Source organism: Streptococcus sp. NSSLK0004 (genome assembly GCF_059039125.1).
Genome location: NZ_CM180142.1, coordinates 1,643,036 through 1,700,706 on the forward strand (window position 1 = coordinate 1,643,036; position 57,671 = coordinate 1,700,706).

The 57,671-nt window shown below is 41.9% G+C and carries 56 protein-coding genes and 2 pseudogenes (2 of these 58 running past the window's edge); 16 read left to right on the forward strand and 42 right to left on the reverse strand.

Annotation, left to right across the window (positions count from 1 at the left end; genetic code table 11):
• Positions 1-358, reverse strand: the 5' portion of a protein-coding gene (locus tag AC4CS8_RS08460; RefSeq protein WP_493892775.1) for a hypothetical protein. The gene continues 146 nt to the left of window position 1, outside the view; only the first 358 of its 504 coding nucleotides appear in the window; it begins with the start codon at positions 356-358; the stop codon falls past the left edge of the window.
• Complete coding sequence (locus tag AC4CS8_RS08465; protein ID WP_172095309.1) at positions 351-773, reverse strand: hypothetical protein; 423 nt, start codon at positions 771-773, stop codon at positions 351-353. Before AC4CS8_RS08465 ends, AC4CS8_RS08460 begins: the two co-directional genes overlap by 8 nt.
• A gap of 367 nt (positions 774-1,140) precedes the next feature.
• Here AC4CS8_RS08465 and AC4CS8_RS08470 point away from each other — a divergent pair, with 367 nt between their 5' ends.
• The 3 genes from AC4CS8_RS08470 to esaA are packed head-to-tail and all read left to right on the forward strand — an operon-like array spanning position 1,141 to position 4,810.
• The gene (locus AC4CS8_RS08470) at positions 1,141-1,590 is read left to right on the forward strand and encodes a hypothetical protein (RefSeq protein WP_172095310.1); all 450 of its coding nucleotides are present in this window, start codon (positions 1,141-1,143) and stop codon (positions 1,588-1,590) included.
• Complete coding sequence (locus AC4CS8_RS08475; RefSeq protein ID WP_493892776.1) at positions 1,587-2,069, forward strand: DUF5085 family protein; 483 nt, start codon at positions 1,587-1,589, stop codon at positions 2,067-2,069. Before AC4CS8_RS08470 ends, AC4CS8_RS08475 begins: the two co-directional genes overlap by 4 nt.
• 17 nt (positions 2,070-2,086) lie before the next feature.
• Positions 2,087-4,810, forward strand: a complete 2,724-nt coding sequence (esaA, locus tag AC4CS8_RS08480) for a type VII secretion protein EsaA (RefSeq protein ID WP_172095312.1) — start codon at positions 2,087-2,089, stop codon at positions 4,808-4,810.
• Positions 4,811-4,952: 142 nt separating this feature from the next.
• On the opposite strand, the gene AC4CS8_RS08485 is transcribed toward esaA, so the two are convergent.
• From AC4CS8_RS08485 to AC4CS8_RS08510, 6 genes are all read right to left on the reverse strand, one after another.
• Positions 4,953-6,305 carry an IS66-like element short variant transposase gene (locus AC4CS8_RS08485; RefSeq protein WP_493892777.1) on the reverse strand — a complete coding sequence of 451 codons (1,353 nt, stop codon included), beginning with the start codon at positions 6,303-6,305 and terminating at the stop codon, positions 4,953-4,955.
• The gene (locus tag AC4CS8_RS08490; protein WP_172066339.1) at positions 6,259-6,465 is read right to left on the reverse strand and encodes an IS66 family transposase; all 207 of its coding nucleotides are present in this window, start codon (positions 6,463-6,465) and stop codon (positions 6,259-6,261) included. Before AC4CS8_RS08490 ends, AC4CS8_RS08485 begins: the two co-directional genes overlap by 47 nt.
• Before the next feature lie 50 nt (positions 6,466-6,515).
• On the reverse strand, positions 6,516-6,866 hold the full coding sequence (gene tnpB / locus AC4CS8_RS08495) for an IS66 family insertion sequence element accessory protein TnpB (protein WP_493892778.1): 351 nt from the start codon (positions 6,864-6,866) through the stop codon (positions 6,516-6,518).
• On the reverse strand, positions 6,847-7,032 hold the full coding sequence (locus tag AC4CS8_RS08500) for a hypothetical protein (protein WP_172071872.1): 186 nt from the start codon (positions 7,030-7,032) through the stop codon (positions 6,847-6,849). The genes tnpB and AC4CS8_RS08500 overlap by 20 nt, the downstream gene beginning before the upstream one ends.
• Positions 7,033-7,638: 606 nt before the next feature.
• Complete coding sequence (locus tag AC4CS8_RS08505) at positions 7,639-8,976, reverse strand: PFL family protein (protein WP_493892779.1); 1,338 nt, start codon at positions 8,974-8,976, stop codon at positions 7,639-7,641.
• A gap of 11 nt (positions 8,977-8,987) precedes the next feature.
• The gene (locus tag AC4CS8_RS08510; protein WP_493892780.1) at positions 8,988-9,254 is read right to left on the reverse strand and encodes an ACT domain-containing protein; all 267 of its coding nucleotides are present in this window, start codon (positions 9,252-9,254) and stop codon (positions 8,988-8,990) included.
• Between the two features lie 213 nt (positions 9,255-9,467).
• On the opposite strand from AC4CS8_RS08510, the gene AC4CS8_RS08515 reads away from it, so the two are divergent.
• Positions 9,468-11,210 (forward strand): ABC transporter ATP-binding protein, encoded by a 1,743-nt coding sequence (locus tag AC4CS8_RS08515; protein ID WP_493892781.1) that lies wholly within the window; start codon positions 9,468-9,470, stop codon positions 11,208-11,210.
• Positions 11,203-12,951, forward strand: coding sequence for an ABC transporter ATP-binding protein (locus AC4CS8_RS08520; RefSeq protein ID WP_493892782.1), 1,749 nt, complete (start codon positions 11,203-11,205; stop codon positions 12,949-12,951). Before AC4CS8_RS08515 ends, AC4CS8_RS08520 begins: the two co-directional genes overlap by 8 nt.
• A gap of 65 nt (positions 12,952-13,016) precedes the next feature.
• Here the strand turns inward: AC4CS8_RS08520 and AC4CS8_RS08525 are convergent, their stop codons facing one another.
• From AC4CS8_RS08525 to AC4CS8_RS08535, 3 genes and pseudogenes are all read right to left on the reverse strand, one after another.
• The gene (locus tag AC4CS8_RS08525; protein WP_493892783.1) at positions 13,017-13,988 is read right to left on the reverse strand and encodes a helix-turn-helix transcriptional regulator; all 972 of its coding nucleotides are present in this window, start codon (positions 13,986-13,988) and stop codon (positions 13,017-13,019) included.
• 86 nt (positions 13,989-14,074) lie between these two features.
• Positions 14,075-14,892, reverse strand: a pseudogene (locus AC4CS8_RS08530) (oxidoreductase).
• A 138-nt stretch (positions 14,893-15,030) separates the two neighbouring features.
• Positions 15,031-15,945 (reverse strand): magnesium transporter CorA family protein, encoded by a 915-nt coding sequence (locus AC4CS8_RS08535; protein WP_493892784.1) that lies wholly within the window; start codon positions 15,943-15,945, stop codon positions 15,031-15,033.
• A 192-nt stretch (positions 15,946-16,137) separates the two neighbouring features.
• On the opposite strand from AC4CS8_RS08535, the gene AC4CS8_RS08540 reads away from it, so the two are divergent.
• Positions 16,138-16,941 carry a Cof-type HAD-IIB family hydrolase gene (locus AC4CS8_RS08540; protein ID WP_493892785.1) on the forward strand — a complete coding sequence of 268 codons (804 nt, stop codon included), beginning with the start codon at positions 16,138-16,140 and terminating at the stop codon, positions 16,939-16,941.
• 55 nt (positions 16,942-16,996) lie between these two features.
• Positions 16,997-17,932, forward strand: a complete 936-nt coding sequence (locus AC4CS8_RS08545) for a LacI family DNA-binding transcriptional regulator (protein ID WP_493892786.1) — start codon at positions 16,997-16,999, stop codon at positions 17,930-17,932.
• Positions 17,933-17,965: 33 nt separating this feature from the next.
• On the opposite strand, the gene fni is transcribed toward AC4CS8_RS08545, so the two are convergent.
• The 11 genes from fni to pfkB form a co-directional block, all read right to left on the reverse strand.
• Complete coding sequence (gene fni / locus AC4CS8_RS08550; protein WP_493892787.1) at positions 17,966-19,057, reverse strand: type 2 isopentenyl-diphosphate Delta-isomerase; 1,092 nt, start codon at positions 19,055-19,057, stop codon at positions 17,966-17,968.
• A gap of 13 nt (positions 19,058-19,070) precedes the next feature.
• The gene (locus tag AC4CS8_RS08555; RefSeq protein WP_493892788.1) at positions 19,071-20,147 is read right to left on the reverse strand and encodes a phosphomevalonate kinase; all 1,077 of its coding nucleotides are present in this window, start codon (positions 20,145-20,147) and stop codon (positions 19,071-19,073) included.
• Position 20,148: 1 nt separating this feature from the next.
• Complete coding sequence (gene mvaD / locus AC4CS8_RS08560) at positions 20,149-21,174, reverse strand: diphosphomevalonate decarboxylase (protein ID WP_493892789.1); 1,026 nt, start codon at positions 21,172-21,174, stop codon at positions 20,149-20,151.
• A gap of 1 nt (position 21,175) precedes the next feature.
• A complete protein-coding gene (gene mvk, locus AC4CS8_RS08565) occupies positions 21,176-22,102 on the reverse strand; it encodes a mevalonate kinase (protein WP_493892790.1) in 927 nt (308 codons plus the stop codon).
• A 97-nt stretch (positions 22,103-22,199) separates the two neighbouring features.
• Positions 22,200-23,465 (reverse strand): MATE family efflux transporter, encoded by a 1,266-nt coding sequence (locus tag AC4CS8_RS08570; RefSeq protein WP_493892791.1) that lies wholly within the window; start codon positions 23,463-23,465, stop codon positions 22,200-22,202.
• A gap of 42 nt (positions 23,466-23,507) precedes the next feature.
• Positions 23,508-24,992: a threonine synthase gene (gene thrC, locus AC4CS8_RS08575; RefSeq protein WP_493892792.1), complete on the reverse strand. Its 1,485-nt coding sequence runs from the start codon at positions 24,990-24,992 to the stop codon at positions 23,508-23,510.
• A gap of 363 nt (positions 24,993-25,355) precedes the next feature.
• Positions 25,356-28,007 carry a bifunctional acetaldehyde-CoA/alcohol dehydrogenase gene (gene adhE, locus AC4CS8_RS08580; protein ID WP_493892793.1) on the reverse strand — a complete coding sequence of 884 codons (2,652 nt, stop codon included), beginning with the start codon at positions 28,005-28,007 and terminating at the stop codon, positions 25,356-25,358.
• A gap of 566 nt (positions 28,008-28,573) precedes the next feature.
• The gene (lacD, locus tag AC4CS8_RS08585) at positions 28,574-29,554 is read right to left on the reverse strand and encodes a tagatose-bisphosphate aldolase (RefSeq protein ID WP_493892794.1); all 981 of its coding nucleotides are present in this window, start codon (positions 29,552-29,554) and stop codon (positions 28,574-28,576) included.
• Between the two features lie 15 nt (positions 29,555-29,569).
• Entirely contained in the window at positions 29,570-30,016 is a 447-nt protein-coding gene (locus AC4CS8_RS08590; RefSeq protein ID WP_493892795.1) for a fructose PTS transporter subunit IIA, read from the reverse strand.
• Between the two features lie 9 nt (positions 30,017-30,025).
• Complete coding sequence (locus AC4CS8_RS08595) at positions 30,026-31,420, reverse strand: PTS fructose transporter subunit IIC (protein WP_493892796.1); 1,395 nt, start codon at positions 31,418-31,420, stop codon at positions 30,026-30,028.
• Complete coding sequence (gene pfkB, locus AC4CS8_RS08600) at positions 31,417-32,352, reverse strand: 1-phosphofructokinase (protein WP_493892797.1); 936 nt, start codon at positions 32,350-32,352, stop codon at positions 31,417-31,419. Before pfkB ends, AC4CS8_RS08595 begins: the two co-directional genes overlap by 4 nt.
• Before the next feature lie 114 nt (positions 32,353-32,466).
• Between pfkB and AC4CS8_RS08605 the strand changes: the two genes are divergently transcribed.
• Positions 32,467-33,219 carry a MurR/RpiR family transcriptional regulator gene (locus AC4CS8_RS08605; protein WP_493892798.1) on the forward strand — a complete coding sequence of 251 codons (753 nt, stop codon included), beginning with the start codon at positions 32,467-32,469 and terminating at the stop codon, positions 33,217-33,219.
• Between the two features lie 54 nt (positions 33,220-33,273).
• Here AC4CS8_RS08605 and hisS read toward each other — a convergent pair whose 3' ends face one another.
• Entirely contained in the window at positions 33,274-34,554 is a 1,281-nt protein-coding gene (gene hisS / locus AC4CS8_RS08610; protein ID WP_493892799.1) for a histidine--tRNA ligase, read from the reverse strand.
• Positions 34,555-34,829: 275 nt separating this feature from the next.
• Between hisS and rpmF the strand changes: the two genes are divergently transcribed.
• Positions 34,830-35,012 (forward strand): 50S ribosomal protein L32, encoded by a 183-nt coding sequence (rpmF, locus tag AC4CS8_RS08615; RefSeq protein ID WP_002937589.1) that lies wholly within the window; start codon positions 34,830-34,832, stop codon positions 35,010-35,012.
• A gap of 15 nt (positions 35,013-35,027) precedes the next feature.
• Positions 35,028-35,177, forward strand: coding sequence for a 50S ribosomal protein L33 (gene rpmG / locus AC4CS8_RS08620; protein ID WP_002262412.1), 150 nt, complete (start codon positions 35,028-35,030; stop codon positions 35,175-35,177).
• A gap of 39 nt (positions 35,178-35,216) precedes the next feature.
• On the opposite strand, the pseudogene AC4CS8_RS08625 reads toward rpmG, so the two are convergent.
• Positions 35,217-35,441, reverse strand: a pseudogene (locus AC4CS8_RS08625) (FanG protein).
• 28 nt (positions 35,442-35,469) lie between these two features.
• Here AC4CS8_RS08625 and AC4CS8_RS08630 point away from each other — a divergent pair.
• Together AC4CS8_RS08630 and cadX are read left to right on the forward strand one after the other, a co-directional pair.
• A complete protein-coding gene (locus tag AC4CS8_RS08630) occupies positions 35,470-36,084 on the forward strand; it encodes a CadD family cadmium resistance transporter (protein ID WP_493892800.1) in 615 nt (204 codons plus the stop codon).
• Positions 36,085-36,095: 11 nt separating this feature from the next.
• The gene (gene cadX, locus AC4CS8_RS08635; RefSeq protein WP_493892801.1) at positions 36,096-36,434 is read left to right on the forward strand and encodes a Cd(II)/Zn(II)-sensing metalloregulatory transcriptional regulator CadX; all 339 of its coding nucleotides are present in this window, start codon (positions 36,096-36,098) and stop codon (positions 36,432-36,434) included.
• 135 nt (positions 36,435-36,569) lie between these two features.
• Here the strand turns inward: cadX and AC4CS8_RS08640 are convergent, their stop codons facing one another.
• From AC4CS8_RS08640 to AC4CS8_RS08690, 11 genes are all read right to left on the reverse strand, one after another.
• A complete protein-coding gene (locus AC4CS8_RS08640; protein ID WP_493892802.1) occupies positions 36,570-37,463 on the reverse strand; it encodes an aldose 1-epimerase family protein in 894 nt (297 codons plus the stop codon).
• Between the two features lie 64 nt (positions 37,464-37,527).
• Positions 37,528-38,934, reverse strand: coding sequence for a 6-phospho-beta-galactosidase (lacG, locus tag AC4CS8_RS08645; protein WP_461681756.1), 1,407 nt, complete (start codon positions 38,932-38,934; stop codon positions 37,528-37,530).
• Positions 38,935-39,168: 234 nt separating this feature from the next.
• Positions 39,169-40,848: a lactose-specific PTS transporter subunit EIIC gene (locus tag AC4CS8_RS08650; protein WP_493892803.1), complete on the reverse strand. Its 1,680-nt coding sequence runs from the start codon at positions 40,846-40,848 to the stop codon at positions 39,169-39,171.
• The gene (locus AC4CS8_RS08655; protein WP_003048451.1) at positions 40,848-41,165 is read right to left on the reverse strand and encodes a PTS lactose/cellobiose transporter subunit IIA; all 318 of its coding nucleotides are present in this window, start codon (positions 41,163-41,165) and stop codon (positions 40,848-40,850) included. Before AC4CS8_RS08655 ends, AC4CS8_RS08650 begins: the two co-directional genes overlap by 1 nt.
• A gap of 31 nt (positions 41,166-41,196) precedes the next feature.
• Positions 41,197-42,030, reverse strand: a complete 834-nt coding sequence (locus AC4CS8_RS08660) for a PRD domain-containing protein (RefSeq protein ID WP_493892804.1) — start codon at positions 42,028-42,030, stop codon at positions 41,197-41,199.
• A gap of 188 nt (positions 42,031-42,218) precedes the next feature.
• Positions 42,219-43,196 carry a tagatose-bisphosphate aldolase gene (lacD, locus tag AC4CS8_RS08665; protein WP_493892805.1) on the reverse strand — a complete coding sequence of 326 codons (978 nt, stop codon included), beginning with the start codon at positions 43,194-43,196 and terminating at the stop codon, positions 42,219-42,221.
• A 1-nt stretch (position 43,197) separates the two neighbouring features.
• The gene (locus tag AC4CS8_RS08670; RefSeq protein WP_493892806.1) at positions 43,198-44,130 is read right to left on the reverse strand and encodes a tagatose-6-phosphate kinase; all 933 of its coding nucleotides are present in this window, start codon (positions 44,128-44,130) and stop codon (positions 43,198-43,200) included.
• Between the two features lie 9 nt (positions 44,131-44,139).
• Positions 44,140-44,655, reverse strand: a complete 516-nt coding sequence (gene lacB, locus AC4CS8_RS08675; RefSeq protein WP_018031055.1) for a galactose-6-phosphate isomerase subunit LacB — start codon at positions 44,653-44,655, stop codon at positions 44,140-44,142.
• A gap of 26 nt (positions 44,656-44,681) precedes the next feature.
• Complete coding sequence (gene lacA, locus AC4CS8_RS08680; protein ID WP_002941127.1) at positions 44,682-45,104, reverse strand: galactose-6-phosphate isomerase subunit LacA; 423 nt, start codon at positions 45,102-45,104, stop codon at positions 44,682-44,684.
• Positions 45,105-45,309: 205 nt separating this feature from the next.
• Positions 45,310-46,077 carry a DeoR/GlpR family DNA-binding transcription regulator gene (locus AC4CS8_RS08685; protein WP_493892807.1) on the reverse strand — a complete coding sequence of 256 codons (768 nt, stop codon included), beginning with the start codon at positions 46,075-46,077 and terminating at the stop codon, positions 45,310-45,312.
• A 639-nt stretch (positions 46,078-46,716) separates the two neighbouring features.
• Positions 46,717-47,319, reverse strand: a complete 603-nt coding sequence (locus AC4CS8_RS08690) for an NUDIX hydrolase (protein WP_493892808.1) — start codon at positions 47,317-47,319, stop codon at positions 46,717-46,719.
• Positions 47,320-47,494: 175 nt separating this feature from the next.
• Here AC4CS8_RS08690 and AC4CS8_RS08695 point away from each other — a divergent pair, with 175 nt between their 5' ends.
• On the forward strand, positions 47,495-48,193 hold the full coding sequence (locus tag AC4CS8_RS08695) for an ABC transporter ATP-binding protein (protein ID WP_493892809.1): 699 nt from the start codon (positions 47,495-47,497) through the stop codon (positions 48,191-48,193).
• A gap of 9 nt (positions 48,194-48,202) precedes the next feature.
• A complete protein-coding gene (locus AC4CS8_RS08700) occupies positions 48,203-49,825 on the forward strand; it encodes a hypothetical protein (protein WP_493892810.1) in 1,623 nt (540 codons plus the stop codon).
• Positions 49,826-49,964: 139 nt separating this feature from the next.
• Here the strand turns inward: AC4CS8_RS08700 and AC4CS8_RS08705 are convergent, their stop codons facing one another.
• From AC4CS8_RS08705 to tsaB, 6 genes are all read right to left on the reverse strand, one after another.
• Positions 49,965-50,987, reverse strand: coding sequence for a YeiH family protein (locus tag AC4CS8_RS08705; RefSeq protein ID WP_493892811.1), 1,023 nt, complete (start codon positions 50,985-50,987; stop codon positions 49,965-49,967).
• Positions 50,988-50,996: 9 nt separating this feature from the next.
• Positions 50,997-51,320, reverse strand: a complete 324-nt coding sequence (locus AC4CS8_RS08710) for an AzlD domain-containing protein (protein WP_493892812.1) — start codon at positions 51,318-51,320, stop codon at positions 50,997-50,999.
• Positions 51,307-52,008: an AzlC family ABC transporter permease gene (locus tag AC4CS8_RS08715; RefSeq protein ID WP_493892813.1), complete on the reverse strand. Its 702-nt coding sequence runs from the start codon at positions 52,006-52,008 to the stop codon at positions 51,307-51,309. The genes AC4CS8_RS08710 and AC4CS8_RS08715 overlap by 14 nt, the downstream gene beginning before the upstream one ends.
• A gap of 119 nt (positions 52,009-52,127) precedes the next feature.
• Entirely contained in the window at positions 52,128-53,135 is a 1,008-nt protein-coding gene (tsaD, locus tag AC4CS8_RS08720; protein WP_493892814.1) for a tRNA (adenosine(37)-N6)-threonylcarbamoyltransferase complex transferase subunit TsaD, read from the reverse strand.
• A complete protein-coding gene (gene rimI / locus AC4CS8_RS08725) occupies positions 53,125-53,565 on the reverse strand; it encodes a ribosomal protein S18-alanine N-acetyltransferase (RefSeq protein ID WP_493892815.1) in 441 nt (146 codons plus the stop codon). The genes tsaD and rimI overlap by 11 nt, the downstream gene beginning before the upstream one ends.
• Positions 53,562-54,245 (reverse strand): tRNA (adenosine(37)-N6)-threonylcarbamoyltransferase complex dimerization subunit type 1 TsaB, encoded by a 684-nt coding sequence (gene tsaB / locus AC4CS8_RS08730; protein ID WP_493892816.1) that lies wholly within the window; start codon positions 54,243-54,245, stop codon positions 53,562-53,564. Before tsaB ends, rimI begins: the two co-directional genes overlap by 4 nt.
• A 439-nt stretch (positions 54,246-54,684) precedes the next feature.
• Between tsaB and AC4CS8_RS08735 the strand changes: the two genes are divergently transcribed.
• On the forward strand, positions 54,685-54,915 hold the full coding sequence (locus AC4CS8_RS08735) for a DNA-dependent RNA polymerase subunit epsilon (RefSeq protein ID WP_002938523.1): 231 nt from the start codon (positions 54,685-54,687) through the stop codon (positions 54,913-54,915).
• Positions 54,916-54,918: 3 nt separating this feature from the next.
• A complete protein-coding gene (rnjA, locus tag AC4CS8_RS08740; RefSeq protein WP_493892817.1) occupies positions 54,919-56,598 on the forward strand; it encodes a ribonuclease J1 in 1,680 nt (559 codons plus the stop codon).
• 406 nt (positions 56,599-57,004) lie between these two features.
• Here rnjA and glnA read toward each other — a convergent pair whose 3' ends face one another.
• A protein-coding gene (gene glnA, locus AC4CS8_RS08745) for a type I glutamate--ammonia ligase (RefSeq protein ID WP_493892818.1) crosses the window boundary here: on the reverse strand, positions 57,005-57,671 show its 3' end. 680 nt of this gene lie beyond the right edge of the window; only the last 667 of its 1,347 coding nucleotides appear in the window; the start codon falls outside the window, past its right edge; the stop codon is at positions 57,005-57,007.

Here is a 57,671-nt window from a genome sequence, read left to right on the forward strand (position 1 = left end):
CTGGTTCATCCGTCAGAAGACCTTTTTGATAGTGACCTCCTGTGGGGTAGGATGTTGACTGATAACCACCATTTATTTGCGGTAGGGCAATGTCAGTAGTTTTAGGGACCGAACGAAGCGTCGGATCCGGTTGCAAATACACCACGCCATCATTGGGCAAGTTCTGACCGCCGGGGATGTTCTGACCATTGTGATTTTTACTTTTTGAAAAATCAAATGGTAGTGAATTACCAGATAGTAATTGTTTCCTATCTATTGGATCTAAGTTATCAAGAGGAAAGAAAACAGGAGCATCAGGATATGTCCCCTGAGCAAGGTTGGAATACAAATTATTAAAATTTGATAAATAATTACTCAAAAATCTCCCCTCCAATCCTTAAATGTCCTCCTTGTCCGAGTGAATTCATATCTATTTCTCCACTTTCATTATCGTAAAAAACTTGGACTCCCCAACTAGAATTTTCCATATTATTAAATTGCCCAAAAACTCGAATATAGTAGGTGGTTTCAAACATTCCACCACCTTTTCCCCAAAAAGTTTCATCCCAATCAATCTGCACCGATTCTATCTTAGGGTTTTGGGATTTCACAAAGTCAATAATCTCCTGCTCATGTTCCTTGAGATAGGCCAATTGCTTTTCCTCTCTGGTCAACTCTTTCGTTTGCGACACGGGAACTTCCCCAAAGCCAAACACCTGTTCCTTCATTGTATATCCTCCTACTGCTAAACCTAATACTGCAGCTCCTATGAGCCATTTGGTCCTTGTCTTCATAAACGCCTCCTTTCTGACTGCTTTACAACACTATTATACCACAAGAACGAGAATCGAACATAAAAAAATAAGCTCTGGTCTCATCCTATAAACGAGACACTGGGACACTTGATTATTGTGAAAAATTATTCCATAGCAACTAAGCTACCCATAATAAAACGAAGAAGTTGGAAGGTCTAGAAACTATTTGCACACACAAACAGAAACCAGCAAGCAATACTTTAATCTTTAATCGCAACTCGTTCTTTTCTATTTAAATTAAAAGGTTTGGTATCAGAGCGAAAAAATAAGTGCTCATTTGACATAAAAATGGTATACTATATTTGTATAGCTTTTCTAAATATTTTTTTGTAATAAAGGTGAAAAAATGAAGTTTAAAAGACGTCAACTAAACCTCCACCATATGGCAGGTTTTGATGCTACGATTGATTCTGATGGAGATATCTTTGAAAATGTCGTTGAAGTAATGGCTCCGTTTAAGCAATTCTTGATTGAGAACGGTTGTTATTTTGATGGCCCGCTTGTCTACAAATACAATCCTTATGATGAGTCTGGTGAATTTTTGATTATGGTACCGATTGGTAATGAAATAGAGGTTTTAGATGATTCTCTTCCCTTTTTCTATCAAGAAGAGTTTAATTTAACAACGGACTATTATTACCGTCACTACGATCAAGATGAAGAGTTCCCGTATAAGGAAATTGAAGAGAAAATCGCAAAGGATAATTGCACTCTGATGACGATTTATCACGTAGTACTAGATTTGTGCGGAGATCAGGTTACTGATTTATATTGTGAGGTTAGTGAAAACTTATGAAATTAGTTCCAAGTGTTCGTAAAGTAGATAAAATAACTCATCAGAATGTTGTACGAAAACGAGAAACTTTCCACTACCTTCAATTTGAAGAGCATTTTCAAACTTTCATTGAAGGAATTGTAGATGCAGGTTATACGATAAAAGGACCTGTCTTTTACAGTTTGAACAATACGCCTTTGGATGAAATGGTGGATATTGAATTTTTTCTTCCTATTGCTGAGGGGATATTCTCTCTTGCTGACTATCGCTTTTCTTCCTATTTTATTGTAGAATCATTGATTAAAACTAGGGTTCTAGGGGATTTTAATATCATGACCGAAAGAGCCTATGCTTTACTGCTACTATCTTTGGAAGAGAACAATTTGGAAATAAATACGCCTTTTTATCATGTCATTCCAAGCGATGGTTCACGTTATGTAGAAATTTTTCTCGGCTATACCCATGAGGCAGAAGTTGAGGAAGAAGTTTTTGGTTTTTAAAAGAAGGGGAGCTTTTTATGAAAAAGAAATGGAGTTTACGAAGTCTGGGGATAGTCTTTTGGTCAATCGTTTTGATTGCTGCAGCAGGGTACTTAGGATATTCCAGTTTCAAGACGGAAAAGGAAGTTGTTGAGGCAAGGACCCCGACTATTGCGCTTGTAAATGAGGATGTAAGCGCAGACTTTAATGGAAAAAAATATAATTTTGGTAAGGAATTTGTCAATCAGGTATCTAGCGACAATAAGTATGAGTGGCAAGTAGTTTCACGATCTGTAGCAACAACTGCTTTTGAAAAAGGCACAGTTGATGCGGTCATCTACTTGCCCCAAAGTTTTTCACAGGATATCCTAACTTTCCAAAATATTAACCCTGTAAAAGCTAATGTTGAATATAAAGTACAAGAAAAGTCGGATCGGTTGGCGACACTTGTTTTACAAGATGAGATTGTCGCTGCATTACATACTCTTAATAGTGATGTAGTTGAAATGTATTATGCTAGTGTGGCAAATAGCCTGGCTGAAGCAGAATTTCAGATGAATGCTAGTTTACAAAATCAAGAATTATTTGTGACTACTTTAACAAACCAGGTAAAGACTCCATTTGAAAACATGTCTCCTCAGTACGATAGTCTGATTTCAAGTACATCAACACTCAATTCTCTTAACCAATCAACAATTACAGCTCAGAATAGTTTTGTTACTTCTACAACAAATATTCTTAAACAGACAAATTCAGGATTAAACGGACAGCTACCACTCGTTGAACAATATATCAAAAACTATAACGCAGCTTCTAGTCAGAATTTTAAAAATGCTCAAACTGCTATTGCAAAACAGGAGGATTTGGATTTTCAAAAATTTGATAACTTAAGCACGAACATCCTGTCACAACTTGCACTATTTTATCAAGAACAGCCGACGACTGCTACAGTCGGACAAACGGACCCTGCTCTGAATGCTTTAGAAAAAAAAGTTACAGAATATCAAGGAAAGTTGTCTGAAGCACTCACTTTATTAACTAGTCAAAAAGATCAACTGATTACAGAGCGTGCGCATTTAATTGAGCTAGAGAAGAAGCTCTACCAAGAATTTTTTAATCAAACTGTCGAAATACCAATACCCGATGAAAATGGTTCAGGAAAAGATTTAAATACAGTCCTTGATGAACTAAAAGTAAATCAAACTGAAACGAATGCTCGCCTAGCACTTGCCCAAAAAATTAGTCGTTCTTTCGGATCCACAGATAACCTATCTTCATCCGCTTATATTACACAATTAAACAATATACTTGCAGGGATTTCGGTGAATCCTTCGGATTATCAACTGGATACTCTGGTCGCGAATCAGGTACTTACTACGCAACAAAGCCAAAATTATAAATCACGTCTTCAATTGATTGCTCAATATGCTCAGGCATTCGGAGTACAGACAGGTGGAGTATCCGTCACACCATTTGTGACGGGCACTGCCCAGAAGCAAACGGCTACAAAAGTTCTTCAAATTTCGGTCCCAGCAGGGGACAGTTACCAATCCTCAACTCTTCCAGCTGGTACTAGCAGCACCCTTTCAACAAATGGAATTATCAACTTAGATAATAGCAGCAGAACAGATGCAAAATTGTTTGAGGTTGTACTCAATGTTAGTTTAGAAGAACTTTCAAATGGTCAATTATCCATTGAATGGACCAATAAAAATGGTCATGTTGCTCTCAAATCAACCGAGACGTTTGTGTTATATCCTAAGGATTCTAAAGAAGATTTTTATAAATATATAGCGAACGATCAATTTGAAACCTATTTGACTCTTTTCCAAAATATTGAACAGGCATCTCAAATGATTACACTTTTATATGGCGCTCCAGGTGCAAGCTTTGATAGTTTATTAAATCTTTCAACTGCTGACCAATTTAGAGTTGCCAGCTCTGATTCAATCTATTCCATGTATGGCAATATTCAAACGAGTAGTTTGGCCAGTCGAATTGAAGCACAAGATGTCTCAGATTATAAAGTTATCGGAGAAAACAACATTAGCGATGTCAGTCAATCAATTGTCAATTTAGACCTCCGTATCAAAGAGTTGGAGTCTAAAATAAAAGACATCAGTGAAACAGAGGTCCCTCAGAATTACTTCAATACTGAAATCAATGATTTGAAACAGTGGTACGTCTCAACTAAAGTAGTTATCCAAGGTATTTATGACGGATGGAAAGATCATAGAGATACTGTAAATTTTGGTTTAACTAAAGACCAAAGTAATAATCTGGCCTTCTATGAATATGATGATGACTCTCTCTACAAACAGTATAAAAACTTGATTGACGGAACATCCAATACAGTAGATACAATAACAAATGGATCTAAGGCTATTGAAAACAATTCCCAACAGTTTGAGAATCTTATTGCAGATTCAAAATCAATTCAAAGTAACGTAGAGACCATCATCAAAAATACGAATTCATTGTCAGATACGAGTCAGACAAGTCTAAATGAAAATCGTTCTTATACAGAAGGTTTTTCACAGATTTTAGCAAATACTCGTACGCAGGGGGTAGATGCCAATCAGTTATTTGATTTCTTTGCGAATCCTATACAACTTACTAATACAACAAGCAAAGTGGTAGAAGAAGTGCCAAAGAAATCATCAGACTTTTCATGGATTCCAATCTTTTTAATCGGTCTAAGTCTAGGTGCTGTATCTACTTTGATTACAAATCGTTTAAAAGCTCGAAACACTGTGTCATAAACATAAATAACTACCAGAACCAACCGCAAGGTTGGTTTTTAATTCCTTTTCAACTGTAATGGATAGATGATCTAGGGTAAGCGCCTAATAACAAAGTATATTGAAAAAGCTCCAAAGTCATGTCGACCCTGGAGCCTTTTTTCTATTTACAAGCTCTTTTAATTTTTTCCTTCCATGGCAAATAAGCCTCTAGCACCTCTTTTTTTGCGAGCGTCTCCTCGTTAGGTAAGTGTTCTAGAAGATAGGTCATATATTTTTCTGCATCAAGACCGTGTCGTTTAGCAGTTTCCAAAAGACTCAGAATGACAGCTGTCGACTTGGCTCCTTCAAAGCTTTGGGAAAAAAGCCAATTTTTACGGCCCATAACCAAAGTCTTCATTGCTCTCTCAGCCATATTGTTAGACAGGACTAAGTCACCATCCGAGAGAACGGTTCGGAAAGTGGTTTCGTAGTTGAGGCTATATTCTATTGCAGTGCCTAATTTAGAGCCTGGCAAAACAGCCTGATTGCGACACCAGTCAAAGAAGTCGTCCATCAAGGGGGCCAACTCTGTCTGACGTTTATGTAGCCGTTCCTCAGTAGACAAGTCAGCCCAGTCATTCTCTAAGGCAAATAGGCGGTCGCAATAGGCTAATCCCTTGGCTCCTAAGGAGGTCTTGTCTGTCTTCTTAGGAGTCGCTTCAAAGAACTTTCGTCTGACGTGAGCCCAACAACCAACCAGCTGAGCCTTGTCTAATTGACGATAAGCACTCCACATATCACAATGAACGTAGCCCGCATAATCCCCAAGAAATTTCTCCACAACTAAGCCACTCCGTCGTTTGTCATGATGATAGAGGGTAATTCCCTTTTTCTCATGTTTCCCAGACAAGAAGGTCCAGTAGAAGGTTAACTCACTATCATTTTCTAAGACCTTGTAGGAGGTTTCATCCGCATGGAGAATAGGCTGCTCCAACAATTTCTCGTGTAACAGGTTATAAATTGGCTCGAAATAATACTGACTAGACTTGATGTGCCAGTTGGCTATTTCCTTCCGACTGATGGGCAGACCAAGCTTATGCCAGTCCTCTTCCTGGCGGTAATTGGGCACCTTAAGAGTGAACTTCTGATGAATAGTATGGGCGATGATAGAAGCTGAACCCAAGCTGTGTGCCAAAGGTGCCTTAGGAATGGGAGCCTTGATAATCTTATCGCTCAGATTCTTCTGACTACATGCCTGACACTTGTATGCGTGTTGAACATGGTCAATCCGCTTTAATTGTGCGGGAATGAAGACCAACTCTTGTCGTTGAACAGTAGAACCAATCTCTTTCAACTGTCCATGACAGTCTGGACAAGTGCAGTCTTCACCTTGCAATTCGTGATGCACAATTTCTGGAGTGAACTGACTAAAAATAGCCTGACGAACTCCCTTAGCTTTCTTGCGTTTATAAGTAATCGTTTCTGTTTCAACTGGGTAAGTCAGCTTCTTCTTCAGGGAGACTTTCCTCCCCAAACAAGCTCAGCTGACCGGGTTGATACACAACCTTCTCTGATGATTTTCCGTAGAGTTTCTGTCTCAGATACACAACCTGTTCACGAAGGAGGGTAAGTTCATTAGCCATCATCTCTATCGTTTTTGACTGTGTTTCAATAATTTTTTCTAGTGATGACATAACCAATCTCCTTCTTTTTGTCTTATTATACACAAAGAAAAGCCATGATTTCAATATAAATCACGACTTTTTGAAACATTTATTTTTGGACTGATAGAAAATCCTTTCATGAGCCAGTCCACCTGCTCGGAAGTTAGCGCCTTGACCTCCTCTTCATTGTTTGGCCAGGTCAATTTTCCATTTTCAAAACGTTTATACAATAACCAAAATCCCTGTCCATCCCAATAAAGAGCTTTGAATCTGTCTTTTCGACCTCCGCAGAAGAGATAGACCTGACCGGAGAAGGGATCCAGATTGAATTGACTTTGGACAAGGTAGGCGAGAGAATCAATCCCTTGACGCATATCTGTTTTCCCGCAAACCAAATAGACTTGACCTAAATCACTGAGTTGGATTGTCATAGAACAGTACCTTATCCAAGATTGTTTCCAATATCTCTTGGTTGATAGAGTGAAAGAAAGTGAGTTCTACTTTTTCGAGACGAATCTTCATCAGGATCTCATTTCTGCTTTTCTTTTCAGAGCGTCGCAATTTGGGAACAGTCAATGGGACGATGGGTTGTGACATAAAAAATCCTCCAGTTTTTTTATTACAGTATACTGGAGGAGTGAATGATTGGATAGGTACCTTGTTATGGGGCGCTTACGATCTAGGTAGAAGCAACTTGTCTTCTATCTCCTTCTTATTTTGGGAGAATAGAGTATGTTCAATTTCTATGCTCAGTTTTACCTGACACTTGATTTGAACTACATAAGCCCTTCTAATGTGAGTTTTATTATACTTTTCCTTGTAAGTCCTCTGGGACAATTTTCACATTCAAAAAAGCTCCCTATCTACAGTGGTGGATTTATCCACTACTGTAGATAGGGAGCTTTTTTCTCGTATTACACTTTATAGGACTAGTACCAACAATTGATTTTCCTTATTTACGACTTGTAACATGCCAGGCATGACAAGCCTGGCAGAGATAGGTGCACACTAGAATTCTTTCTCCGCTTTCCTTTTTTTATCGTTGGCATTTTATAACGAATAGTTCAGCATTAATTCTATCAGGAAAACGAGTCTTGCCAGAATAACACTCCTTAAGCCATTCTTTTTTTAAGCTTTCAAAGTTTTCTGACGACGAGTTCTTGTCATTTCGCTTCCCATCTCAAATCGACCTAAACAATCAATTTAGTTCTTAAAGCTATGAATCGGTGCGGGAATCTGTCCGCCACGGTTGATAAAGTCCGCAGACGAAGCTTGATTGACCTTCATGACAGGAGCTGTTCCCAGAAGCCCACCGAATTCAATCATGTCCCCTTCTTTTCCAAGTGGAATAATACGGACCGCAGTGGTTTTCTGATTGATAACCCCAATCGCTGCCTCATCCGCAATCATAGCCGCAATGGTTTCAGCTGGCGTTGTTTCTGGAATGGCAATCATGTCCAAACCAACAGAACAGATCGCCGTCATAGCTTCCAATTTTTCAAGGTTGAGCGAGCCATTTTGCACCGCAGCAATCATGCCCTCGTCCTCAGACACAGGGATAAAGGCACCTGACAAGCCGCCGACTTGGTTGCAGGCCATGACCCCACCTTTTTTGACAGCGTCATTGAGCAAAGCAAGGGCAGCGGTCGTTCCGTGCGTACCTACGGTTTCTAAGCCCATTTCCTCCAACACCCGAGCCACTGAGTCGCCAACGGCTGGCGTTGGAGCAAGGGACAAGTCCACAATCCCGAACTTGACACCCAGACGTTCGCTAGCCATATTGCCGACCAACTGACCGATACGGGTAATCTTGAAGGCCGTCTTTTTGACGGTTTCTGCCACCACATCAAAGCTCTCGCCACGCACTTTTTCAAGGGCACGCTTGACCACACCAGGCCCAGACACGCCGACATTGATAACCACATCCGCCTCGCCGACACCATGGAAGGCACCAGCCATGAAAGGATTGTCCTCGACCGCATTGGCAAAGACCACCAGCTTGGCCGCCCCCATATCAGAAGCTTCCGCCGTCTTCTTGATGATCCGCCCCATGTCCCGCACAGCCGTCATGTTGATACCCGTCTTGGTCGATCCGATGTTGACTGACGAGCAGACCTTTGTCGTTTGGGCCAATGCCTGCGGTATGGAGTTGATGAGGATTTCATCACCTTTTTGGTAGCCCTTTTGAACGAGAGCTGAAAAACCTCCGATAAAATCGATGCCGATTTCATGAGCCGCCTTGTCCAAGGCATGAGCCAAGGGAAGATAATCGGTCGCATCCGTCGCCGCACCAATCAAAGCAATCGGTGTTACCGACACTCGCTTGTTAACAATTGGAATACCCAACTCTGCCGCAATCTCATCACCGACTGCCACCAAGTTCTTGGCCTTGGTGACGATTTTTGTATAAACTTTATCCGCAGCCTTCTCAATATCCGCATCAATACAGTCCAAAAGGGAAATCCCCATGGTAATGGTCCGAATATCGAAATTTTGCTCCTCAATCATTTCGATTGTCTCTGTTACCTGTCTAATATCCATGAAAGCTCTCCTTACAAATTGTGCATGGCATCAAAAATAGCTGCACTTTGAATATTGATTTTCACGTTCAAGGCTTGACCAAAAGTATCCAATTCGGAGCGAAGCACCGTAAAATCCTGTTTCTCATCCGATGACACCACCGCCATCATGGTAAAATACTCATCCAGAACAGTTTGTGAAATATCATCAATATTAAGTCCTAATTCCGCAATTTTAGTCGCCACACCCGCAACGATTCCTGACTTGTCTTTTCCGACAACTGTAACAATAGCTTTCATTTGCTTACCTCTTCTAAATTTTCATTTATTTTATCATAAATTAGAGCAAAAACAAAACTGATTCACTAGTTGGAGAGCAGATTCGCATAAAATACAAACATTCTATATTTCAAGTTTCTATTTCTACCTATCTATGATACACTAGTATCATCAATTCTACGTTTGTTGGCGGTGGCAAACCGTCAATCTTTATTTTGTTCAGAAAGGATCGTTATGAAGATCATCAAGCAATTGTGGTGGTTTTTCTCCCTTGAGAAAACAGCCTACTTGATTGGAATTCTAGCCCTGTGTTTGGTCAGTGTCATCAACCTGTTTCCAGCTGCTATCATGGGACACTTAATTGACCAAATTGCAAGTGGACAGTTGACAGGTCACCATCTACTCTTAGGGGTCGGCGGTCTGATTTTATCAGCACTGGCAATGTACGGTCTCCGCTATGTCTGGCGGATGAACATCTTAGCAACTTCCTATCGGCTGGGGAAAATCATGAGGGCTCGCCTGTTTGACCACTTCATGCACCTGTCTCCATCCTTTTTCCAACAGCACAGGACTGGGGATCTCATGGCCCATGCAACCAATGATATCAATGCCTTGACCCGATTAACAGGTGGTGGAGTCATGTCCTTTGTCGACGCCACTGTCACTGCTTTAGTCACACTGGTCACCATGAGTTTGAGCATTTCCTGGCAGATGACCGTGGTGGCAATCTTGCCCCTGCCCTTCATGACACTCACTACTAATTTTCTAGGTCGTCGTACCCATGAAAATTTCAAGGCTTCGCAGGCTGCCTTTTCTGAGTTGAACAACAAGGTTCAGGAAGCTGTGTCAGGAATGAAAGTCACCAAAGCCTTTGGTTATCAAGAGCAAGAAACTGCTACCTTCCAAGAAGTCAACCAAGCAGCCTACTTGCAAAATATAAAAACCATGCGTTACGATGCCATGTTCAACCCTACCGTTCTCTTCTTCGTCGGCTTGTCCTACCTCCTCACTCTCCTTGTGGGCTCTAACTTCATCTCTCAAGGTCTCATCAGCTTAGGGCAACTGGTTACCTTTATGACCTACCTAGACCTACTAGTCTGGCCTTTAATGGCTATCGGTTTTGTCATCAATATCAGCCAGCGTGGGGATGTGTCCTATAATCGTATCCTGAAACTCCTTAACATTTCCTCTGATGTTGTTGAAGATAGCCACCCTCTCCCTGCACCGAGAAATGGGCAGATTGACTATCATATTTCTGAGTTTGCTTACGACAAGATCCCAGTTCTTCAAGACATCAACTTTCAAATTGAAAAAGGGCAAACCATCGGTCTGGTTGGCCCAACTGGCTCTGGTAAAACTAGCCTAATCAAACTCCTGATGAGAGAGTATGATGTGAAAGACGGCTATATCCTTCTCAACCAGGAAGACATCAAACGCTATCGCTTGGCTGACTTGAGACGCTTGTTTGGATATGTTCCCCAAGACCAGTTCTTATTTGCAGCCAGTGTTGCTGATAATATCCGCTTCGGCAATCCGAACTTGTCTTTAGAAGAGGTAGAAAAAGCTGCGAAAGCTGTCCATGTCTATGAGGATATTCAAGATATGCCTGATACATTTGAAACCTTGGTTGGCGAAAAGGGAATCTCCCTCTCTGGTGGGCAAAAACAACGGTTGGCCATGGCACGCGCCATGATTCTCAACCCAGATATTTTACTGCTAGATGATTCCCTGTCAGCAGTAGATGCCAAAACAGAACACGCCATTATTGAAACCATTAAGCAAGAGCGCTTGGGCAAGACAACCATTATCACCGCCCATCGTCTGTCAGCCATTGTCCATGCTGATTTGATTTTGGTACTTGACGACGGGAAAATCGTTGAACGTGGTCGACACCAAGACTTACTAGACGAAAAAGGCTGGTATTATGATACCTATATGATGCAACAGTTAGAAGGAGAGGAGGTTTCTGATGCCTAAAAAACAACCAACCAGTACATTTTGGCGACTCTTGTCCTACCTAAAACCTTATCGACTACTGACCTTCATGGCTTTGAGTTTCTTGCTCTTAACCACTGTTGTCCGCAGTTTGATTCCACTCCTAGCTTCTTATTTCATTGACCATTACATCTCCAATCTCTCACATACTGCCTTGCTTATCTTAGGAGCTTATTTTGTCCTCTATCTGCTCCAGATGGTTCTACAGTATTTTGGGAATATCTGGTTTGCCAAGGTGTCTTATAGCATCGTGAGAGACATTCGCTATCAGGCCTTTGAAAGAATGGAAAAGCTGGGAATGGCTTATTTCGATCAAACTCCTAGCGGATCGATTGTTTCTCGGATCACCAACGATACCGAAAGTATCTCGGAAATGTTTTCAGGAATCTTATCCAGCTTTATCTCGGCACTGTTTGTCATCTTTACGACGCTTGCTACCATGTTTGCCCTCGATTGGAAACTGACCTGTCTGATTGTTCTCTTTTTCCCTTTGATCTTCTTTCTGGTGGACCAATATCGGAAACGCTCTACTCCCATTGTAGCCCAAACACGAAGTTTACTTAGCTCGATTAACAGTAAATTGGCTGAAAGTATTGAGGGGATTCGGATTATTCAGGCCTTTTCTCAGGAAGAGCGGTTGAAAGATGAATTTGAAGCCATTAACCAAGAACACTTGAATTACGCCAGTCGTTCTATGGCCTTGGACAGTCTCTTTCTCCGCCCTGCCCTTTCTCTTATCAAAATTCTAGCTTATGCTTTACTCATGACCTACTTTGGATTGGACTGGTCACAAGATGGGATTTCAGCTGGTCTGATCTACGCTTTTATCCAGTATGTCAACCGATTGTTTGATCCCTTGCTGGATGTCACGCAGCATTTTTCAACCCTACAGACCTCCATGGTTTCTGCTGGACGTGTCTTTACACTGATGGACCAAACCATTGAAGAACCTGTTCAGACAGATACGGGAGCTAGAATCAAGAAAGGGCATATCGTGTTTGAGGATGTTAGCTTTTCCTATGACGGGAAGCGACAGATTCTGGATAACATTTCCTTTGAAGTGCGGCAGGGACAAACCATTGCTTTTGTAGGGGCTACTGGCTCTGGAAAATCCTCTATCATCAATGTTTTTATGCGTTTCTATGAATTCCAAGCTGGACGAATTCTAATCGATGGGCAGGACATTCGCCAGTTTTCTCAAGAGGAGCTACGTTCTTCTATCGGATTGGTCTTGCAAGATCCATTCCTTTTCCACGGTACGATTTCCTCCAATATCCAGATGCATCAGGATATTTCTCAAAAAGAGATTGAGGACGCTGCTCAGTTTGTAGATGCTGCTTCCTTTATTGAAAAACTCCCTGAAACCTACAACCATCTGGTAACAGAACGAGGCACTGCCTTTTCGACAGGCCAACGGCAACTGCTCGCTTTCGCGCGCACCATGGCCAGCAAGCCCAAGATTCTTATCTTAGACGAGGCAACTGCCAATATCGACTCTGAAACTGAACAAACTGTACAAACCTCTCTGGAAAAGATGCGAAAAGGTCGAACAACTATTGCTATTGCCCACCGCTTATCGACCATTCAAGATGCTGATTGTATCTATGTCTTGGAGAAGGGCAAAATCATCGAATCTGGAAACCACGAAGAATTGCTTTCCTTAAACGGTCATTATCATCGGATGTACCAGTTACAAGCCGGTCAGTTGGCTCATTCTGAATAAAAAAACAACATCCGAGTTCCTCAAAAAACTCGGATGTTTTATGGTGTTAGCTGTCAACGATTTAATTACAACCCTTGTTGTTTCTTATACTCTGTCACAGTCATGCCTGTCCAATTTTTAAAAGCACGACTGAAGGCATTTACCTCACTGTAGCCAATCAGGCTAGAAATTTCCTCTGTTGGTAGTTTCATCTTGAGATAAGAGAAAGCCATAGCCTTCTGAACAACTCGTAGTTCTTGTTTAAAGCTGGTATTTTCTGCAGAAAGGTTCCGTTGAAGCGTCCGAACACTTACGCCTAATCGATGAGCAATGTCCTCCACCGAGAAGAAGCTACTTGGAATCGCGAAATAGAGTTCCTGTTGGACATAACCAGCAAAACTCTGCTCTCTCACTTGTTGAGCAAGGTGTTGATTGAGTTCAGTTTCCAGGTATTGCCACATGATGTTGTTTTGCGTCAGGAAAGGCTTCTGTAAACCAGCCTTATCAAAAACCAAGAGGTTGCTCTCCCCTTTTTGAACAGGCAAACCAAATTCTCCCACGGTTTCTTCATCATATTCGAAAGGACTTTCTACCACTAGTGGCACAATACGCTCGCCAACCCCTGTCCGAATCAGATTGAGAAGCAGCAGCTGTTCATTGAGAACTGAAAACTTAGGCAAGTCCATATTGGCATGGACGAATTTATAGGTGATTGACACGGTCCTTTCTGCCTCTATAATATCCACTTCAATCGGACCGACAATCTTCTTGAAACGGGAAAAGCGTTCCAAGGCCTCCAGTCCATGTGGAGAAGAAAGAGCTGCAAAGAAGGCTGGTACAAACATCTGAATCTGTGAAATTTGGCTGAGAGCGCGGATATTTTCCTCAGACATGACTTGGTCAAATTCCTGCAACAGACGATGGTATTCGAGTGTGGTCAGACTAATTTCTTCCTGCCAAAGCTTATTAGGCACTTCTGCCCGCTGTAAGAGGACAGTAATGTCTGCTCCGATACTTTTCAAAAATTCTTGAAATTGGTTGGTAATGGTGAGTTTCATTTCCTTTCTCTTCTTTCTAAAACAATTTTACCAAATTAGGAAAAATCCGTCACAGCTTGTCTAAAAAGAGGACAGTCTGTCTCTCTTTATCTCATTTGACTAAGCATCAATGCATCATAGGCACGGTCACCGAAAATCCGACGAAGACCGACTAGGAAGCGTGCTCCTTGACCGACCATGTAACGTGTTTTAGGACGGCGAGCATTGATGATTTTTTGAACCGTATTTGAGATTACTTTTGGATCTGACCCCTTCATTGGTGGGTTGTCCATGGCTTTCATATAAGCATTAACGACTGTCTTGTAAGGACCGTTTTTAGATTCAAAGGAGAAGTTATCACGAACACCTTGGTTGAAACCTGTGTTGATAATGCCTGGTTCCAGAACAACCACATTGATATTGAATTCTTTCAATTCGATACGCAAGCAGTCACTGTAGCCTTCGATAGCGTGTTTACTAGCATGGTACCAAGCCCCAAGTGGTGTGTAGATTTTTCCACCCATTGAGGATGTATTGATAATCAAACCCTCACGTTTTTCACGCATGTAGGGCAAGACTTTTGTGTCAAACGAGCGACACCGTAAACGTTGACTTCAAACTGTTGTTGTACCTTGTCCATTGACAATTCTTCTACTGGTCCGTAAAGTCCATAGCCAGCATTGTTCCAAAGGACATCGATACGACCTTGCTCCGCAATGATTTGTTTCACAACTGCTTCGATGTCTGCTTCATTGGTCACGTCCATTTTCAAGACATGACCGCCAAGCTGCTCCAAGTCTTTCATTTTGTCTACACTACGCGCCACACAGTAAACAATGTGACCAGCTTTAATCAAATCCTGTGCAGATAATTTTCCCATACCTGACGATGCACCTGTAACTAGAATAACTTTTTTGTTTGACATATTTTAAACCTCATTTACTTCATTTGATGAATCTATTATAAAATAATTTATCATTTCACACGATGACAATTGGTGCCAAGATTTTGTCATTTTACGCCACAAAAAACTCGCTTTCGCGAGTTTGTATAAAATATCATTTCACCCTCTTCTACCCATAATGAGTTTCAATAACTGAGCCAAGACAATCCACAAAATACCCGACAAGATAATCACCCAAATCCAAGCATCAGGTTGATCCGTCCAAGGAAGCGGAACATTCATCCCAAAGAAACCTGTAATGACCGAAACTACTGCCAATAAGATTGAAATAATGGTCAAAATCGTCAGATTATCATTCAGATTATTGTTCAAGATATTATTGTAAGCACCTGAAAGTTGTTGTAAAATTTGAGAGTCTAGCTGGGTCATCGCAGCTAATTGACGCGCCTCAACCAAGGCATCTTCCAACTCTTCCAGCTCTATGCCGCCTAATTTTTGGATGCTAGGATGATTGCGCAATTGCTCTAACAAGAGAACATTTTGATTGGCTGCCGTTAGCAAATAAACCAAACCAGTTTCTAAGTCGGACAATTCCAATAAGGAAGACTTGGTCGTCTTTTTTCTCAATTTAGCATTGAGAGAGTCTTTCTCTCGATCTAGTTGGTCTAAAATCGGGAAATACTCCTTGATAGCTAAAGTCAGAGCTGCAAATAGAAACTGATGGCAACTGACTAACGAATGTGTCGCCAGATAAACCTCTAACTTTTTCACTAAATAAGCATTTTTATCATTGACAATCGTAATCAACTGCTGCTGTTGAACAATAAAGGTCATCGGAATCGTTTCATAGTGATTGTCTTCTTTAATAGGGTCAAGCAAGTTAAAAATAAGCAATAGACGATCATTTGCTGTATCGTACTCTAGGTGAGCTCGCTCATTTTTATCCAAGGCGTACGACATCAATTCACTATCTAAATGGTAATCCTCCATGATTGTCTGGTCGATACGCCCCTTGTCCGAATCCACAATAATCCAGCTGAGTTCATTTTCTAAACCAAAACGTTTTTCAATCATGATTTCCCTCCTCCATCAAATCATCTTAAGTATTATAGTCCAAGGAAGAGGATTTGACAAGGCTCTTCCAATATTGATAAGTATGAGTATATACACTCCCATCACATTTTATACTTTTTTCCAAAAACCTCTTGACATGGAACGCGTTCCACAAGATATACTCTAGAAAAACAAGATTTGGAGGATATTTTTATGAAGATCACACGCATTTTTTCAGACATGGACGGGACACTTTTGAACAGCCGCGGCAGGCTGACCGACAGCAACGCCGATCTCATTGCTCAGGCTGGGATTCCCCTCACTCTCGTTTCCGCACGTGCCCCTATGGAGATGAAGGAGGCCATTGACAAGCTAGGCCTGACCGGCACCCAGATTGGCTTCAACGGTGGCTTGATTTACCGCTACGACCAGCAGGGGATTCAGGTTTTGCACCAGCAGGCTTTGGAAAAAACTGATGCCACTTACCTGGTCCGCTTTATCAACCAGCATTTTCCCCACCTGAGCCAGTCCTACTATGACCTGGAAAATTGGTACACCTACAAAATGGACGCAGGCATTGACTACGAGCAACAGCTGACCAGACAGGCACCAACCCTTATCGGTGAAGACCAGTATGTCAAAGCCAAAACCACCATTTTCAAAATCATGCTGATTACATTTGACGGCAAGGAAATGCAGTTCCTAAAAGCTAGACTAGAAGAACTGGACCTGCCAAATGTATCTATCCAGCAATCTGGCGACTTCTATCTGGAAATCACCCACAAAAAAGCAAAAAAATCTGCTGGAATTGATTATGTTATCAAGGAAGAAAATCTCACTCCTAAACACCTGGCCGCCTTCGGCGATGGGCACAATGACCTGCCTATGTTTGAGCGGGTTGGAGTAGCCATTGCCATGGACAATGCCAGCCAGGACATCAAGGACCGTGCCGACCTAATCACCAAGTCCAATGATGAAGACGGCGTTGGCCAGGGCATTCACACCTTCCTCTTATAAGTCCAAACTTGTCAAGGGCTGACCTATTTTGGTATAGTGGAAGAAAGGAGTTTTTATGGTATCCATTCGCGACATCGCCAAACAAGCTGGCTATTCCATTTCAACCGTTTCACGCTTTCTCAACCAGTCGGGCTATGTTTCCCAAGAAGCCGCTGAAAAGATTGCGACCATTGTCAAGGAACTGGACTACAGTCCCAATCAAATCGCTAGAGATTTGAGTAGCGGTCATAGTCGAAAAATTGGTGTCGTGGTGCCCCATGTCCGCCACACCTATTTTACTGAGTTAATTCAAGGACTGCTAGATGCTGCCTTGGAAAGTCATTATCAGTTGGTCTTTTTGCCTTCTGATTATAGTTTAACCTCAGAGCAAGCCTATCTGGAGCAATTTCGTGCCAAGGCTTTTGATGCCCTCATCTTCACTTCACGAGCTATGGATATAGAACTGATTTCCAGTTATCGTAAGTACGGAACAATTGTCTGTATGGAAGAAACCACATCAGCTGACTTAGTTTCTATTTCAATTAATCGCAGACCAGGCTACCTCGCCCTCTTCAACTGGATCCGCAAGAAAAATCCCCAGAAAGTAGCTCTGCTATTTTCCCGAAACAGCCCGATCAGTCCGACCTATCGAGAAACTATGGCAGTCTTCGAAGACACTTTCAAAGGCGTGAACTATACCACTTACGGAGGCCTGATGCGGTATGAGGATGCTGAAAGTGTGTTTGAAAAACTGCGTGGACAGACGGATTTAGACTGTATCGTATCCAATAGTGATGATTTGGCAGTTGGTTTGTTGGAGTGTTACAGAAAGAGTGGGAGTAAACCACCACTAGTTGTCAGTCAGAGCAGCCAGTTATCTGGACAACTACTGAATATCCCGAGCATCGATAACCATTCCTATCAGCTGGGAAAACTTGCCTTTGATGCAGCCATTGCAACAGAGCCAAAATCCGTTCGTCTTCCCTCTAAATTTCTTTCTAAACGCAACTAAAAAGTGGTCTTCCCGACCACTTTTTGCATTTCTTTATCTAGCTGACCGATTGGCATAAGCCTTCCAGTCAATATTTCTTGCTTCACACCAGTTCTGCACGTTCGGTGCTAAGATCAAATCTTTTTTACGGAGTTCTGCAATATTTTTCGCACCCAACATGGTCATGATTTCTACCATCTGCCACTGGATAGTCTTGATAGCCTGTAAGCCGTCATTAAAACGATGCCCCTTACCATCCTTGACATACTGGAGGAAATAGTTAGACATACCAACCAAGTCTGCCCCTAGAGATAGTGACTTAACAATATCAAGCGGCGTCTTAATTCCACCAGAAGCGATCAGACTAGGACGAATATCCTCAGAAACAGTCATGGCCTCTACCAAAGATGTCACCGTAGACTGCCCCCAACCTTCCAGATAAGTGTAGTCATTAAAGGTCCGGCGAGCATTTTCAATCTTGGCGAAATCAGTTCCCCCAGTTCCAGACACATCGACAGTTTTCACACCGACAGAAGCCAACTGGGCAACCGTTTCACGACTCATTCCGAAACCAACCTCTTTGACAATGACAGGCACTTCCATCTCACGCACCAAGGTTTCAATGTTTTTCAACCACATGGTAAAATCACGGTCACCCTCAGGCATGACAATTTCCTGTGGAGCATTGACATGAATTTGAATAGCGTTAGCCTCCAATAAGTCCACCGCTCGTTTGGCATTGTCAACTCCATGATGGGCGCCTAGATTAGCAAAAATGATACCATTAGGATTTTCCCGACGCATAACAGAGAAGGTTTCCGCAACAGACGGATCCTTGATAGCTGCACTAACTGAGCCAGAAGCCAAGGCAATCTTTCCAAAATGGCCCATAATTCCCAAAAGACGATTGATTTCTCTCGTCTTTTTGCTTCCACCAGTCATGGCATTGATGAAGAAAGGAAACTGAAAATCCAAACCTGCAACATGGTTTGATAGGTTCACATCATCTGTTTTCATTTCTGGAAGAGAGTGATGTACAAATCGGGTTTGTTCAAAATCGATAGACGACTCTGGACGGAATTGTTGGTTTGCTAAACCTACGTGCTGATCTTTTCGATTCAGACCATAATAATCATATTGAATCATGATTTCTCCTTATTCATAAGTAGGCAATTGTTAAAGGTAGAGGCTGAATACCAACTTCTTGCCAAGCTAATTGAATAGCTTGTTTTTGCTCCTGAGACCGTACCAAACAAATCCCACAATCTCCTCCACCTGCTCCTGAAGACTTGGCAACAGCTCCTTGGTCTAAGGCTAGCTGACAGAGTTGGGTTAGTTTAGCCGTTTCGATAACCATTCCCATTCCACTTGCAAAGTTTTGGAGCAGGTCGCGATTGATTTGAATCGCTTGTTCAACGACCGTAGCAGCTCCTGTCTGACAGCCTGATATCATGCTTTCTACGCAAGTTCGGCTGGCGACTAGAAAATCACGATGCAGCTTTTCCTTATCAGACTGGCTTTTTTTATCCGTCGCTTCTTGAACCAATTTATCTGTCGAAGCAGCTTTTCCTGTCCAGCCTACCAGTAATTCTAAGCTCTGCGGTAACTGTAGAGACTGGATAGCTAGCCCCTGCCAATCTGCCTCTAGCACTTCTAAAAGAGGCTGCTCTGCTATTTTCCCAGAAAGCCAAGAACGATCAACCGAATAATAGGCAATCAAACCACCGAAACTAGATGCAGCCACATCTCCAAAGGAACCTGTCATTTTCAAAGAAAGCTGGGCTAAAACAGCTAATTTGTAAACCAAGAGAGGTGCCCAAGTCTGATGATAGTAGGACAACACCGCACGAATCACCGCGACCGTAACTGCCCCAGAAGAACCTAGGCCGTACTTAGTCCCACTTGAGCCATCATCCAAATCAGAGTGAATAGTCACTGCATAGGTATCCTGCGGTACTGTGCCTAAGGCACGCAGATAGTCTTCTGCCAGCTGCATGGCACTGAAAACCAACTGGTATGGATGAGAGTGCTGAGGGGTGATTAGATTATCTTTTCGCTCCCACAAGACTGTCAGGTCTTCCTGCTGACTAGACCAAACACTACCTGTCTGAGCAGGTGAAACGGTCACCGTCAAATACTGGTCAACCGCCGCAATCACAGCAGGATAGCCCGCTTCTACAACAGCATACTCCCCTGCCAGATAGAGTTTCCCAGGAACCTTTACTTGAACAGTCATCTTACTTCCTTTCCTTGAAAGCAGCTTGCGAAGCCAGCCAGTCAACTTCCGTCAATACATAGGCTGCCTGCCCTGGACGACTGGCAATAATCTTATCTACCGAGAAATATCTTCCGAGAGCTTCCGTTAATTCTTTCATTTGACTGGCACGGCAGAGGACCTTGACATTTGGTCCTGCATCCATAGTCATATAAGCTGACAAGCCCGTTTCCTCACGTACCTGACGAACAGCTTCTTGAGCCACTAAGCTCTCTGCTGACCAATAAGTAAAGGGAGGATTGGCAGACAGGGTAGTCGCATGCATCTTCATGCCGTTGTGCTCTGCAATCTGACCAAGTTTGTCAAAGTCTTGTTCTGCAATCGCTACTTTTATGGCTTGTAAGTCGACTTTACTGCTTTCTACCCAGGCTGGGTAGAAGGGAGAGGTTGCAACCGTGTGGTCCATTCCCTCACGACTGGCAATCTTCTTCTGCCCTGTATTGACAGCTAAGACCAACATCCCGATATCCCAGTCAGCATCATCAACAGGTCGCGCCACCGAATCCTCGGACCCTGTCCCCATGTCCCACTCGACAAAACCACCAAAGAGGCTACGAGTGCTAGAGCCTGATCCACGGCGAGCAAAGGTAGACAGTTCTTCTCTAGATAGGTCGAGGTTTAGGGCTGTGGTTGCCGCCAATGCTAGCGCCGCAAAGGCTGAGGCAGAACTAGCCAAACCAGCCGCAGTCGGCACGAAATTCAAACTCTCTACGCGAGCAAATCTGCTCTCATCTATATATTCGCGAAATAAATCCAAAAAGCGAGAAATTTTTGAAATTTCTTTCTCAGATTGCAAAATACCGTTCAAAACAAACTCGTCCGCTACTAAAGCATCATCAAAGACCACCTTAGTATCGGTATAAAAAGCATCTAGTGTCAAAGACAGGCTAGAATTCATGGGTAAAAATAATTCCTTGTCCCGTTTTCCCCAATATTTAATCAGGGCAATATTGGTATGGGCACGCGCAATGCCTACGGATTGTGTCATCTTATTCTCCTAAGTATTGTATCCAGGTTTGGCTGGCTCCTGCTTCTTCTAACTGGCTAGCTAGGTCCTGAGCTTCTTTTTCTGTCTTGACCAGGGCAATCATGCAGCCTCCTCGACCGCCTCCTGTCAGCTTAGCACCTAAAGCTCCTTCTGCTTGAGCAAGACTGACCAATTTGTCTAGGCTAGGGTCAGACACCCCTAATTCTTTCAGCAGGGTATGAGCTTGGTTCATCTTTTCTCCTAGAAGCTCTGCTCGATTATGGGCTAAATCATCTTTGGCTTGAAGGGTCAGGTAGCCCAGTTGCTCCACTAGCTGTACCACCTCTGGTTTTCCCTCCAACAAGGTCGCCACATCTTGAATAGCTTCCAAGGTATTGCCGGTCACTCCGGTATCTGCTACCAACAAGTAAGCATGGAGGTTGAGCCCAATCGGCTCAATAGGCTGGCCCTTGATAAAGTAAATTGGAGACTTGCCACTGGTCGTCGCCGCATCAATACCTGAAGGGTTGCCGTGGGCAATCTTTTCAGAGGATTGGACAATGTCCCAAAGTTCACTGTCGCTCAAGTCCTTGTCATAGTAAGAAAAGAGGGCTCTCGCCACCGCAACGGCTACTGCCGCACTGGACCCCATACCTCGCTCCGCTGGAATGGTGGAGGAAATCTCGATATGAATAGCAGGATCCGTCGGTGCACCGATACGGTAGAGGGAGAAGCGAATAGCGTGCTTGAGACTCTCCCAAATCTTTGGCATTTGGTGGACCAGTCCCTGATAGAAATCACAGGTCACAGAAAGGGCATCGCCTTGCTGGCGGACGGTCGCCGTAATCTCGACCGCAGAAAAAGGCATGGCAATAGCCGGCTGGCCATAAACCACTGCATGTTCTCCCATTAAAATAATCTTTCCTGTTGACCGTCCAACTGCAAGCATTCTTTGCCTCCTTATACAATCAGTATTATTATACCATTTTTCCAACTCATTATTAAATTAAAAAGAACAGCCAACCACCGTCAACTGTTCTACTTCGTTAGTTTCGTCCTCTCGCGTAGCACCAGGCCAGAAATCCGGCTCGAAAGACATTGTCCAGCACTGTCCCAATCCAAATGGCCGCAAACCCCACACCCGTGAAGGTCAGCAACAGATAGGCAACTAGAATCCGCACGCACCACATGCCAAAACTAGTCGCATAAAAAGGCAGTTTGGCATTGCCCAATCCCTGCCAAAGAGCCGTATAAATCAAGGTCCCAGCTGTGAATGGTACACCTAGTAAGGAGAAAGTCAAGACCGTCATACTAGCTTGGCTAGCCACTGTATCATAAGTATAAAGACCAATCAGGTAAGGCCCTAACAAATAGATAGTAATAGCTACAGCGTACATAAAGCAAATGGTCAAGACTAAACTAGATTTTCGAATCAACTCAATCTTTTTTCTCTGCCCCTGAGCCTTGGCCGTTAGGATGACGGTAGCTGTTGCCATTCCCAAAGCAGGCATATAGTTGAACTGGGTTAGAGTTTCACCTATTGCATTTCCCGCTAAAACAGCGGTCCCCAATCCTGTAATTAGAGCTACAACTACCACATCACCTGCCCGCATCATGATTCGCTCTCCCGTTGCAGGTAGGGCTAAAGAAACGAGTTTCTTATCAAATTTAATAGATAGGGGTGGTAAGGAAATCCCCAAAGATTGCCAGAGAATGATGCAAGCAATTACGCGAGCCAAAACGGTGCCAATTGCCACTCCCACAATTCCCCAATTTAAGACAAAAACCGCAAGAGCTGACAGGACCGCATTGAGAAAATTGGACAAAAGGCTAATATACATAGGAAGTTGAGTTCGACCAGTCGCTCGCAAAATGGCACCTAGACTAGTCATCAATCCTAGAAAAAGAATCCCTCCTCCGACTATGGCAAAGTAAACTCCACCAGCCTGAGCAACCGCTGACTCCGTACCTAGCAAACTCAGCAAACCTTGGCCAAAAAATAGAGAAAACAAGCCCAAAACCAAACCAAGTAATACCGTCAATTTCAAAGCTTCACTAGTCGCGTGTCCAATTCCTTCCTCATCTCCTTTTCCAACTGCCTGTGCTAGGAGGGAGGCTACCGCAGCTGCTAGGGCAATGAAAATTGCCTGATAAACAGCCATAATATTATTCGCAACGGATACCCCTGACAAGGCTACCAATCCCAAAAAAGCCACCAAGTAAGAATCCACCATCCCCATGACCATTTGGAGCATATTCTCTGCCATAGCTGGCAAGGCAATTTTTAATAAATCTTTATAGGTATCTTTCATATCTCCTCAATTCAAAAGGGGCTTACGCCCCTTCTTTCATCTTTATACACCCAAATAACGTTCTACTTCAACCTGCATATCTGCCGCTGCAACGACTGTATTGTGGCGAACAGGTGCTGTTTCCAAACCATCTACAGCTGGTGGCAAGGCTACACCTGAAATTTCATGCAGTTTAGCAAGGGCTTCAAAGTCACTCAAGCCTGTCAAACCTGTTACCGCTTCTACTGCAACAACAGGGAACTTGTACGGACTAGCTGTTGAAGCAATCACTGTCGGAGTTTGATCACCAGTTTTCTCCACATACTGTTTATAGACAGCTGAGGCAACAGCCGTATGCGGATCTTCAATATAATCAGACTCGTCATAGACACGCTTGATTTCCGCAGCTGTTTCTTCTTCTGTCGCAAAGGCGGCAGCAAAGAATGATAAGATATCCGCGTCAGCCCCTTGAATATCATACTGACCATCCGTGTTCAAGGCTTCCATCAGTTCCGCAGTCTTTACAGCATCATTTCCAAAGAGGTGGAAAATCAACCGCTCCAAGTTAGATGATACCAAGATGTCCATGGACGGACTGGTGGTCACACGGAAAGTGCGTTTCTTGTCGTAAACACCCGTCGCAAAGAAGTCGGTCAAGACATTGTTGTCATTTGAAGCACAGATGAGCTTACCAACCGGCAGGCCAATCTGCTTAGCATAGTAAGCTGCCAAGATATTGCCGAAGTTCCCTGTCGGAACAGTGAAGTTGACCTTGTCACCAGCTTCAATCTCACCAGTCTTAACCAGCTGAGCGTAGGCATAGACATAGTAGACAATCTGTGGCACCAAACGTCCGATGTTCATAGAGTTAGCAGATGAGAATTGGAGTTTCTTAGCTGCTAACTTGGCACGAAGTGCCTCATCGTTGAACATGTGCTTGACATTGGTTTGAGCATCGTCAAAGTTCCCGTCAATAGCCACCACGTGCGTATTGGCACCTGTCTGTGTGGTCATCTGCAATTCCTGCACCTTAGACACACCGTCACGAGGATAGAAGACGATAATTTGTGTACCCGGCACATCTGCAAAACCAGCCATCGCCGCTTTACCTGTATCGCCTGAAGTCGCTGTCAAGATGACGATGTCGTTTTCCAAGCCATGTTTTTTAGCAGCTGTCGTCATCAAGTAAGGCAGGATAGACAGAGCCATATCCTTGAAGGCAATGGTTGAGCCACGGAAGAGTTCTAGGTTGTATTGTCCTTTTAACTTAACAACTGGAGCAATAACTGGCGTGTCAAACTTGCTATCGTAGGCATTGTTGATGCAGTAGTCTAGCTCATCAGCTGTGAAATCGTCTAAGAAAGCAGATAAGATTAACTTTGCAACTTCTTGATAAGAAGCGTCTTTGAGAACAGAAAAATCCAAGTCAACTGCTGGAACAGAAATCGGTGTAAACAAACCTCCGTCTGTAGCTAGACCCTGTAAAATAGCCTGACTAGCTGAAACGGTATTCTTAGCATCGCGTGTTGATTGATAAACTAGTGTCATGGTATCCCTCATAATAAATCTATTTTTTATATTCTACCATAAATTGACAGAAAATTGGCAAGATATGGTAGAAAAGTCAAAGATTAATAGCTATATACAAACCTTTTACACATTTATTGATATGCTGAAAAAATATCAGCCTACCCTACGGTAGACTGACATTATTTGAAGTTTGGAGGCAATTCCAATTTCGTTGCCAAACTAGACAAGTAGACGTCTCATTGATTATCAAGAAATGATTTTCTAAACGAGGTTAGATTTATTGTTGGAATCATTCTAGTCCTAAATCTTTCTAGGCAGATTGACGAAGGTAGAACTAAAGTTCACTGAGGAAATCTAACGACGAAAGACGACGGAATAGGATTATTTCAAACGTCCTGGACGCTCCTTGTAACCATAATAAGCATCATTCATGATTTCTTCCATGTCAGCTACCATTGGCAAACGTGGGTTGGCAGGTGAGCATTGATCTTCATACGCAAGAAGTGCCAATTCATGAGTGTATTTCTTCCACTCTTTTTCATCGATACCTTGATCTTTAAAGTTCATCTTGATACCAACTTTTTCGCCCAATTCATACACTGCCTTCGCGTAAGCTTCAACAGCTTCTTCTGGAGTTGAGCAAGGCAAGCCTAGCATGCGAGCGATGTCTTGGAATTTTTCATCTGCTTTCCAGTAGTTGTACTTAGGCCATGTAGTTGTTTTAGATGGACGAGTACCATTGTAACGGATAACGTATGGCAACAAGATTGCATTTGTACGTCCATGAACTGTGTGGAAGCGACCACCAATCTTATGGGCCATAGAGTGGCTCATACCCAAGAAGGCATTTGCAAAAGCCATACCTGCCATTGTAGAAGCGTTGTGGATTTTTTCACGTGCTTCTGGATCACCAGTCAAGACAGATTTTTCAAGATATTGGAATACCAACTTAATTGTTTGAAGGGCAATACCATCAGTGTAATCATTCGCAAAGTTAGAAGTGTATGCTTCTGTTGCGTGAGTCAATACGTCCATACCAGTATCTGCTGCGATAAACGCTGGAACTGATTCTACCAATGCTGGGTCAACAATTGCAATTGTTGGTGTCAATGAATAGTCAGCAAGTGGGTATTTACGGTTGTTTTTCTTATCAGAAATAACGGCAAATGGTGTTACTTCTGAACCTGTACCAGATGTTGTAGGAATACCGATGTATTTCGCTTTTTGACCCAATGAAGGGAATTTGAAGGCACGTTTACGGATATCCATGAATTTTTGAACAAGGTCACGGAAGTCGATTTCTGGTTGCTCGTAGAAGAGCCACATTACTTTAGCAGCGTCCATTGGTGAACCACCACCGAGTGCAATAATAGTATCTGGCTGGAAGGCACGCATTACTTCAGCACCACGTTCAACAGTTGTGATATCTGGATCTGGTTCAACATCTGAGAAGACTTGAATAGTCACTTGATTTGAACGAGCATTCAATTGATCAATCACGCGTTGTACAAAACCAAGACGTTCAATTGATTTGTCTGTTACGATCATAACGCGCTCAAGGCCTTCTGCTGTTTGAAGGTATTGAATAGAGTTACGTTCGAAGTAAATTTTTGAAGGAACTTTAAACCATTGCATATTATTTCTACGTTTCCCTACTTTCTTGATGTTAAGAAGGTTGATAGCAGATACGTTATCACCAACTGAGTTACGTCCATAAGAACCACATCCAAGTGTCAATGATGGTAAGAAGGCATTGTAAACATCACCGATACCACCAAATGTTGATGGAGAGTTCCAAATGATACGCATAGCTTTCATTTCAGTACCGAAACGTTTCGCCAACTCTTCATCTTTTGTATGGATTGCAGCAGAGTGTCCAAGACCGTTGAACTCGACCATTTGACGTGCTTTTGTAAGACCATCTTCTACATCCTCAGCCTTCAAGACTGCGATAACTGGAGAAAGTTTTTCACGAGTAAGAGGTTCATTTGGTCCAACTTCAGCACATTCAGCAGCCAAGATATTTGTTCCTTCTGGAACTTTGAAGCCTGCTTGTTCCGCAATCCATGCAGCTGGTTTACCAACGATATCAGCATTCAGTTTACCTTCTGCACAGTTTTTGCTATTTGCTTTTACACCGAAGCAGTACTCTTCAAGGAGTGCTTTTTCTTTTTTGTTAACAAAGTAAGTTTTGTATGATTTAAATTCTTCAACGAATTCATCGTAAATTTCTTTGTCAATGATGACTGCTTGCTCAGAAGCACATACCATACCGTTGTCAAATGATTTAGACATTACGATATCGTGAGCAGCCTGACGGATGTCAGCTGATTTCTCGATATAAGCAGGAACGTTACCAGCACCAACACCGAGAGCTGGTTTACCACATGAATACGCTGCACGTACCATTGCGTTACCACCTGTTGCCAAGATAGTTGAGATACCATCGTGGTTCATAAGTGCATTTGTTGCAGCAATAGATGGCTCAGTAATCCATTGGATACAGTTCTCAGGAGCACCTGCTTTTACAGCAGCCTCATATACGATACGCGCTGCATGTGCAGATGATTCTTGAGCAGAAGGGTGGAAACCAAATACGATTGGGTTACGAGTTTTAAGAGCAATCAATGATTTGAAGATTGCTGTTGAAGTTGGGTTAGTTGTTGGAGTAACACCGCAGATAACACCAACTGGTTCTGCAATTTTTGTCAAACCTGTAATTGGATCGTCTTCAATGACACCAACTGTTTTCACTCCACGCATGTTGTTCACAACGTGTTCACACGCAAACAAGTTTTTTGTAGCTTTGTCTTCAAAGACACCGCGACCTGTTTCTTCAACTGCATGTGCCGCCAAGATACCGTGTGCATCTAAAGCTGCTACAGATGCTTTTGCAACGATGTAGTCAACTTGCTCCTGATTGAGTTTACGGAATTCATCAAGGGCTACTAATCCTTTTTGAACCAACTCATCAACATGTTTCTGAGCTGCCAATGCTTTTTCTTCTGGTGAGACTGTTTTTTTATCAGCCATGGGATTTCCTCCAAATATTTTTTAGTCAACAAGATTTGTTAACTTTTTCACAAATATAGTATACACCTATTTTTCCGATTTGTAAAGGATTTTGTTAAAAGATTCACAAATCATTTTTTGAATTTGTGAAACCTCTTTCAAAAACTACATAAAAATAAGGCTTTACTCCCTGATTTTGTGAAATTAAATTTAATTTTGTTTGAAATTTCACAAAGAAAATATGAATCTATCCTGATTTTGGGATCTATTTTTTGACGATTGCCTGGAATCTGTATTCATACGAAAAGTAGTTTTATTGTGAGAGATGGTTTTTAGCTTATCAAAACAGTTTTGGCGGACATACTGACTCTATATTGAAAAACGAACGATGACTAGCTGATCATTTAGCCTTAGATGACAGAGTTAACCTGTGAACAGCGATTCTAAATTCTACAGCCAAAAGGATAAACAAGATTTTAGCTGAGGAAGCAACTTGTTGCCTTCTCCATAAAAAAATCACCAATAACGGTGATTTTTCGTAGACTTCTCATCGTAGACTCATTGTCAAATATTGGAGGACACACTAGTTATACTCTATCTCTCCAAGGTGTGGCGGTTTCCTTCAGAACCTTATTTAGTTCATCAATATTTTGGAAGCCTACTGTTCGAAGCCAATCACGAGCGGCGGCTTCTCCCTTTTCAATATAGTCCTTAACACTACCTGCCCACGTAGCCCGACCACAAAGGACACCATTAAAGTTAGCACCTGCCTCTTTGGCAAAGACTAGGGTGTCTTGGAATAGTTTTGCTGATACTCCAGCACTGAGGTAAATATAAGGAAGCGGGGTTGCTTCATCTTGTTGCTTGAAGAAGGAGGCTGCTTCTGCCTGAGAATAGACAATCTCACCTGTTCCAAAACCTTCTACGAATGCCATATTGACCGGGACCTCCACCTTTAAAACATCTACTCCAAATCGCTCAGCTGAGAAGACTTTCATCGCTCCTATGACTTTATCTGGCTTCACTTTAGCATATTCTACGCTGCTTGTATCTGAAATGGTTTCATCGTAAGCTAAAATTTCCAAATAGAACGGAATATCTTCAGCTACACACTCTGATCCAATACGCTCAATATAGGCCTGTTTTTGACGGTTGACTTCCTCGTCACTAGCTACATCGTAGTAAATTAGAAATTTAATAGCATCTGCTCCTGCTTCTTTCAGACGTTTAACAGACCAATCATTCAAACAATCTGGCAAGCGTGTGGTAGTAGTCGTATCGTAACCGGTCTTTTCATAAGCCAGTAAAAGACCAGCATGCTCATGAAGAACATTTGTTGCAGGAAGACCGTATTCCGGATCTAGTAATATAGAAGACGCGTAGGGGGTTAACTCTTCTGCGACCAATACTTTCAATTCTTCCATCTGAGCGACTGTCGGCTCGTCTGACTGGTGCTGCGCCATCAACCGCTTCAAGGCCCCTCGTTGGTCAAAGGCCAGGGCTGAGATAATCCCATTTTCATCACTCAACCTGTCCATGTACTGACGTTTTTGTGCTGTTAATGCCATGTTTTCCTCCGTAGCTTATAGTTCTAAAGCTTGTTTCATTAAACCTTCTAACTCTGATGGTGTTTCTGCCGCTTTAAACGCTGTCTTGAACTCTTCTCTCATCAACAACCTTGCTATCTGAGATAATAATTTCAAATGAGTTGTTCCAGATTCATCCTCTGGAATAAAGAGAGCAAGGATGTAGCGAATCAACTCACCATCCATAGAATGCCATTCTATCCCTTGCTCTAATTTTAAAATAGCTACTCCTGGACGCAGGATAGCAGAACACTTGGCATGTGGAATTGCGAAACCATCCATCATTCCTGTTGTTCCTTCAGACTCTCGTTGTTTCAAGGCTGCAAAAACAGCTTCGCTATTTGTTGCATAACCTAAATGGACTATCAATTCAGAAAGGTGTTGAAATACCGCGTCCTGAGATGTAAATACTTGTCCGACTTCGATTAAAGATTGATGAATCATGATGAACCCCTATGCCTTTTCTGTTTTCATTTTTTGGATATAGCCCATCAGTACTCCTGACACAACTGCACCAATAGCGATAGCCAATACCCACATAACAGCATGTGTCACAACTGGTAGAACTAAGAATCCTCCATGTGGGGCAGGTACCTGAACATTCCACAAGTAGGTCAAGATAGCCCCGATAGAAGAACCTAACATGAGGGTTGGAATGTTACGCAGTGGGTCTTTTGCCGCAAATGGAATGGCTCCCTCTGTAATATGAGTGGAACCCAAAATCAGATTCGCTAGGCCGGCATTTCTATCGTCATCACTATAGTATTTTCTAAAGACTGTAGTAGCTACAAACGTAGTCAACGGTGGGACGATACAAGCTGCAGATACACCAGCCATAAATGTTGTATTTCCTTGAGACAAGAGAGCAGTTCCTGTCACATAAGCTGCCTTATTAACAGGTCCACCCATATCAAAGGCACACATACAACCAACAATCGCTCCCAGTACAAATGGATTTGCATGTTCAAATGCGCCCAACCAAGCCATCATGCTTTCATTAATCCAGGCCATTGGGGAATTAACGAGAGCCATGACCAAACCTGTAAAGAACACACCAAAAACTGGATAGAGGAAAATAGCCTTTAAGCCATCTAATGATTTAGGAAGGCCTTCAAATACTTTCATAAGAGCAAGTACAATATAACCTGCTACAAAACCACCTACAATCCCACCGAGGAAGCCAGAACCACCATTTGATGCCATCAATCCTGCTACCAATCCTGCTACAAAACCTGGACGTTTGGCAATTGACTCAGCAATAAATGCTGCTAAAATTGGTGTCATCATGCCCATTGCCACTCCACCAATATCATTTTTCAAGAGGGCGGCAAACCAATTGTACTGTTCACTCTCCGGATCAAAGGAATAAATTCCGAATAGGAAAGAAATCGCAATCAGGACACCACCTGCTACAACAAAAGGAAGCATATGGGAGACACCATTCATCAAATGTTTGTAAATTTGACGACCGATACTTTCTGAACTCTCAGTATCGCTAGTTGTTTGAGAAGCTTCTATGTGACCACCTTTTATGTGACCCTTCCCAGCCAGAGCATCCTCAATCAATTGGTCTGCTTTTTTTATCCCATCTGCGACTGATACTTCTATCACACGTTTTCCAGCAAAACGTTCTGCATGAACATCTTTATCTGCGGCGATAATCACCGCATCAGCTGCTGCAATTTCCGCTGCAGTTAATCCATTCTCTACTCCAATTTGTCCATGTGTTTCTACTTTTATAGTCACACCTTTTTCTCTAGCAGCCCTTTCTAAAGCTTCCTGCGCCATGAATGTATGAGCAATTCCTGTTGGACAGCCCGTTGCTGCAATCAGTTTATATTGAGTCATAATAAACCTCCATTTATTATAATTTGTTTCTGTAATTGATCGACATCACTAAAATCTGTAATTCCACTACGGAAAGCTGTTGATGCGCCAGCTGCGACACTTTTTACTAAGGCGTTTTCTATTTTTTCACCATTCAGTAAACCAACAAGAAATGTCCCTAACAAGGTATCTCCTGCACAGGCTGTATTAACAACCGTTCCCTTAGGCGAGGGGCATCGATAAACTGATAAATCATTTCCAATAAAGACAGCTCCGTCTCCTCCTAAGGACAACAACACTTGTTGAGCCCCTCTGCGAATTAAGTCTTTGGCATAATCAATAGCCTCATCGATACTAACTGAATCACATCCAAACCATTTTGCAATCTCTTCCTCATTGGGTTTCAATAGGTAGGGATGATAGGGAAGACAGTCCAATATAGCAGAGTCACTCACATCATAGACAAGATGTAGTTTATTTTTATGAGCAATTTGTGCAATTTTTACTAGTATACTTGGCTCTACTCCGCGGGGAAGGCTCCCCGATACAATCAAATAATCACCTGAGTGTAAATGACTAATTTTTTCTAACAGCTGTTCTTGGGCAGCTTGTCCAACTATCGGTCCTTTATTAACCTGTTTGAACTCTTCACCTGTAGCATTTACCTTTGTAAAAACATTGATTCGTGTAAATCCATTTACTTCTACAAAATCTGTCGCAATCATCTCAGAAGCCAAGGTATCTGCAATGAATTTTCCTGTAAACCCTGCTGCGAATCCTAATGCTGTTGTGTCGATTCCTAATCGTTTCATAATCAAGGAAACATTGACGCCTTTTCCATTTGCTTGAATATCATCTGATATCGTTCGGTTTACTTTTCCATCTTCCAGAGAATCTGTTTCAATAAAAAGGTCAATTGCTAAATTCATCGTACAAGTATAAACATCTGGCATAGCTTCCCTCCTATTGAGTTTTCCATTTTTATTTTGTATACTTATCATAACACTTCTATTTTGGATACGTTTTCTATTTTTATAACAATTTAGAAAAACTTTTCAGAGGTAAATATGGCACAACAAAAATTAACAGAAACAGAAGAGTTTGTTTGGCAGTATATTACACATAATTTTAGCGAGATTTCTAAATTAACTATTTCAGAATTGAGCGAATTAGCCAGTGTCTCCAATGCAACAATCACCAGAACCCTACAGAAAAAGGGCTACTCTGGTTTTACTGAATTTAAACATGATGTACGCTTCAATAAGCAAAATAATTTAAGCGTCTTAGAAGATGATCAATTAACAAGAGATACAAAACGCTCTATATTAAAAAGTTATCAAGAAGTTACTAGAACGTTAAATATGTTAGATGTCTCTACTATTGGAGATGTGGTAGAATGTCTGACGCATGCAAAACGGGTCATTATTTTTGCGCGTGGTTTCTCCGAACTCTTAGCTAATGAAATGATGATCAAACTGCAACTTCTAGATAAGAGGTGTGAGCTATACACTGACCCAAATATTATTCGTCTCATTAGCCAAAGACTATCTATTGACGATGCTGTCCTATTTATCTCATTAAACGGTGAAACTGTTGAACTCATTGAGGCAGCCAAAAACTGCCTTGTGAAATCAGTGCCTACCATCCTTATCTCAGCCAATCAAAGTGGAACTCTCTCACAATACACAGAGCATAAATTGTTTGGTTTTAAATCGGAATTATCCTATTTTCCAGATTTTGAGGTACACTCAAGACTTCCCTTATCCGTCATTGCCCGGCTACTACTAGACATTTATGCTGCTAGTCTGTCTACCAAATGACAAATTCTAGATGATATAAAAAAGAAAAGGCTTTGTTGGCCTTTTCTTTTCATTTTAACTGATGATTGATTGGTAAACACTTGCAAAATCTGTTTTGAGAGTTTCCAAACTTGTTTCGACTTGACTGCGAGTTTGGTTATTTTTTACTACGACTTGTCCAGACTCAATTTCGCTTCCACCCAACGTAATCAGGACTTTTGCTCCAAATACGTCCGCTGACTTAAACTGGGCCTTGAGCTTGCGGTCAAGATAGTCCCGCTCTGCTCGGAAGCCTTGTTTGCGTAAGGCTTGCACTAACTCTAGCGCTCCGCCATTGGCCTCCTGACCCAAAACAGCGATGTAAACATCTAACTGAGTATCAAGAGGAAGCTCGATTCCTTGTTTTTCAAGGACGAGAATCAGACGTTCAATTCCCATACCAAAGCCAAATGCGGCAGTTTCTGGTCCACCGAAGTAGGAGACCAGACCGTCGTAGCGACCGCCTGCACAGATAGTCAGGTCGTTGCCTCCCACTTCTGTCATAAACTCAAAAATGGTGTGGTTGTAGTAGTCCAAACCACGCACCATGTTGGTATCAATCTGGTATGCAATACCTAAACTATCTAGCATTGACTTAACTGCTTCAAAGTGGGCGGTGCTTTCTTCATCCAAGTAATCCAAGATAGACGGTGCGTTTTCTACTGCAAGCTTGTCTTCTTTTTCTTTTGAGTCCAAAACGCGCAAGGGGTTTTCTTCCAAGCGGCGCTGGCTATCCTTAGACAGCTGATCCTTGAGCGGTGTCAGGTAGTCAATCAAGGCCTGACGATAGGCTGCACGACTCTCTGGATTACCCAAACTATTTAGATGAAGGCGGATGTCCTTGATACCCAATTCTTCAAAAAAGTGATAGGCCATGGCAATGGTTTCCACATCTGTCGCTGGGTTACTGGAGCCAAAGCACTCCACACCAATCTGGTGGAACTGGCGCAGACGACCTGCCTGCGGACGCTCATAGCGGAACATAGGGCCCATATAGTAAAACTTAGCTGGTTTTTGTACTTCTGGGGCAAAGAGCTTGTTTTCTACGTAAGAACGAACAACAGGCGCCGTCCCTTCTGGACGTAGAGTAATATGGCGCTCACCTTTGTCGTAGAAATCGTACATTTCCTTGGTCACGATGTCCGTGGTATCACCAACCGAACGGCTAATCACCTCGTAATGCTCGAAAATCGGTGTGCGAATCTCGGCGTAATTGTACTGGTTAAAAATACTACGGGCGAAGTTTTCCACGTATTGCCACTTGGCCGTGTCCTGCGGTAGTAAATCCTGTGTTCCTTTTGGTTTTTGAAGTTTCATAATGAAGTGTATAAAGTCAACTTCTATTACTGGAAGTTGCTCTCATTCCTTTCCAAATTAAGTCATAGCAGGTCCAACTCTCCCCGTCGAGCCTTGCAATCTTCCTTATTTTACCATAAAAGCTCTACCATTTTCACAAAAAAAGAAAAAAAATCTGTCAAGTAACTTTACTTTACAAAAAACTTTTGTTATACTGTTAAAGTTGACGAAAGTCATACGATAAATTTTTGATTTAAAAGGGGCTTGGCCCTGACATTTAATGGAGGAAGAAAGAAATGGCAGTACCTGCACGTCGCACTTCAAAAGCGAAGAAAAACAAACGTCGTACTCACTATAAAGTAGCAGCTCCAACTGTGAAATTTGATGAAACTACTGGAGATTACTCACGTTCTCACCGTGTATCTTTGAAAGGATACTACAAAGGACGTAAAATCGCTAAGGCTGCTTCAGCTGAATAATAGAAGGGAGATACCATGCGCGTAAATATTACACTTGAACACAAAGAATCTGGTGAGCGTTTGTACCTTACTTCAAAAAACAAACGTAACACTCCAGACCGTCTTCAATTGAAAAAATACTCACCAAAATTGCGTAAACACGTTATTTTTACTGAGGTTAAGTAAGGGGTTCACTACACGTCATTAGACGTCAAAACATTGATTTTAAGCGATTTTTGAATTTTTGAAGTTCATTACATTGCAATATAAATCAATAAGAACTCTACCTTTTACTCTACCTTTTTTAGATGAATATATCATTTGGATATTGAAGTTAAGCCCTGTTATCATTTGGATGGCAGGGCTTTTTTATATTTGGTACACTAACTTCTTATCTATATTTTGGTGGAGCTGAAGTTGACATCTACAAAGTTTAATGTTATAATTCATTCAAAAATATATTTGAATGAGGTGTTTTATGATTCAAAATGTTGTTACTTCAATAATCCTTTATTCTGGGACAGCCGTAGACTTACTTATTATCCTAATGTTATTTTTTGCCAAAAGAAAAAGCAGAAAAGACATCATTAACATCTATTTAGGACAATTTCTAGGCTCTGTTAGTCTAATATTGCTAAGTTTGCTTTTTGCATTTGTCTTAGATTATATTCCTAGTAAAGAGATTTTAGGTTTGCTCGGTTTGATTCCAATTTTCCTAGGCCTCAAAGTTTTGCTTTTAGGAGATTCTGATGGAGAAGCTATTGCCAAAGAAGGTTTGAGCAAAGATAATAAAAATCTGATTTTTCTAGTCGCTATGATTACTTTTGCAAGTTGTGGCGCTGACAATATTGGTGTCTTTGTCCCATATTTTACCACCTTAAATTTAGCGAATTTGATAGTGACTTTACTTACTTTTCTAGTCATGATTTATCTCTTGGTTTTTTCTGCCCAAAAATTGGCACAAGTCCCTTCTGTTGGAGAAACTTTGGAAAAATATAGCAGATGGTTTATTGCCGTCGTTTATTTAGGATTGGGGATATATATCCTGATTGAAAACAACAGTTTTGACATGCTATGGGCTGTATTAGGCTAGGAGAAAAAATTATGAAAAAAGATAGTATCTGTCAAGTGGATGTTATAAATCAACAAAAAGTTACAACCGCAACGAACTACCTTGAAAAGGAAAAAGTCCAAAAATCACTTCGTATTTTATCAAAATTTACCGATAATAAACAGATAAATATCATCTTTTATCTTCTTGCCATCGAAGAACTCTGTGTCTGCGATATAGCCTGTTTATTAAATCTCAGTATGGCATCTGCCTCCCACCATCTTCGTAAACTAGCCAATCAAAACATCTTGGACACTAGAAGAGAGGGGAAAATTATATATTATTTTATAAAAGATGGGGAAATCAGAGATTTTTTTAATCAACTAGGATAACAACTATTTTTACTACTTTCTACTTTTCCATGATTATAGGGGGATTATATAAGTAATAAACCCCACTGGCTAATTAAAGTCAGTGGGGTTTTTGAGTGTTTTCCGTAGAATATTTAAATTACTTTACTATGGTATTTACTCAATAATAATATCAAAATGTTTTTTATCAACTTCTTTTGGAGCAACGTAACTAATATTTCGTTTGGCATTGAATATGTCAGATTCTTCCAGTGATGTAGAAAGTCCGTTCCATGGCTCTAAAGCGATAAAGGGACTCTGATTTGTAGTTGACCAAATCACTAAATATGGAAAATCATCAAATGCAATCGAAAGAGTCTTCTGATGATTTTTAGATTTCAAAGTTACCTTTCGTGATGCTAATTGATCCAATGTTATGGCATCGTGCTCAAACAGTTGATAGGACAAGTCCAAGGTCTTTTGATTTTCCAAGAATGGACGGCGATCTCGTAGATCAAGTAAGCCAGTTTCTGGAAAACTTCTAGGTACTGTACAAGATTCTACTTTTTCAAATTCTAAATAATAGTCTTCATAACTCTCACCATCCAACAAGGGACAATTAAAACCTGGGTGACCCCCAATAAAGTAAGGTAGCTTTCTATGTCCCTCAAGGTTTTTCACCCGATATTCAGTTCGAATTGTATTGCCAAGTAGTGAGTAGTTAATGGAAAGTTCAAATTCAAATGGGTAATTTTTTAAGGTTTCTTCGTTTGATGAAATAGAAAATTCCAAAGAGTTCTCTGTACTATTTACATTTTTGAACATCATTTTTCGCACAAGTCCATGCCTTGGAATTGTGCCTGTAAATGTCGGTCTTTCTGCAGGTTCATAGATAGCCCAATCATTTCGTAAACTTCCACAAATCGGAAATAGAACTGGTGCTTGACCACTCCAATAGATCGGATCTCCTTGCCAAAGATACTCGACACCATCATTGTCTTTTATTGAAGTAATTTGCCCACCTAATTCAGAAAATTGTACTGTTAAGTTCTCATTTTTTAATTCGAACATAAAAACTGCCTCCCTTATATGAAAACAAGGATGCTAACTTGAGCTAGGCATCCTTGTATTATTTTTATTCAATAACCTGTGTTTCTGCTACTTTTTTATACCAATAAGCACTTTTCTTTGGATAGCGTTCTTGGGTCTCAAAGTCAACATAGAACAATCCATATCGTTTCTCGTATCCATTTGACCAAGAAAATACATCCATCAAGGACCAGATGAAATACCCTTTAACATTGGCACCATCTGAGATAGCGTCTGAAATCACTTCTAAATGCTTTTTCACATAATCAATTCGACCATCGTCATAGACTGTACCATCTACAAATTCATCTTTATAGCCTAGACCATTTTCAGTGATGTAGATTTTCTTATAGTTTGGATAGTCATTTTTCACACGCATAATTTGGTCATAAAGACCTTGCGGATAGATAATCCAATCCCAGTCCGTTTTTGGAATATCAACTGGGGACTCTCTACGACCAACTCCTTTGATTTGATACTTAGAACTTCCCTTTTCACCTTTGCCATTATGGATGATTTCCGTTTCTCCATCATGAGCTCTCATCCAATCACTCATATAGTAATTGATGCCCAAGAAGTCGTTCAAATCTTTTGCAGCATCTAAGGCAGCAAAGTCTTCATCACGAAGGTCTAATTCCCCACCATTTACTTTCAGAATATGGCGAACACCTTCAAGGGTCTTTTCTGAATAGTAACCCAAGTATGTTGCATCTAGGATAAATTTATTGTGAATAATATCTTCAAGTTCCGCTGCACGGACATCTTCTGGATTGGTTGGATCATAAGGGTATTTCGTTGGCAATGCATGTACGACTCCAATTTCTCCGCTATAACCAGCATCCTTGTAGAGCTTAACTGCCTTGGCATGTGAAACCATCATATTGTGGTGAGATTGGAATACCTTAGCTAAGTCATACTGAATCCCTGGTGGGAACTTCCCAACTAGGTATTGCCCATCACCAATTGGACCGATTTCATTAAAGGTTGTCCAGTAATTAACTTCAGGGAATTCTTTGAAGCAAAATGCTGCGTAATTGACGAAGTGTTCAATGTTATCTCGATTCAGAAAGTCACCATTAGAATGTAGCGTTTCTGGTGTATCAAAATGGTGAAGCGTTACAAATGGTTCTACGTGACGTTTATGGCATTCCGCAAATAATTTATGGTAATACTCTACTCCCTTTGGATTCACTTCTCCAAAGCCTGTTGGGAAAATACGAGACCACGCAATTGAAATACGAATACCGTTTACCCCAAATTGTTCACTTAGTTCTAAATCAACTGGATAACGATTATAAAAATCAGAAGCTGGTTCCGCAGTGTACCAGTAATTATCTTCTAGATACTTGTCCCACGCAACACGACCTTTTCCATCCGTCTGTGTAGCACCCTCTGCTTGATATGCAGCAGTTGCTCCACCAAATATAAAATCTTTCGGTAATGTTTTAACCATATGCCTACCTTCTTCTATCAAAAATAAATAAAGGGGTAGGAGTTGGAGATGATAACTCCCTCCCCTTTTGATTAAGAACCTGTATTCACAAGTGAAGTGCTTATATATAAGAGATAGTTTTTCGCTAATCAAGGCGGTTTTTTGAGGGAATACTGACTGTATTTTGAAAAAAACTAACGATGAGTAGCTGAAAAACTAGCCTTAGATGGAAGTGCTGAACCGTGAATATAGGTTCTAAAACTGTTGTTTGACAAAGTCAAGAGCACCTTGACCATCACGAGTGAGTTTAATGTATTGAGCCCCTTCAGTTTTGGCGAGTTTAATACCCAATGCATCGGTTTCTTGTTTTATATCATCATAGTTCGATGCTACTTGTGGTGCAAGGATGACTAATTGATACTCTGGCAAAATCTCACGGTGCGCCCCATAACTTCCTGCTGTAGCTGTAACTGGAACACCATATTCTTTTGCAGCTTTCGTTAGAGCGTTGGCAAGCAATCCGCTTGTACCACCCCCTGCACAAAGTACCAGAACGTTGGTTTGTTCTGAAATTTCGGTATCGACTGCAGCCTTTTCAAGAATAGCATCCGCTTTGGCAGTATTAAAGTTAGCTGCCACTTTTTCTTTCAAGCTATTTTCTACTTTACCTGATTGTTCCTCAGCAAGAATTTGCTCATCGTAAACTTTCAAGAATGGATAATAGATAAGAACATCGACAACGACCAACAAGGCAGCTAGTGCAAAGGCAAGTGGAGCAAAGTTTGTTCCCATGACAATCCCCAATGGTCCTGGAGTTGTCCATGCTAAGTTGACGCTGAAACTATTCATTTTTAACGTATCAACAAAGAATTTGAAAATCCATACGTTAGCAATTGGAGCTAAGATGAATGGAACAAAGAATACTGGGTTGAGTACAAGTGGTGCACCGAACAAGATCGGTTCATTTACACCAAAGAAAGTTGGAACAACTGAAGCACGTCCAATTGCTTTATTTCGTTTAGACTTAGTCAACCACATAAACATGAATGGCACAACCAAGGTAGCACCTGTACCACCCATTGTTACGATAAACATTTGAGTACCTGAAGTCAGGATTTTGTCCGCATGTTGACCCGCCTGTAGAAGCTGGAAGTTGGTTTCAATATTGGCATAAGTAATGGCTGCAATTGCTGGTTCCACAATAGATGGACCATGAATCCCTACAAACCAGAACAAAGCATAGGCACCAAAGATAATGGTAATACCAACATAACCATCTGCGGCTGTAAATAGAGGCTCAAATAATTTCAGGATCGCCTCAGCCACGTTTGTTCCAAGGAATTGACGTGTCACAAGATCAATTCCATACAAGACAAAGATAGACAATGCATATGGAATTACATCTTTAAATGCCTGGGATACGTTCGGTGGAACTTCGTCTGGCATACGAATGGTGACATTGTTTTTCACACAGACCTTATAGATATTAACCGTAATGAAGGCTGCCAGAAAAGCTGTCAAAAGTCCCTTAGTTCCCATGTAACCATTGGCAAATCCACCTTCAATACCATCAGAAGCCAGTAATAAGAAACCTGAAATTGAGGCAATCATTGTTGAAATGAAGTTGATTTGATTGGTTTTTGGCAATTGACGGTTAAACGCATCTGTCAAAGATTTTGCGGTCGTTCCTGCAACTAGGACAGCTACAATCCCCATTGTATAACCGTAAGGTTTCATGATAGCTGCAACTGCTTCATCTGACCAAGTAAAACCAAAGATATTAGGTACAAATGCTACCATTAGAAAGATACTTGAGAACAAGATAACCGGCATGGCAGCGATAAAACCATCACGGATAGCCCTTAAATAAGGGTTTCTCGAAATCTTTTCAAAGAAAGGCTTCCCTTTCTCAATAAATTCAATCAATTTATTCATTACTTATCACCTCGTTTGTAAAGTTCAATCATATGACTCATCATATCTTTCAATAATAATGTGGTCATGAGATGGTCTTGACCATGCATGAGCGTCACACTAAAGGCTAAATCCTCACCAGCCGCTTCTTTCTGCAACAAACTTGTCTGAGCATGGTGGGCTTCAACAATACAAGCATTGGCAGCTTCAACTAGTTCTTCTGCTTTTGCGTAATCGCCTTTTTGAGCAGCAGCCAGTGCCTCCATCAAACGAGAACGAGCATCACCAGCGAATGCAACAATCTCAAAACCTAATAACGTAATTTCTTCTCTGTTCATAATATGAACCTCCTTTTAAAATTGAATTGATTTACAACAACCGTTGAATATGTAACACAATATAGAACCTTTCACTATCATTTACTGGCTCATCAACCAATGATGTAATCATCTCAAAAATCTGACTTCCAACCTGATGGGCTCTTGGATTCTGGAGCTTGATGTACTGTTCCAAACTAGCAATCGATTCATTTGACTGATGGGATCTATCTAAGTAATTCAGAAAATAGGAAAAATGAATCATAAAGCGATCATAAAAATTGCTATTTTCTTTTGTGCGTTTAATCCCATTCTCTATCAAAATTTGTTCAACCTCAGCAATAATTTTCTTACTGATGTCATGTTCTTCACTAGTGGGATGAATTGTTTCACCTTTTGCATTGATTAAGTGAAGTGCAATTCTACCAATCTCATCATTCGGAAAATCTTTTAGAAACTTTTCACGGAACATAGCTAAGGCTTCACGCGCCATTTTATATTCCAATGGATATTCGGCTGAAATATTGGGTAGCCTACTTTCTTGATAACTGTTCTTTAAAACCGCCTGATAGGCACAATAGATATGATCTGTCAGTGTCACATAGAGATATTCTTGTACAGGGTAATGATAAGTTTCTACCAGATGATTAATAACCGTGTAGGTTGCCGAAATAAAATCTAAGGGAATATCTTTTAATAAGGTTAGAAAATTTTCTTTGGCTTCATCATTTTTTAGCGAAAAGATATTTTCTATCCTGTCCTTAACAATTAAATCCCCTTTCTTCTTTTGAAAGGTTATACCTAATCCCATCACGACTGCCTGTTCCCCATGTTCATTTTTCACCAGGGCAGCGTTATTATTTAGTGACTGTATAATCCTAAACATATATCCCTCCTATATTTTTAAGCAAAAAAAGACTACAAACAAACCGAGAATATCCTACTCTCAAATCCATTTGTAGTCTTGCCTAATCGAATTAGTTACAATCCACTCTATTCTTACTGATGAGATTATTATAGCATATTCTCAAAAAATGTAAACCCTTTCTTTTAAGAAAATGGTTGTTTTTTCAATTATTTTTCTAGCCAAGAAGTTGCTGTTTGAGACAAGACTGCATCAAGTCCCTCGATATTTTCACGACCGACACTGCGTAACCATTCACGCGCAGCTTCTTCGCCTTGTTCAATATAGACTGGCACAACACCTGCCCATGTTGCACGACCGCAGAGAACACCGTTAAATTTAGCACCTGCTTCATGTGCAAACACTAGTGTATCTTGGAAAAGCTTAGCAGAAACACCTGCACTTAGATAAATGTATGGCAAATGAGTTGATGCTTCTTGTTGACGGAAATATTCGGCTGCTTCTTCTTTTGTATAGACGACTTCCCCTGTTCCAAAGCCTTCTACAAAATTCATGTTCACAGGTACTTCTACCTTGAGAACATCCACTCCAAATCGTTCATCCGAAAATACTTTCATAGCCTCATTTACTTTTCGAGGTTTGACTTTTGCAAATTCCACACTGGCATTGTCCTCAAGCGTTTCATCATAGCTCAAAATTTCCAAGAAGAATGGTAAACCTTCAGCCTGACATTCTGAACCCAAGCGTTCAATATAGGCCTGTTTTTGAAGATTGACGTATGAATCTCCATCCACATCATAATAGAGTAGGAATTTAATGGCATCTGCACCTTCTTCTTTTAGTCGTTTCACAGACCACTCTACTAGGCAATCTGGTAAGCGACTAGTAGAGCTGGTATCATAGCCAGTTTTTTCATAAGCCAAAAGCAAACCGCACTGTTCGTCACGGGCGCGTGATGCTGGCAAACCAAATTCAGGATCTAACAGAATTGAGGAAGAAAACTGTGTTAATTCCTCTGAAACTAGTTTCTTTAGTTCTTCCATCTGCTCCACAGTAGGTTCTTCTACCTGATGTTTTGCCATCATTTTTTTCAGGGCTCCACGTTGGTCGAAAGCTAAAGCTGAAATAATACCTGCTTCATTGCTTACTTTTTCCATGTATTTTCTTTTGTCTGCTATTACTACCATATTATACCTCTTCGACTTCGATTTGAGAATACAACGATTCTGCATTTTCTAAATTGACGTAACCCGTCTGTTCTTCCTGGGCATTTAACATGCCTAAAACATTAGCATTTTTTAATAACTCTGCTTCAGGTAAAGCATGTACCAAACCTGCTGCAATACCTGCAACAGTTGAATCTCCTGATCCTACTGGATTGACGACTTTGATTTTTGGAATTCTGACACGATAGAATTTGTCATTGTGCTTGGCAAAAGCCCCCTGTGCCCCTAATGAGACGACTATCCAATCAATTCCTTGGAAAAGTTGACCAGACAAAACTGATTTCAACTCTTGAATATCATCAGTAACTTCTTTACCAATCAGTTGTGATAACTCTTCTGTATTCGGCTTAATAACTGTCGGCTTCTGCTGGCTTTCTAAAACGTTTTTCAGCGCCTCACCAGAACAATCCAAAACAACAGCTACACCGAATTTTTTACAAAGTTCTACAATCTCAACATAATAATTGCTAGCAAGTCCCTTAGGCAAACTTCCTGAAATAACAACTACATCTACATTGTTCAGGACGATTTCAAGGTGTTCGATAAAATTCAAGGCTTCATGTTCTTGAATAGTTGGTCCTTGTTCTAAAATCTCCGTCTGTTTGCCATCATGTAGGACCGCAATGCAATTACGTGTTTCATTCCCAATTTCCACAAAGGAATTTTTAATATCATTTCGAGTGAGTTGTTTCTTTACATAACTTCCAATCTCACCACCAATAAAGCCTGTTGCTACAACATCTTCACCAATTTGTTTCAAAACTCGTGTGACATTAAGCCCCTTGCCTCCAGCTGTTTTTTGAACGTTTTCTACTCGATTGACCGTATCCAAATAAAAGGTATCCAGTTGATAGGCAATATCAACCGACGGATTTAAAGTGATCGTCAAAATCATGTGAGCCTCCTAGTCGTGGTATTCTCCACGATCCCACTTTTCAAGAAATTCCGTAAAGAACTCTGGATTAGCCTGCTCTTGATTGAGCGTTTCAACTGCAGCAATCTTTTCAATCAAACGTTTGTTTTCTTCAGTTGGTTTGTATTCTGCTTTAATGAAGGCTTCAATGATGTCGCACATGAGCAACTCCCCTGTAATCTTTCCTCCAAAACCAATGACGTTGGCATTTAACTCTTCCTTCGCGTAAAGTGCGGAGGTCATATCACGAACCAGGGCTGATCGAACGCCAGGTACCTTGTTTACAGCATTGTTGATTCCAACACCTGTTCCACAAATACAAATACCCAAATCTGCTTGCCCGCTTGCAACAGCTTCACCAACTTTTTTACCAAAAATTGGGTAATGAGTACGAACATTGTCATAAGTCCCAAAGTCCAATACTTCATATCCTTGATTTTTCAAATAATCTACCACAGCGATTTTTTCATAGGTTACAATGTGGTCACAACCGATTGCAATTTTCATCTCTTATTCTCCTTTGTTTACAACAATTAGCACATTTTATTTAGCATATCGACACGAATTTGATGACGGCCACCATCATACTCACCTTCAACAAATCCTTTAACGATATTTTTAGCAATTCCTTCTCCTACAATCTCACTACCGATTGTAATAATACGCGAATTGTTGTGTCCTCTTGTCATATAGGCAGAACGTTCGTCTGAAACTTCTGCAGCGATCATGCCTTTGACTTTAGTTGCGGTCATAAATGGACCAACACCATAAGCATCAATCACAATGCCAAGATTTCCTTCCTCTTGATTAACTTCTGCAACTACTGCCAAAGTTGTATCAACAAAATCACTTCCATCACTGACATCTTTAAAGTCATATGATTTTTCTAGCAAATAATCTTTAATAACGTCTTTTAGTTTTGAACCCGCTGGATCAGCACCGATAATGATTGTCATAACCTATCTCCTAACAAAAATAGAAAGTTGTAGCCATATTTGGCAGAAAATCTTTGTTTTGCAAAACTTAGAAAAAGCGTTTTCGCTTTTTATGTTTAAATTATACAACCAAACAAACATAAAGTCAACATATTTTGTTTTATTTTTGTTTGTTTTTTTCGTATACAAACAAAAAACCAACATTTCACTGTTGGTTTTGATAACTTTATGATTTTGTAGTGATAATTTCGATGTGCTTACTTAATAATTGGTAATTTTCATCCTTTGCATTCATATCGGTCACTAGAGCAGTTACATCATTCAAATCACAAAAGGAAGTAAAATCATCTTTGCCAATTTTCGAAGCATCTAGCAGTAGATATCTTTCTAAAGAATGTTTAATGGCAATGTTTTGCGTATAGGCTTCAGCTAGGGTAGAGGTCATGACATCAGTTCCCTTAAGTCCGTTACCTGAAAAGAAAATCTTGCTGAATCGCATTTTTTCTAAACTTGTATTGGTAATTTCTCCTACAAAAGATTCTGTCACTTGGCGATATTCTCCCCCCAAGAGAAAGACTTGAAACTCCTCGGTCTTCTTTTGAGATAGGATGGTAAAAACAGGCATACAGTTTGTGATGACCGTTAGGCGAGGATTTTTAATGGCTTCAGCCAGAAAGGCCACTGTTGTTCCTGGGCCTAAGAACACCGTGTCTCCATCTTCTATCAGTTGTGCAGCCCTTTCTGCTATCTCTTGTTTGGCTTCCTTATTCTGAATGTGTTTCTCAGAATGGGAATATTCCCGATATTGAAAAGCCTTATTACTTCTAGCACCGCCGTGTATTTTAGTTAAAACCCCCTGCTCTTCCAATTCTATAAAATCACGTCGAACGGTCATATCAGTAACATTTAGCAATTCCACAATCTCAGAAATTCGTACCGTACCTTTTTTGTTTACCAATCGTGTAATTTCTTCCAGTCGTTCTCGTTTATTCATGTTTAATCCTTTGTTGTTTTTTTACATTATATCAAAAATCAACAAGAATATGTTGGAATTTTGAACATTTGTTCGATATTATTAGTACATCCTCACCATCATATTAGACACGGCACTGCATAATATCTTCCTTTCAGGCCTTTGCGAGCTCAGATATTGTGTCCACAATATCCCAAAAATCATATCGCCAGCTGATCAAAACCTTCCAATTTTGATCAGCTAACGATAAGATAACTTGGTGGCTCCACCCCAAACCCCCAGTGAAAAATCAAGGATTGATTTTCTTAGGAATGGTATTAGGATAATAGAGAGGATTTGGAAAAGGTATCACAAAAAAATCCTGAACTTCATTTTGAAATTCAAGACTTGTACTTTCATCTACGAATTATTTGCCCTCTCAAACAAAGTTATTGTGTCCTTAACTTCTGTTACTAGAGCAAGGAGTAACTTGCTTTTTTTCATTTAGTCAATCCCTATAGCGATAAATTTCACTTTTACGTCAAATCGATACTAAGAACCTGTATTCATTTCTAACTTTTTAGAATATCCTTCTGCCACACGAAAGCATCGCATCTCTTTACACTCCTCACTTGTTATGATGGGAGCTTACACCAACCCCCCCTCCACTATGGAAGGGTGTTAACTTTCTTTCAAAATTTGTGTAAAACGATGGGTAAATTGGGCTGTCATTCCCCAGATATTTTCTGGGAGGCATTCATAAAAGGGAATCGCACGTAATTGATGATGAAATGGGTAGTTGCTTCCTCCTCGTAGGCGTTCAAATGGAAAGGGTTGATTCGGAATAACCTTTGAGTCCAACTGGTAGTATACAGGACTTGTTTCCATCAACGTTGTCAGAGGAATCGTAAAGAGTCTTTCCACCTCTTCATTTGGCTGAATGGTCTCCCAATCCAAGTGAAGACAGCCGACAAAACAGCGAATTGTGGACTGGCCTAGGACTAGATAGTCAATTTCACCAAATAACTCAATGGCACTCGGTTGAATATTTAATTCCTCAACTGTCTCGCGAATCGCCGCTTCTGATGCAGTTTCATTATTTTCAATCCTTCCACCAGGAAAAGAGACTTCCCCTGGCTGTGAGATCCTTTCACTACGAATCTCATATAGGATGTGCCATTCATTCTGCGACCAGACAAGAGGTAAAAAGACCGCATAAGACTGTCTTTCACCTAACGGATGCGGCTGATAGTCTTTCAATGCTTCCTGAATGTGCAGTGTCATGTTTATTCCTCACTAATTAGTATTTTTTGTTTCATCATAACGAACTTTATCAAAAATTGCAAAAACCTTGCTTAAAATGATTAAAAACATAGCATATGAAACCAGCAGTCCTTGAATTTTTTTGTTTATTGTTGTATGATGTAGTTACAACAATATAACAAAAAGGAGATCGGCTATGCAACTGAAACTATCTTCTGTTTCCAAGAAATTCGACCATAAAATCATTTTGGAAGATACTTCCTTTACCTTCGAACAAGGCAAGATTTACGGCTTGCTGGGGCGAAACGGGGCTGGTAAGACGACCTTGTTCAACTGTATTGCTCGCAATATGACCCTGGACAGTGGCAGTATTCAGTTTGTTGAAGGTGAGGAGCTGACCGACTACGACAATACGGATATCGGTTTTACCCAGACCTATCCACAACTGCCTGCCTTTATGACAGCCTTTGAATTTGTACGTTTTTATATGGATATCCACAAGGACAAGCTCAAAGACGCACGTCGTCCTGAGGATTGGTTGCTCTTGGTGGGAATCGACTTTGCAGACCAGCACCGTCTACTCAAGGATTTTTCCCACGGTATGCAGAACAAGGTCCAGTTGCTCCTGTCCTTGATTGTCCAGCCTCCTGTTCTTCTCTTGGATGAGCCACTGACTTCCTTTGACCCTGTGGCTGCCCACGAGTTCAAGCAACTAATTCGGGAGGCTAAAAAGTATTCTGTGATTATCTTTTCCACTCATATCTTACAGCTGGCTCAGGATCTCTGTGACGAAATTGTTTTACTACATCACCAAGAACTACAGGCTGTTCCGAGTGACAAGCTCCACGATCCTGATTTTGAACAGGAAGTAGTTGCCTTGCTGACAGCAGATTAGGAGGAGCTTATGAAAACAATCCTACGTTATTTTTGGTATCAGGAAAAGTACAACCTCTATCGGACCATCAATGGATTTTTCTACTATCTGCGAAAACTGCCACTTGTAGGCAAGAAGATTCCAGAGAGTATTTTCAAGTCTTACAGTTTTAAGTCCGCTCTCTTTTTGATCCTGCACATTCTGTCTATTCCCAGTCGTTTTCTTGTCAAGGGTTTGTGGCTGGCCTTGAATTTCTACTTTGCTTCCTTTTGGATGAATATCTTAGCCAGTGAGAAATTGACTTTTTGGAATATTCTTCCAGGGACCTGGCTTCTAGGCTTTTCCATTTGGATGGTCTTTGTTGGCTATGCCTATCGGTTTGGCAAGGGATTTGAGCCTTTTATCGCCAAGTCCGAACGGGAATTCATGCAAAATTTTGGACTTTCTCAATCTAGTTTTCTCCAGAGTCAACTCTTTGTAGAACCCATTATCACCAGTCTGTTCTACCTGCCTGCCCTGCTGATTTTTTCTAGCCTGTCAGGAAATTGGCTCTATCTGCCTCTAGGATTACTGACTATTCCAGCAGGAAGTTTTACTGGACAGGCTCTCAATCGAGCACTATTCAACAGAGGTGTTTTGGCACGTAGAAACTCTTGGCAATCTTGGGTCATCGTAGGAATTGGTATCGTAGCGATTGGCTGCCTTATCCTTTTCCACAACCATCTGTCGCTCATCTTTTTACTGCCTGTGCTTGCCTGTCAGGGCTTTCTGATTTGGTTTGGCTATCGTTATTTGAAACAACAGACCAACCACCTAGACTATCTTTCCTACTGCATGGATCAGTCCTTGCAGATGGATAAGAAAATTTTTGAGATGACCAAAGGGAACGAATACACCCGCCAAGGTTTGCAGATGCAGGCTAAGCTCAGCATAGAAAAAGGGAAAGACCTGTCCCATCTATCAGGCATGACCTACCTAAACGCTCTGCTATTTGACCGCTACCAAAAAGTCCTCTATAAGAAGGTGCGGAACTGGGTGCTGGCAGTCGTCTTTATTCTGGGCCTTTTGGAAGCTATTCGCTACTTTTTCGAGCCCTTTACCTTGACTGAGGCTAATTTGCTAGACTTGCTACCACTCTCTTTTATGATTATGTATGTAGCGTCGTCAGGTAAGGTGGTAGCTCAGATGGTCTTCGTCAACTGTGACATTTCCATGCTCCACTATCCCTTCTATCGCGAATCTAAGACCATTATCGCTGGTTTCAACTATCGCTTTTTGCAAACCTGCAAACTCAATTTCATCTTTGCTAGCAGTCTCTTTTTAGCTATCATGGTTCTGTGGCGATTTGCTTTTAGCATCGAAACCATCCTTCTGACCGCTCTTCTCTTGGTCAGTCTAACAGCCCTCTTCTCCTTCCATGACCTTTTTATCTACTATATTCTCCAGCCTTTTACCAAGGATATGGAGGTGGTCAATCCCGTCTATAAATTTCTCAGTGGCGCTCTCTACTGGGTTGCCTATCTCAATTTCAAACTTGACATCAGCAGCCAGACCTACATCCTACTAGTTTCTCTAGCTATGATTGCCTATGTTAGCATCGGTTACTGGGTTTTACTGAAAAAAGCACCTCAGACTTTTAGATTGAAAGCATAAAAAGCAGCCTCTCGCAAGAGAAGGCTGTTTTATACTCAATAAAAATCAAGAGTAGCCTAGGAAACGAAGATGATGATAGAACTGAGGTTCATCGAATCAAGTTGACAACGGATAATTTTGATTTTCGAAGAGTATTGCTTTACCAAATTCCCAAGATTGCTTGCCAAACCAATGTCAACACAGTCACTCCTAGCCAGCAAACTAGTCCGACAAAAAGAGCTGCTCTGCCATTTTTCACCAAGACAAGCACATTAGTCCGCAAGCCAATGCCTGTCATGGCCATGCAAATGAGGAACTTGGACAGGCTTTTAAGTGGAGTAAAAACCGCTGTTCCCACTCCAAAATGACCTGCGATTGTTGTCACCAGACTAGCTAGGATAAAGTACATGATAAAGGTTGGGAAACCTGCCAAGAGGGACTTCTTGTCTGTCTTGAGCCCCTTTCCTCGGGTTTGCCAAATTGCTAAAACCGTCGTAATAGGAATTATGGCTAAAGTTCGTGTCAACTTAACTGTCACCGCCATATCCAAAGTCTGACTACCTAGGTTATACAAACTATCCCAAGTCGAAGCTGTCGCAGTCACCGAAGAAGTATCATTGACCGCCGTACCGGCAAATAGCCCAAAGGCTTGACCTGAATCTGTAGAAAATCCTAGCCAAGTTGCCAGACTAGGAAATAGCAAGGCAGCCAAGACATTGAAGAGAAAGATGACGGAGATAGCTTGCGCCACATCCTCATCATCCGCCTGAATAATCGGCGCTGTCGCTGCAATAGCAGAGCCACCACAGATAGACGTTCCAACGCCAATCAAGGTCGCCAGATGAGAAGAAACTGGCAAGAACTTCCACATCAGAAATGCCAAGATTAAGGCGAAACTGATAGTTGACAGAATAATTGGAAGAGATTGGCGACCGACTGTAAGAACCGCAGATAGATTTAAACCAAATCCCAAGCAAATCACTGCGTACTGCAAAATCTTTTTGGAAGTAAATGTCAAGCCTGGCTGAAAGGCATTTTTCCTTGAAATGTAAGAATGCAGGCTCATCCCGATTAGAAGGGCAAAAACAGGCCCACCCACTAGTGAAACCCAACTTCCTAAGCACTGGCTGATTATAGCCAAGACCAGACACAATCCGATACCTCTGGCATTTTCCTTAACCATAAGCCCCTCCTAGAAAATCAAGCGGAGAGCCGCTGTCGTCAAGACGCCAACTACTACTGCGAGGAGGATATTTTTGGTCCTCAGGACCACCAAAAAGGTCGGAAGGAGGGCCAGACTTTCGACGGGGAGAAGGCTGGGGAGGGAGCCCACCTTTTCGTCCATGATGCTGGACAGGGTCAGGGCAAAGATAATGGTGATGGGGAGAAAGCTGAGAAATTTCACTAACTTTGGAGGCAGGGATTTGTTCTGCGTCAGGACAAAAGGCAAGACGCGTGGCAGCCAGGTCACTAGGGCTGACGCCAGAATAATCAGTAAAATACTAGTTTTTATCATCAATTATCACCCCCACAAAACAGCCTAAAAGCGTCGCCAGAAGCACCGCAACATAGGACGACACCAGCACAGACAGACCGACATAGGCCAGACCAACCGCCAGCAGAATCAAGCCGATTTTTTTCAAAGGAACAGTTCGAGCCATAGCCTCCAGCTGACCAGAGAAAATGCCGACAAACATAGCCACCAGGGCAAAATCCAAACCAAACTGCTCTGGATTTGGAATCAGCCCACCAATCACATTACCCAAAATGGTAAAGGTTACCCAAGAAGCGTAGCTCGCAAAGTTGTTGCCGTACATCCAGCTTGGTGCAATCTGCTTGTCTTCAATGTGCTTACGGAGCAGCACCGCATAGGACTCGTCCGTCACAAAAGAGCCAATCAAGATGTTGGAGCCCAGCCTATTTCCCTGAAAAATGGTCGTCGTGTGCAGGCACATGAGAAAATTCCGCAGGTTGACAAAGAAAACCGTCACCGCAATCGACAACAAGGGTGCCCCAGCCAAAATCATAGCACAGATGACAAACTGGGCACTCCCTGCATAGACCAAGAGGCTCATCAAAGCCATTTCCACTGCAGAAATGCCTGAATTGACCGATACCACTCCACAGGCTAGGCCGATACTAGCATAGCCCAGAGCTGTGGGAATAGCATCCCGCAGACCCTCACGAAAATCCTGTACTTTCATCTTCTCTCCTTTGAAATCAAGTTATATCATTCTAGTATAGGAGACAATCTCTCCCTCGTCAATAACAAATTGGTACATCATTAGAAAAAGCTGGGCATCAAAATCCAGCTGTTTCTTTCTTACAAATTCTCAAAAGCTAGACTTGGTTTGGCATTCAAATCCCAACCAGCAAAGTTTTCCTTGTTATATTCACTAACGGCTGCCAAGGCAATCATGCCCGCATTATCTCCACAGAGACGAAGCGGGGGAATGATAACCTCCACATCCGTGATTTCAGCCGCCAACCGCTCTCGCAAGCCCTGATTGGCTGCTACACCGCCCGCTACGACCAAGGTTTTAACAGGGTATTGTTCCAAGGCCTTCTTGGTCTTAGCCATGAGAATGTCCATAACACAAGCTTGGAAAGAGGCTGACAAATCCGCATTGGACAAGCTTTCCCCTTTTTGTTGGGCATTGTGGTAGAGGTTGATAAAAGCAGATTTTAATCCTGAGAAAGAAAATTCCAGATTGTCTTCTTTTATCATAGCACGAGGGAAGTCATAAATGTCTTGCCCCTCATGCGCCAATTCATCAATCACACGACCAGCTGGATAAGGAAGCCCCATGACGCGTCCCACCTTGTCGTAGGCCTCTCCGACCGCATCATCTCGCGTTTCGCCGACAATCTTGTAGTCCCCTGCCTCCGACACATAGACCAACTCCGTATGTCCACCGCTGACCAACAGTGCCAAGAGCGGAAACTCCAAGTCCTTAACCGCCCGTGCCGCCATTAAATGCCCTGCCATGTGGTTGACAGGAATGAGCGGCAGACCATTGGCCCAGGCAAAGGCCTTGGCAGCCGAAATCCCGACCAGCAAGGCACCGACCAAGCCAGGTCCATAGGTCACAGCCACAGCCGTCAGGTCCTCTGCCGTCACCTCGGCCTCCAGTAAGGCTTCCTCGATACAAGCCGTAATCACTTCCACATGGTGACGACTAGCCACCTCTGGCACCACCCCACCAAAACGCTGGTGGCTGGCAATTTGGCTGGCAATGACATTGGACAAAAGCTCCGCCTCATTCCGCAAAACAGCCACCGAGGTCTCGTCACACGAAGTCTCAATCGCCAAAATCAATCTATCTTTCATCACGTTCTCTCTTCATTAGCACCGCGTCCTCGACAGGATGGCGGTAGTAGTCTTTTCGTTTTCCTATTTTGGTAAAACGCTGGCGTGTATAGAGGGCCTGAGCTGCGCTATTGGACTCCCTCACTTCGAGGAAGATGTCCCCTTCCCAGTCCATCACAGCAGCCATCAGCTGACTGGCGATTCCCAACCTCTGAAAATCAGCCCTGACAGCAATCTGCAAGATTTCCATCTCATCCAGCATCGTCTGCACAGCCAAAAAACCGACTAGCTCCTGACCCTCATAGGCCAGATAATAATCCTCATCCTGACTAACCATACTAGTCACAATCTGCTCCAGGGTCCAGGGAGATTGCTCATAAACTGACTGCATAACCGCATAAACAGCCTCTGCCAGATTTTCCTGACCGTCGTAGTGTTTAATTTCTATCATACTCGCTTGATATAACTTTCTGAGCCAGCTTGGTTGTCCTTGAGCCAGTTTTCCTCAGCTTCTACCCGCTTGAGATAATTAGGCTCAAAGCTAGTGACATCTGCCGCTGGCAAGGCTTGACCAATCAAGGCTAGTTGGTAGGCAGACGGCAGACTGGTTTGATAACAGGCAGTTGGCAAGGCTTGACCAATCTGCTCGATAAAGTTTTCTACTTCACCAACAAAGGTAATATTTTCTTTACCAGACAGGCTAGATAGTAGGTCCTCAAAAGACCAGTACTTATCCGCCTCTACTGCTCCGCCATTTTCATAAACACCTGCATAGACACAGTTACGGCGAGCATCGATGAGGGGCACCACCAGACCCGTCAGGTTGGACGGAACCAGGGACTGAAGACTGGATAGCCCCACCAAGTCGATCTTGAGGGTATAGGCTAGGGTCTTGGCAGTCGCCACCGCCACCCGCAGACCCGTGTAGGAGCCAGGGCCCTGAGCGACCACAATCCGCTCCAAGTCTTTGGGCGTCCAGCCAACCTGTGCCACCAAAAAATCGACAACAGGCATGAGGCTGATACTATGATTTTTCTTGACAGCCAGCAGGGTTTCCGCCTGCAAACGACCGTCCTCCACCAAGGCCACCGAAAGAGCCTGATTGGAGCTGTCTAAAGCTAGTATTTTCATAAGTTTCTCTTTCCTTACAATGCTACTCTCTATTGTAAGCTATCTTAGGGAATTTTTCAAATAATGAAAAGAATCGGTGATGATTTCAAGTTGGTTATCGGATAGAATCGATTTGTCATCCCAGCATTTCATATCTCCATCTGACAATTGAATTGTATTGTTCACCACACAAGCTCAACTATCCCAATACATTCGGAATCCTAACTCATTTCTTTGATTTATCCCCTTCTGAAACAAAGAATTTCTGAAAATCACAACACTTTTCCATTTTCCTACCAAACCCTTTTACCATCAGCATATTTTATGGTATAATGAAGAGTAATATTTAGACTGGATAAATCGACAACTCGAGAAAATTGAATAGACATTACCAAACAGTTGGGACTGTTTGAGGCTTTTTTCATAGTTGCCAGTTCAAAAGAAAGGAACTACACTACACATGATTTATAAAGTATTCTATCAAGAATCAAAAATTAGCCCACGTCGTGAGCAAACACGCGCCCTTTACTTAGACATCGATGCTGCGTCAGAATTGGAAGGTCGTATTATCGCGCGTGAATTGGTGGAAACCAACCGCCCTGAATACAATATCGAATTTATCGACCTCTTATCAGACAATCACCTTGAATACGAGAAAGAGCACGCAGATTTTAAAATTACGGAGTTTTAATCCATGTCATCAGTCAATCTAAAACCTCATGAAGTTGGCGTATTCGCCATCGGTGGTTTGGGAGAAATCGGGAAAAACACTTACGGCATCGAGTACAAGGATGAAATTATCATCGTCGATGCTGGTATCAAGTTCCCTGAAGATGACCTATTGGGTATCGACTACGTTATCCCAGACTACTCCTATATCGTTGAAAACCTAGACCGTGTTAAAGGTCTGGTCATTACCCACGGACACGAAGACCATATCGGCGGCATTCCCTTCTTACTCAAGCAAGCCAATGTCCCAATCTATGCTGGACCTTTAGCTCTCGCCCTCATTCGAGGCAAATTGGAAGAACACGGACTGCTCCGTGACGCGACTTTGCATGAAATCAATCATAACACAGAGTTGACTTTCAAATACCTCAAGGTCAGCTTCTTCCGTACCACCCACTCCATTCCAGAACCACTTGGTATCGTCGTTGATACCCCCCAAGGAAAAATCGTCTGTACTGGTGACTTCAAGTTCGACTTCACGCCTGTTGGTGAGCCTGCAGACCTGCACCGTATGGCTGCCCTCGGTGAAGAAGGTGTTCTCTGCCTCCTCTCCGACTCTACCAACGCCGAAGTTCCAACCTTTACCAACTCGGAAAAAGTGGTCGGCCAGTCCATCATGAAGCTGATTGAAGGCATTCACGGACGCATTATCTTCGCCTCCTTTGCCTCCAACATCTTCCGTCTGCAACAAGCAGCAGAAGCGGCTGTCAGAACAGGACGCAAAATCGCCGTTTTTGGACGTTCTATGGAGAAGGCCATTGTCAACGGTATCGAACTCGGTTACATCAAAATGCCAAAGGATACCTTCATCGAGCCAAATGAGATTAAGGAATACCCTGCCAGCGAAATTATGATTCTCTGTACAGGTAGCCAAGGTGAGCCTATGGCAGCCCTCTCACGTATCGCCCACGGTACCCACCGCCAAGTGCAACTCCAACCAGGCGACACGGTCATTTTCTCATCCAGTCCTATTCCGGGAAATACCACAGGTGTTAACAAGCTCATCAACATCTTGATTGAAGCCGGTGTTGAAGTCATTCACGGTAAGATTAACAACATCCATACTTCCGGACACGGTGGTCAGCAAGAACAGAAACTCATGCTCCGCCTGATCAAGCCAAAATTCTTCATGCCTGTCCATGGTGAATACCGCATGCAAAAAATCCATGCCAGTCTGGCAGTGGACACAGGTGTACCAAAAGATAATATCTTCATCATGGAAAACGGTGATGTCCTAGCATTGACAAAGGATTCTGCACGTCTAGCGGGTCACTTCAATGCCCAAGACATCTACGTTGACGGAAACCGTATTGGTGAAATCGGTGCCGCTGTCCTCAAGGACCGACGCGACCTTTCAGAAGACGGTGTCGTTCTTGCAGTCGCAACCGTTGATTTCAAGTCCAAGATGATTCTGGCAGGTCCGGATATACTCAGCCGGGGTTTCATCTACATGCGTGAATCTGGTGATCTTATTCGCGAAAGCCAACGCATACTATTTAATGCGATTCGAATGGCTTTAAAAAACAAGGAAGCCAATATTCAAACGGTCAACGGTGCCATCGTTAATGCTCTACGACCATTCCTCTACGAAAAAACAGAGCGTGAACCAATCATTATTCCAATGATTCTCACTCCGGATAAATAAAAAGGTCCACTGGACCTTTTTATCTTGGAGCTTAAAAATGGAAAAGCGAAAATAATGGTCCAGTGGACCTTTTTAGCTTGGAGCCTAAAAATGGAAAAGCGAAAATAATAGTCCAGTGGACCTTTTTAGCTGGGAGCCTAAAAATGGAAAAGCGAAAATAGTGGTCCAGTGGACCTTTTTAGCTTGGAGCCTAAAAATAGAAAAGCGAAAATAGTGGTCCAGTGGACCTTTTTAGCTTGGAGCCTAAAAATAGAAAAGCGAAAACAAAGGTCCATTGGACCTTTTTAGCTTGGATACTGAAAATGAATATGCGAAAATAAAAGAGATGATAACTAGGGAACAGTAGGTTCTTAGTTGCTTTCCTATTTTCAAGCTCATGAAAAAATGACCCTGACGGGTCATTTTTTTAATACATATCCAAATAGTTATCAATTTCCCACTGAGAAACATAAGTCGCATAGCTAGCCCATTCAATTTTCTTAGCTTCAATAAAGTTAGTATAAATATGATCACCAAGGGCTGCACGAACAACTTCATCTTTACGAAGAGCCTTCAAAGCATTGTGAAGAGTTGAAGGAAGATCTGTAATCCCTACCTCTCGACGTTGCTCATCACTCATAGCATATATATTTGTTTCAACTGGCGTAGGCGCCTCAATCTTATTTTCAATACCATCTAAACCTACTTCCAAAAGGACGGCCATGGCTAAATATGGATTGGCTGTTGGATCTACTGAACGCAATTCCAAACGTGTTCCCATACCGCGTGAAGCTGGAACACGTACTAATGGCGAACGGTTTTTACCCGCCCAAGCGATGTATACAGGTGCTTCAAATCCAGGAACCAAACGTTTATAAGAGTTAACAGTTGGGTTAGTAATAGCGGTATAGTTATAAGCGTGCTCCAACAAACCACCTAGGAAGTAATAAGCAGTCTGTGATAATTGCATCCCACGTGGGTCAGACGGATCAAAGAAAGCATTATTGCCATCCTTGTCAAAGAGAGACATATTGCAGTGCATACCTGATCCAGCAATACCAAACTTAGGTTTAGCCATAAAGGTCGCATAAAGA

Bases quoted from the DNA above. Each gene is read 5' to 3' on its own strand.
- AC4CS8_RS08465 (WP_172095309.1), bottom strand. From the start codon at position 773: ATGAAGACAAGGACCAAATGGCTCATAGGAGCTGCAGTATTAGGTTTA.
- AC4CS8_RS08470 (WP_172095310.1), top strand. From the start codon at position 1,141: ATGAAGTTTAAAAGACGTCAACTAAACCTCCACCATATGGCAGGTTTT.
- AC4CS8_RS08475 (WP_493892776.1), top strand. From the start codon at position 1,587: ATGAAATTAGTTCCAAGTGTTCGTAAAGTAGATAAAATAACTCATCAG.
- esaA (WP_172095312.1), top strand. From the start codon at position 2,087: ATGAAAAAGAAATGGAGTTTACGAAGTCTGGGGATAGTCTTTTGGTCA.
- AC4CS8_RS08490 (WP_172066339.1), bottom strand. From the start codon at position 6,465: ATGTCATCACTAGAAAAAATTATTGAAACACAGTCAAAAACGATAGAG.
- tnpB (WP_493892778.1), bottom strand. From the start codon at position 6,866: ATGACAATCCAACTCAGTGATTTAGGTCAAGTCTATTTGGTTTGCGGG.
- AC4CS8_RS08500 (WP_172071872.1), bottom strand. From the start codon at position 7,032: ATGTCACAACCCATCGTCCCATTGACTGTTCCCAAATTGCGACGCTCT.
- AC4CS8_RS08505 (WP_493892779.1), bottom strand. From the start codon at position 8,976: ATGGATATTAGACAGGTAACAGAGACAATCGAAATGATTGAGGAGCAA.
- AC4CS8_RS08510 (WP_493892780.1), bottom strand. From the start codon at position 9,254: ATGAAAGCTATTGTTACAGTTGTCGGAAAAGACAAGTCAGGAATCGTT.
- AC4CS8_RS08515 (WP_493892781.1), top strand. From the start codon at position 9,468: ATGAAGATCATCAAGCAATTGTGGTGGTTTTTCTCCCTTGAGAAAACA.
- AC4CS8_RS08520 (WP_493892782.1), top strand. From the start codon at position 11,203: ATGCCTAAAAAACAACCAACCAGTACATTTTGGCGACTCTTGTCCTAC.
- AC4CS8_RS08525 (WP_493892783.1), bottom strand. From the start codon at position 13,988: ATGAAACTCACCATTACCAACCAATTTCAAGAATTTTTGAAAAGTATC.
- AC4CS8_RS08535 (WP_493892784.1), bottom strand. From the start codon at position 15,945: ATGATTGAAAAACGTTTTGGTTTAGAAAATGAACTCAGCTGGATTATT.
- AC4CS8_RS08540 (WP_493892785.1), top strand. From the start codon at position 16,138: ATGAAGATCACACGCATTTTTTCAGACATGGACGGGACACTTTTGAAC.
- AC4CS8_RS08545 (WP_493892786.1), top strand. From the start codon at position 16,997: ATGGTATCCATTCGCGACATCGCCAAACAAGCTGGCTATTCCATTTCA.
- fni (WP_493892787.1), bottom strand. From the start codon at position 19,057: ATGATTCAATATGATTATTATGGTCTGAATCGAAAAGATCAGCACGTA.
- AC4CS8_RS08555 (WP_493892788.1), bottom strand. From the start codon at position 20,147: ATGACTGTTCAAGTAAAGGTTCCTGGGAAACTCTATCTGGCAGGGGAG.
- mvaD (WP_493892789.1), bottom strand. From the start codon at position 21,174: ATGACACAATCCGTAGGCATTGCGCGTGCCCATACCAATATTGCCCTG.
- mvk (WP_493892790.1), bottom strand. From the start codon at position 22,102: ATGCTTGCAGTTGGACGGTCAACAGGAAAGATTATTTTAATGGGAGAA.
- AC4CS8_RS08570 (WP_493892791.1), bottom strand. From the start codon at position 23,465: ATGAAAGATACCTATAAAGATTTATTAAAAATTGCCTTGCCAGCTATG.
- thrC (WP_493892792.1), bottom strand. From the start codon at position 24,992: ATGACACTAGTTTATCAATCAACACGCGATGCTAAGAATACCGTTTCA.
- adhE (WP_493892793.1), bottom strand. From the start codon at position 28,007: ATGGCTGATAAAAAAACAGTCTCACCAGAAGAAAAAGCATTGGCAGCT.
- lacD (WP_493892794.1), bottom strand. From the start codon at position 29,554: ATGGCATTAACAGCACAAAAACGTCAGTACATGGACAGGTTGAGTGAT.
- AC4CS8_RS08590 (WP_493892795.1), bottom strand. From the start codon at position 30,016: ATGATTCATCAATCTTTAATCGAAGTCGGACAAGTATTTACATCTCAG.
- AC4CS8_RS08595 (WP_493892796.1), bottom strand. From the start codon at position 31,420: ATGACTCAATATAAACTGATTGCAGCAACGGGCTGTCCAACAGGAATT.
- pfkB (WP_493892797.1), bottom strand. From the start codon at position 32,352: ATGCCAGATGTTTATACTTGTACGATGAATTTAGCAATTGACCTTTTT.
- AC4CS8_RS08605 (WP_493892798.1), top strand. From the start codon at position 32,467: ATGGCACAACAAAAATTAACAGAAACAGAAGAGTTTGTTTGGCAGTAT.
- hisS (WP_493892799.1), bottom strand. From the start codon at position 34,554: ATGAAACTTCAAAAACCAAAAGGAACACAGGATTTACTACCGCAGGAC.
- rpmF (WP_002937589.1), top strand. From the start codon at position 34,830: ATGGCAGTACCTGCACGTCGCACTTCAAAAGCGAAGAAAAACAAACGT.
- rpmG (WP_002262412.1), top strand. From the start codon at position 35,028: ATGCGCGTAAATATTACACTTGAACACAAAGAATCTGGTGAGCGTTTG.
- AC4CS8_RS08630 (WP_493892800.1), top strand. From the start codon at position 35,470: ATGATTCAAAATGTTGTTACTTCAATAATCCTTTATTCTGGGACAGCC.
- cadX (WP_493892801.1), top strand. From the start codon at position 36,096: ATGAAAAAAGATAGTATCTGTCAAGTGGATGTTATAAATCAACAAAAA.
- AC4CS8_RS08640 (WP_493892802.1), bottom strand. From the start codon at position 37,463: ATGTTCGAATTAAAAAATGAGAACTTAACAGTACAATTTTCTGAATTA.
- lacG (WP_461681756.1), bottom strand. From the start codon at position 38,934: ATGGTTAAAACATTACCGAAAGATTTTATATTTGGTGGAGCAACTGCT.
- AC4CS8_RS08650 (WP_493892803.1), bottom strand. From the start codon at position 40,848: ATGAATAAATTGATTGAATTTATTGAGAAAGGGAAGCCTTTCTTTGAA.
- AC4CS8_RS08655 (WP_003048451.1), bottom strand. From the start codon at position 41,165: ATGAACAGAGAAGAAATTACGTTATTAGGTTTTGAGATTGTTGCATTC.
- AC4CS8_RS08660 (WP_493892804.1), bottom strand. From the start codon at position 42,030: ATGTTTAGGATTATACAGTCACTAAATAATAACGCTGCCCTGGTGAAA.
- lacD (WP_493892805.1), bottom strand. From the start codon at position 43,196: ATGGTAGTAATAGCAGACAAAAGAAAATACATGGAAAAAGTAAGCAAT.
- AC4CS8_RS08670 (WP_493892806.1), bottom strand. From the start codon at position 44,130: ATGATTTTGACGATCACTTTAAATCCGTCGGTTGATATTGCCTATCAA.
- lacB (WP_018031055.1), bottom strand. From the start codon at position 44,655: ATGAAAATTGCAATCGGTTGTGACCACATTGTAACCTATGAAAAAATC.
- lacA (WP_002941127.1), bottom strand. From the start codon at position 45,104: ATGACAATCATTATCGGTGCTGATCCAGCGGGTTCAAAACTAAAAGAC.
- AC4CS8_RS08685 (WP_493892807.1), bottom strand. From the start codon at position 46,077: ATGAATAAACGAGAACGACTGGAAGAAATTACACGATTGGTAAACAAA.
- AC4CS8_RS08690 (WP_493892808.1), bottom strand. From the start codon at position 47,319: ATGACACTGCACATTCAGGAAGCATTGAAAGACTATCAGCCGCATCCG.
- AC4CS8_RS08695 (WP_493892809.1), top strand. From the start codon at position 47,495: ATGCAACTGAAACTATCTTCTGTTTCCAAGAAATTCGACCATAAAATC.
- AC4CS8_RS08700 (WP_493892810.1), top strand. From the start codon at position 48,203: ATGAAAACAATCCTACGTTATTTTTGGTATCAGGAAAAGTACAACCTC.
- AC4CS8_RS08705 (WP_493892811.1), bottom strand. From the start codon at position 50,987: ATGGTTAAGGAAAATGCCAGAGGTATCGGATTGTGTCTGGTCTTGGCT.
- AC4CS8_RS08710 (WP_493892812.1), bottom strand. From the start codon at position 51,320: ATGATAAAAACTAGTATTTTACTGATTATTCTGGCGTCAGCCCTAGTG.
- AC4CS8_RS08715 (WP_493892813.1), bottom strand. From the start codon at position 52,008: ATGAAAGTACAGGATTTTCGTGAGGGTCTGCGGGATGCTATTCCCACA.
- tsaD (WP_493892814.1), bottom strand. From the start codon at position 53,135: ATGAAAGATAGATTGATTTTGGCGATTGAGACTTCGTGTGACGAGACC.
- rimI (WP_493892815.1), bottom strand. From the start codon at position 53,565: ATGATAGAAATTAAACACTACGACGGTCAGGAAAATCTGGCAGAGGCT.
- tsaB (WP_493892816.1), bottom strand. From the start codon at position 54,245: ATGAAAATACTAGCTTTAGACAGCTCCAATCAGGCTCTTTCGGTGGCC.
- AC4CS8_RS08735 (WP_002938523.1), top strand. From the start codon at position 54,685: ATGATTTATAAAGTATTCTATCAAGAATCAAAAATTAGCCCACGTCGT.
- rnjA (WP_493892817.1), top strand. From the start codon at position 54,919: ATGTCATCAGTCAATCTAAAACCTCATGAAGTTGGCGTATTCGCCATC.